This window comes from Staphylococcus pseudoxylosus (assembly GCF_003697915.1).
Lineage (GTDB): Bacteria > Bacillota > Bacilli > Staphylococcales > Staphylococcaceae > Staphylococcus > Staphylococcus pseudoxylosus.
In genome coordinates, this window is the sequence record NZ_RCVN01000004.1 from 115,344 (window position 1) to 173,014 (window position 57,671).

Sequence of the window (57,671 nt, forward strand, 5' to 3'; positions counted from 1 at the left end):
ACACCTAATAACATAGTCTGTAACCGTGTGTCAGTACCAAAGTAAACCCGTGAATGACCAGTTTGTGCTTGGCCAATAATAATCATTGTTAATAAAGAAACTAATGAGATTATCCAAAGTATTAAAGTTACATTTCGATATTTCTTTATTATGAGCAGTAATAAAATAAAGACGATAGGAAAAATAATATAGAATTGTTCTTCAATTGCAAGTGACCATAAATGTTTTAACGGCATAAAAGCAAACTGTTCGAAATAATTAACATCTGTTGCTATGTACCACCAATTAGACACATAAAAAATAGCTGCAAAGGCATCTTGTTTAATATTTACAATTTCAGCAGGTTTAAATATTAAAGTTGCTACCGTTACAACCATCACAAGTACCAACATGGCTGGAATTAACCTTTTAATTCGCCTTAACCAAAATTGTTTTAAATTAATAATACCTGTGGACTCATATTCAAAAAGTAATAAGCTAGTTATCAAATAACCGGAAATCACAAAGAATGTATCTACACCTAAAAAGCCACCAGTCAACCACTGTTTGTTTAAATGATAGATTATAATACCTATGACCGCGATTGCTCGCAATCCATCTAAACCTGGCATATAGCGCGTACTATACTTTAACTGCTTATGCTTATTTAAATTATTGTTCATTTCTATTCATTCTTTCATCCCCAAAATAAAATATTTTACTATTATTCCTTATCATTCACTCAACCATTGTAATACTTCTGTAATATAACTGCAATCATTTTAATGAATTGCACTACAGAAAAAATATGTTTTTAAATACCCTGAATTTTAAGAATATTAGCTAAAAAAATAGCCCAATGTACATTAAGTACATTAGACTATTTTATAATTACTATTTTAATTTGGCTTAACCGATACCTAAAGCGATTTTAGCATAACGAGACATCATTTCTTTGCCCCATGGTGGACTCCAAACAATATTTACTTCTGTATCTGAAATCTCTGGAATTTCTGCTAACACCATTTTAACTTGGTTTACAATTTGAGGTCCCATTGGACAACCCATAGATGTCAATGTCATTTCTACAGTACATAAGCCTTCGTCATCTACATCTACATTATATATTAAACCTAAGTTGACGATATCGATACCTAACTCAGGGTCAATAACCATTTCTAAAGCATTCAATATGCTATCTTTTAATCCTTCATCCATACATTTCACCTCTTCGTAATTAATCATACTAACAATATATCAAATATCTTACAAAACGCCAATAAAATGCTATGATATTCATACGTCAATTATTAAACATTAAGGAGAATTCAATGGAACCTTATTTAATTTGTCTAGATTTAGACGGAACACTTTTAAATGATGAAAAAGAAATCACACCTTATACAAAAGAAGTATTAACTCAATTACAAAAACAAGGACATAAATTAATGATTGCCACTGGTAGACCATATAGAGCTAGCCAAATTTATTACCATGAATTGAATATGGATACGCCAGTTGTGAACTTTAATGGTGCATTCGTACATCATCCCAAAGATGATCAATTTGAAATAAAACATGATGTATTAGATTTAGATTTATCTAAAAATATAATAAAAAGTTTAAATGATTATGGTGTATCTAATATCATTGCAGAAGTCAAAGACTACGTGTTTATTAATAACTATGATCAAAGATTATTCGATGGATTTTCAATGGGCAATCCAAAAGTAGAAACTGGAGATTTACTCACTTTATTAACTGAATCCCCTACATCTATTTTAGTTGAAGCAGAAGAATTCATGATTCCTAGAGTCAAACAAATGTTAACACGCTTTTACGCAGAAAACATAGAGCACCGTAGATGGGGATCACCATTCCCGGTCATTGAAATTGTTAAACAAGGAATTAGCAAGGCGCGCGGTATAGATTACGTAAAGACTCATTTAGGTATCGACAGAAATCATATTATCGCGTTCGGTGATGAAGATAATGATTTAGAAATGATTAAATATGCTAAATACGGTATTGCCATGGACAATGGATTGGACGAACTTAAACACGTCGCAAACCAAGTTACATATTCTAATAATGAAGATGGTATTGGACGATATTTAAATGATTATTTCCAATTAAATATGCCTTATGAAGAAACTATAAAATCTCAAATTTAATTTGCGATTTTAATTTGAGGAGGCCATTCAGTATGAATAAAATTGTAGTCGTTGGTGCAGTTGCTGGAGGCGCAACTGTAGCTAGTCAAATAAGAAGATTGGATCAAGAAAGCGAAATTGTTGTTTTCGAAAAAGATCGTGACATGAGTTTCGCTAACTGTGCGTTACCTTACTATTTAGGCAATGTCGTTGATTCACGCGACAAAGTACTTGAAGCAACGCCAGAAGCTTTTTATGATTCTAAAAATATAATAGTAAAAACGTATCATGAAGTGACATCTATAAATGATGATTCACAAACAATTACAGTCTATGATCACGTGCATGATACTTCGTTTGAAGAACACTATGATACTTTAATATTAAGTCCTGGATGTAGTGCAAATTCGTTGAACTTAAATAGTCCTATAGCATTTACTTTAAGAAATATGGAAGATACAGATGCAATTGAAGCTTTTATTGAACAACAAAATGTAAAAAAAGCACTTGTTGTAGGTTCGGGTTATATAGGCTTAGAAATTTTAGACAACCTTTATGAACGCGGTATCACGCCTACGCTAATCCATCGCTCAACTCACATTAACAAATTGATGGATCAAGATATGAACCAAGCTATTATTGATGAAATGGATAAACGTCAAATCACTTATCGCTTTAATGAAGAAATAACAAAAGTAGATGGTAAGAAAGTATATTTCTCCTCTGGTAAAGCAGAAACATTTGATTTAATTATTGAAGGTGTAGGTGTAAAACCAAATTCAGAGTTTATTAAATCATCGAACATCACTTTAGACGACAAAGGTTATATCCCTGTTAATGACCAATTTCAGACTAATATACCAAATATATATGCGCTTGGCGATATCATAACATCACATTATAGACACGTTGACTTAAATGCACACGTGCCCCTAGCATGGGGAGCACATCGTGGTGCAAGTATCATTGCTGAACAATTGGCAGGTAATCCTAAAGTAAAATTCAAAGGATTTTTAGGCTCAAATATCGTAAAATTCTTCGATTTTACCTTTGCTAGTGTAGGCTTATCGCCACAAGAATTAAAACATTTTGATTATGGCATAGTCGAAGTTAATCAAGGTGAACATGCGGGATATTACCCTGGAAATAAAAAATTACACTTACGAGTTTATTTTGATAAAGCTAACAGACGTATTATTCGTGCTGCTGCAGTTGGAGAAAAAGGTGTAGACAAACGTATCGATGTCTTATCGATAGCAATGATGCAAAAATTAACAATTGATGAACTGACAGAATTTGAAGTTGCTTATGCACCACCATATAGTAGACCTAAAGATATCATCAATATGATAGGTTATAAAGCTCGAAATAAATAAAAAATCCAACTTTATTTTACTAACACAGAAAACAAAAAACCGATGATTTTTAGCCAGATACTGACTAGAAATCATCGTTTTTTTATTAGTAATTTAACTTTTAGGCTTGCTATAAAGCAGAATAATTCTAAAAAAATTTTTCTTTTTATAGAAATTTTCGTATTAACTTAACTACACTTTTAACAACTATACTTATGAATAATCTTCTTATTTATATCAAAAGAAATTGATTATAATATAGTTAAACTTTATTACCTTAATTCTATAATCATTTCATCTAAATAATTTGTTGTTAACGCTGTTTGTTTATTTAACAATTTTATATCTTTGTATAAAGCATTAACTTCTGAATTTGAACCTTGAATTTGATTCATTATTTTGATATTAATAATTAATTTTAATAGTGGGTAAGCAAGCCATTTAAAATTCTTAAAAAGCGTCGACTGTAATTTTGGGACAATGTTATAGTTACTATGTTCAATTAGTGAATGTAATTCATTATATGACTTAATCATATTACTAAGAAGTTGTTTTTGATTTTCTTTATATTTATGTTTCAACGATATCCCTGCATTTAGAGGTATTATCATTGCGGCATGTGACATTAACCAATCTTCGAACCTTGTTTCATAAGTTAATTTAATAGATGCATTTTTAAAAATTGCATCAAGTTTATTATGGAATGGGATTACTCCATTAAGATGACTTACTTTTAATTCCCCTGCATTAAATCGAATAACAGTTGTGGCACTCTCCCCTCTATTTCCTCCAGTCATTAAAAAACCAAAAGATATATTTTTATGTGTGATTGATTGGCGAAGTACTGTTTGACGAAGCTTATGAGGATCAGTGTTATTACCTATAAAAATAATATTGGTACTTATATTTTGAGCTAATGAAGGTACAACTGAGTAAAAATCTGAATACTTCAATGTTACAAAGATAATATCATAGTTATCATGCTTATCTAAATTGCTTACATAGTTAAAGTGATCCGTAGTTCTTTTATTTTGTAAATAATGATTCAACACAACGCCTCTGTTATTTAAGCGTTTATAATTTTGACCTCTAGCTAATAATGTTATGTTATTTTCAGGTTGATTTAATACATGTGCTAAATATTGCCCTTGTACTCCAGCGCCATAAATAAGAATATTCATATGCGTCCTCCTTTTTAATGAACATTTGTTCATTAACTTGAACTTATCATTATAAAAAGTTAAACTCAATAAACAAAATAAGTATATTGATGCTTATTGCACAGATTTCAAAAATCGTTGATAAATGAGGTATCGTTATGGATAAAAGAAAAGAAAAATCACGTCAACTTATTATCGAAAATTTTATAATGCTAATGCAAAAAAAGGACATTGCTAAAATATCTATGAAAGATATCGCTGAAGTTTCTAATATCAATAGAGGAACGATTTACTTAAACTTTTTAGATAAATACGACATACTTAACCAATCATTAGATTTTATCTTAGCTGAAGCAATTGAAAAATGCGAAAGTACGATGAACCTTCAACAAGATGGTAAAGCAAATATGCGTGAAATACTCATAGCTATAGATAAACAATATTTTATCTTAAAACAATTAATACAAAAATCTGATTTAAATATATTAAGACAAACACTTTCTGAAAAATTTATGCAAAACATAAAACAAAAAGATAATGAAATAGCGTTACAATTTTTAGGTTCGGCAATAGTAGGTGTTATTATATGGTGGATAGCGCACTCTAGACCCTGCTCTATTGATGAGTTAAGTACTGAACTATGGCATCTGTTAGAGCCACATATTGATACATTTCTATAGATTAAATGGAAAATTTTCAGCGCAATTTTAATATACTATGTTAACGTTTGTTGTCTCACACTATAATACCTTTTAATTTAAATATATTTATCTGTCACCAAAACAACAAAAGAGGCTATGACAATGAAGTCGTAGCCTCTTTTATATAACTTACAAACCAAACATTTGCGTAATTGGCCCCATCGGTAAAATAATACCAATAATGATAGTCAAGATGATAACTACAATAGTAGTCCATAATAAACTATGACTTGGTTGACCTTTTTTACGTTTAGTAATTGTCACTTCCATCAATGCAACAACTGCTACACCGCAAATCATTTTCAATGTTAGTAACATATGTCCACCTGCGTTATCAGATGAGAATGATTGAATCCAAACCCAAAAACCTGAAATTAACACAAGTAACATAAATAATCTTAAAACCATATGAATTGGTTTAAAATAAGGTGAAGCACCTTGTTTTTCCGAAAAGTTAAAGTAAGCTGCAAAAAATAAAATAATTAATAATACCCAACTTGCTATATGCATATGTAACATATAATATAACCCCCACACATTTTTCACTTCAAAAGTATATAAAACAGAAGTATATTGTAGTCTTTTAATTATAAAATCAAAAGATTACTTACCTTATCATACTTAAAATCACTTCATTTTTCAAAAAGAATTCTATATTACTCTATTAAAGATGAAGTAAAAAGAGCGGGATACAAATCAAAATTTTAAATTCGATACGTATACCCGCGCTCTATATTATCTTAATAATTTTTATTTATCAGCAATAAAATTAGTTAATGTACCAATGTTATCGATGGTAACTTTAATCTCATCACCTGGTTGTAAAAATTTAGGTGGATTCATACCTGCACCCACGCCCGCTGGTGTGCCAGTAGCAATAATATCACCTGGATGTAGTGCCACAAATTTAGAAATTTCTTCTATCAATTCATCTATTTTAAGAATCATTTGACCTGTATTACCATCTTGACGGATTTCATTATTTACTTTCGTAACAATGTTCACATCTTCTGGTGTAGGTAATTCATCTTTTGTCACAATATAAGGACCTATTGGGCAACCACCAGTTAAACTTTTAGATAAGAATGCTTGGTCTTGTTCATTTTGAGCTTTACGGTCTGTAATATCATTGATAATAGTATAACCATATACGTAATCTAGCGCTAAACCTTTCGGAATTTTTTCACCTGATTTACCGATTACAATACCAAGTTCACCTTCGTAATCTAACTGTTCAGTAATATCTTTATGGTTAGGTATCGTGCTATTATCACCAGTTAATGACGAAGCAGCTTTTGTAAACACATATAATCGCTGAACTTCATGATTTAGCTCACTAGCATGATCCTGATAATTACGTCCAAAGGCAATCACATTATTTGTTGGCGTAACTGGCGGTAAAAACTCTATTTCGCTAAATTGTACTTTATAGTCGTCGCCTTTGCCACTATCTTCTGCTGCAACAACAGCTTTACGAACTTGTTCTTGAAAATCGACAACTTGGTTTTGTTGAAGTCCGTTTAATAATGTTTTCGGGTGGAATTCGCCTTCAGCAAAATCTGCAAAAACTTTTTTTAAGTCCCATGCAGCCTCTTCACGTTTAACTTTCACACCATAAGATGTCTGTCCTTCATGTCTGAATGATAGGAATTTCATTCAATATCAGCTCCTCATCTATATCTTATTACATATTATAACTATATTTACCCATAAATAACAAATAAATAACTAGCGCTTACAAAAATTCTCCTGAACTCAATGAAAACGCATTTTTTCATGTTGTATGTCTGATTTGATTACAACTTCAACTTATTATTTGTCCTTTGAAACATTAAAAACAGTTTTAAAGTTTCAAAATGAGAGTAGAACGGCAGTCTACTTGATTTAAAAGATTTGCCATCCTATCTCTACAAAGATAACTCGTTACCATAAAGATAAAAGCTATGCATGCGTCGCCTCTCCCTATAACTCCCACTAACATATTACACATTAATGATGTCCTATACTCATTTAATAATTTTTACAATTCATTCGCATTATCTAAATTCATTTAAGATATGTGATCTTACGCCATAGCCATTCAAATGGTCCCATTTTAAAATGTTTTAAATAATAGTAACAGCCTACTAATTGTAAGGCATAAACAAGTAATGCAATGATATAAGATTGATATAGTGGTAATTGATTATATAAGCCCCCACCTATACCTAAAAATATGATTGATAAAACAATGCTTTGAGTTAAATATACCGATAAACTTAATTTACCTGGATATGTGAATACTTTGAGCAAATGTGCCATACGCGTACTTTGATACATAGCAACAAAAATTAATATATAGCCGGCAGCAACAATTGGGCCACCAACAATATTGATATTCTGGTATGCACTATTTGAGAAATCAAGTGCAAAAGGCATTTTAACTATATAACCTATAATAAGGCATAAAGCCCCCCATTTAATTGCACTTTGCTTTCGTAGTTGAATTTTCTCAACTAACTTTAATTTTTGTGCTGCTATACCTAAAAGAATATAGGGTAGAAGTTCAAAATAGGCAGTCCCTGTTACTACATCTAACACATTATATAGATTTTCGAGTGCATTTATTTTCAGAAAATCTGTATACAGTCCTTGTTGTTTAATTTCTATCAATTTAGATAAGGATACACCACTAAAATTATGCTGGGTATATGGATCATTGATTAAAGCATTTACTGCAAACGGTATAACTAGCAATAAAATTTTTAGGATAAACAAGATGATTGCTGCTTTTATTAAACGCTTGGCTTTAGATTTAATAAACAACACCGCTATTAAACCTGTAAATGCATACCCAAATAAGATATCTCCTGAAAACACAAAAAATCCATGTAACACACCCATAAACATAAGAAAAATTAATCTTCTAAGTATTATTGGGTAATAGTTAATGCCTTTCATCTGACAATTGTCGTACATAATGCTCAAGCCATAACCAAATAAAAATGTAAAAATAGGATAAAATGAACTAATAATTAACAAGGTAATTCCGTGTAATAAAATAGCGTCAGTTCCCTGTACAACATCAGACAATAAACTTTCCTCATACGGAAAACTAAAAACTAATATATTCATTAAAATAATACCTAGCAAACTTAATCCACGTAATGCATCTATTTCATATAACCTTTGTTGCGATGACACAACAAGCACCCCTTATAGTCTAGTTTTATTCATCAATAGAAAGTTGACCAAATTTAAAGAAATATAAATAACCTTTAACATTTGTATTCAATATAGTTTCTAAAGTGTTTCGATAATATTCCATTTGCACCTTATAACGTTCTCTTAGCTGTGCACCTATTGCTTCATCTGACATATTGCGACGTCTATTAAAGGCATCTGTCTTATAATCCACGAAGTAATATTGGCCATCCTTCTCAAATATAAGATCAATCATCCCTTGAATAATAGAAGCATCTTCTTCCATATTTTCAATGCGGTCTACTTTAGCTTGATTGACAACAAATGGTAACTCACGATATATACGTTCACTCATAGCAATCGTTGAATATAATTCACTTTCAATAAACTGATAAATATCTTCAAATCGGACATCCTTTTTAGCATCTTCGTCAATAATATGCTTGTCTATTAACTGATTGATAAGTACATCCACATCACTACGAGACAGCCCTTCTTTTTTAAACGGTAAATGTTGCATTACCGTATGCATAAGCGTACCAATTTCATTTGCTTTTCGTTTCGTAGTAAGGCTTAAAAATCCTGGTCTATCATATGAGGCTGAGCCAATTCGATATTGTCTAACTCTATCGTAGTTAGTATCAGCTTGTTCTGTTTCAAGTTGTCGTTTCAGTTCTGATACGGATTGTTTTGATGGCTTTTCAATAGCTACTTGATGTGGGTATTTGAAACTTAATTGTTCATGAATCCGCGACTTAAGCTCATCATTACCAGTCTGAGCCGACTGTATATCTACTAGCGTACGTTGTTCACTTTCAGCTATAACGATTTCTGAGGCAATATCTTCATAAAAATCTGTTTTTAACTGTACAAAAGGCATCATTGAGTCATCGATGTCATTGATTGTTGCTTCAAAACGTAATTCTTTTGGCAGTGACGTAGATTGATATTTTGCTAATATTGGATAAATCATATCAATCGGGCGTTGTGCGGTTAAACGGTAGCTCACAGGTAAGTGCGTCTGCGACACTGAAACCTGTTCAAGTTGAGTTAGTTCTTTTTCGTCTTTTACACGCCCAATTAAAAACAATTGTTCTTTAGCGCGTGTCAATGCAACGTAAATTAACCTCATTTCTTCTGAAATCATTTCTTTTTCGGCTATCGCTTTATACGTAACAGATGATAATGATGGATAAGACAAACGACTATCAATATCATAATATGTCATACCCAAGCCATAGCTTTGATTTAAAATAACTGGTCTGTGCAAATCATCTCTTCTAAAACGTCTTGATAACCCAGAGTAAATCACGAATGGAAATTCTAACCCTTTACTACTATGAATTGTCATCATTCGCACAACGTCATCATTTGGGCCAACAATATTTTCTTCACCAAAGTCCTTACCTCGTTCTATCAATTCATCTATAAAACGAATAAATTGATATAAGCCACGGAAACTAGAATTTTCAAATTCTACCGCTTTATTAAACAGTCCATATAAATTTGCGCGTCTACCTTTACCACCAATGATGCCACTAAAATATTGAATAACATAATGGTCATTATAAAACTTATCAATTAGTTGATAGACAGGGTGACTTTGGCTATAGCGTTGATACATTTCAATATCTTTCAAGAAATATTCGAGTTTAGTGACTAATTTTTTATTAGCAGCATCATTGGCTATATAATGCTGTATCGATTGATAAAAATAATCATCATTTGGACTAAACACCCTGATATTTGATAACTCATCCTCAGTAAACTGATAAATTACAGAACGCATGAGTCCAACTAAATAAATATCTTGTAATGGATTATCTACCGTTCTTAAGAAAGATAATATGAGTTGAACTTCAGTCTGTTCAAAGTACCCCTCTTTACTATTTACATGAAATGGTATGTTATGATCTTTAAACGCTTGTTGTATCTTACGTGCCTGACCATAGGAACGTTCTAAAATGACAATATCTTTATAACTTGGTTTACGATACTGCTCAGTTTTCATATCATAAATCTCATGTTCCGACATTATCTTTTCCACTTGTTGGACAATATATTCTGCTTCTTGTTCTGAACCATTCAAGTCCGAAGAAGCATCTTCCACTAACATGTTCAACTGGACATTATGTGGCTCATTATCGAAAGGAGCACCGTAATAAAGTTGGGCAGCATCATCATAGTCAATTTCTCCAACCGCTTCATCCATCATATGCTTAAATAAATAGTTCGTTGTAGTCAAAACTTCTTTTCTAGAACGGAAATTTTGTGATAAATCAATACGCATACCATTCTCTGAACCATCTAAGGTAAAACGGTTATATTTCCCTATAAATAAACTGGGATCAGCTTGTCTAAATTTATAAATAGATTGTTTTACGTCACCTACCATAAATAAGTTCCCGTCTGCCTCACTTCCCCGTTTAATACATGCAATAATTTGCTCTTGTACACGGTTGGTATCTTGGTATTCATCAACAAGTATTTCTTCAAACTGTTTACAATACATATCAGCAATATCTGATGGCGTGCCATCTTCATTCATTAATACGCGCAATGCAAAATGTTCATAATCTGAAAAATCAAGTAAGTTTCTACTGCGTTTCTTCTGATTAAATAAATCAATTACATCCGCTGTTACTTGTGCTAAATATGCTACTCTAGGTGCTAAGCGCTGCATATCCATTTTTAAATCTTCAGCATTACGTGAAAAATAATCTTCTTGTACCTTAGTTACCAACGCTTTATATTGATCGTAATGTTTTTTACCATCATCGTATGCATCTAACATCATTTCATTGGCTTCTTTTATTTTTTTATTCTTAGCTGGAAAACGTAATTCAAACTGGTGTTCTGCAATAACTTGTGTGTTTAATATACCACCTTCCATTGCTTGAGCAATAAAGCGACGTTCTTTTTCTAACACTTCAACTTGTTTATCTACTTCTTCAAGCATCATGAACAAATCATAACTTTTATTTAAAGCTTCCAATGCAGAATTCATAAAAATCATAGCTAAATCATTTAATAGTTTTAGTAACTCAGCTTGTTTCCCAATATCATCGTATGGTACTGATAGCTGATCCAACCAAGCCGATGGATTTGGATTCGCCACACTAAAATAAAACATTTCTTTAACGGTGTTTCGTAGCTGATTGTCATTCCGATCTGAAGATAGTTGTTCCGTTAAATCAATGAAATTAGGATCAAGTTGGTCATAATGTTTTTCTAACACTTCATCTATTGTCTGTTCAAGTAGCAATATATTTTCAGCTTCACTACTTGTTCTAAAGTTAGGATCAATATCTAACACATCATAGTGATGTTGAATTAATTTCAAACAAAAGCTATGTAACGTAGATATCTGTGCTTGATGTATCTTCACACGCTGATTCTTTAAATGTGTGTTATTTGGGTCTTCATTCGAAGCTTCTTGAATCCTTTGGTCTACACGGTGTTTCATTTCTCTAGCACTTGCATTCGTAAATGTAACAACAAGCAGTTTATCTACATCAATTTCATCTTTAATAATACGTTGTATAATGCGTTCTACAAGTACGGCAGTCTTTCCAGAACCTGCGGCAGCAGCAACAAGTATATCCTGACCTTTTGCATAAATACTCTTCCATTGGTTATCTGTCCATCTCGTATCCCCAGGTTTCACTGGTATTTGACTCATTCTCCATCGTCCTCACTTTCTAAAACTACATTTTGTACCGCTTCTAATGGATCAATAGATTCGTCAACTGTACGATAACGTTTACTATCTATCATACCGTCTACATGACAGACTGATTTATAGCTACAAAAATCACACGGTAATGTCTGATTGTATTTCATTGGCGCCACTTCTGTATGTCCATCCATGATATTTGATGCCGTTTCAATAAAGTTTTGTTTATTATGATGAATTAATTTATAAATGGTATCCTCATCTGCCACCTTACTATTACTTTTAATACCACCATCTTTCTTTAATCCTAAAGGTACAATATCAGAATTGTAACTTGGCTCCAGTCTAGTATCAAAAGCGTCTAATACTGATTCATCACTATTTAGTAAGCCGCTCAACTTGAAGGATTGGATAAATTCAGAGTCTCTTTTTTCTTCTGACAATTGATTCCATGCGAGTTTAATGCGCGGTTCATGTACATGGAAGTATAATAGCCCACCAGGCTTAGTTAACTCTGTTAATCCTAAACGTGATTTATTTTGAAGTACAATATCCATGTAGGTCATCATTTGCATTTGCATACCGTAATAAACTTTTGTTAAATCCAACGTACCGCTATATTTAGATGACTTGTAATCAATAATGTTTACATAACTCTCTTCCCCGTTTTTATACGTATCGATTCTATCGATTTGTCCACGTATATTTATAGGAATACCTTGTTTTGTATGTAACGATTCAGCTAATAACTCACTATTATCTCTTGGTTTTCTTCTAAAACCAGCTTCAAACCGTTGTGGCGTAAATTTAGTATAGTTACCTTGATATTTTAATGCTGTTAAAGTCGTTTCTACAATGGCCCCAATACGTTGTGATAAATAACGGTAATAGGCTGTTGAATTTAGTAAGTTAAATTGGACTTCAGGTAATATTTCACTCAAAGCTTCAACTGTGAGCTTATGAATTTTTTGTGGGTTTAGATTCTTAAAATCACCGTTCACTTTTTCTGAAATAAATTTCAATACTTGATGGAAAATATCTCCTAGATCAAAGTTTTCCAACTTGTATTTTGTACGTTCATTTAAACGTAAGCCATGTGATGCAAAGTGTTTAAATGGACAAGCTTGATAGCCTTCAAATCTAGAAACACTTGCATTAATTGTAGAACCATACAATTCTTTAGATAATGATTCACTTAATTGAACCGTTTCATTATCATAAGTTAAGGCAGTTAATAAATAATCTAAACCATCATTTAAACTTTCATCGTCTCGCATCACTTGATACGTATCTATCCAAGTTTCCGCAACAATTTCATCATCTAACCACGCTTTTAACGATTCAAATAAAGCAATTTTAGTTTGATGTGGATGTTCCATTAAAGTAAGTGGTTGAGCTTGATGTTGGTGATGTATATTTTGAACTTCTAAATTAGTAAACAATTGTTGAATTTGACTTAAAAATGGACTTGGTTCTTTTTGATCCCCACTAGACCCCATAAGTGAATATGAAAATGTAACTTGTTTACAACTACGTGTCATTGCAATATAACATACAAATGCTTCATCCATTTGCAGTATATCTGCCGTAGGACTTAACTCTATAGAAGATTGTTCTTGGAAATATTTCTTTTCGTCATCCGTAATTAAACTTGAAGATGAAACAGTTTGCGGTATAACACCGTCATTTGCTCCTACTAAATATACGTGTTGTTTATTATCTACTTTTGCTAAATCCATAGTACCAATACTCACCTGATCAAGCGTTTGAGGAATCATTACAAATTCTAACTGTTCTAAGCCAATATCAAACAATTCTAGAAAACGCGACTTAGACATTGTTTGCTCACCAAAAACTGTAACTAAGTCATCCAACGTTTGAATAAAGCCATGCCATATCTGGTCAATTTCCTCAGCCGCTCTATGTTGACCGTTATAATCTAACGTATCACGTTCAGTCATTAATTGGCTTGGTAAGTCGAATGCTTCCATCGATTCGTAGAAAGCAGTAGCAAATTCAATAGCTGTAGTTGCACGATTCATATTTTCTTCAAATAACATCACTTTATTGATAACATCTGTTTTCATTTGAATAACACGCTCAAAGGTCTCGCGTTCTTCATCTGATAATTGTTGACGTTTTAGCCCCATTTTTCTAAATTGCTCAATATCAAAATATTTTTCATCCAACCAGCGTTTACCGTAAATGCCACGTTCTAGCACAAAATTTTCTAATATATCTATCAAATAATTACTATCTTTAAATTTCTTCGATAAAATATCTGTTTTAAAAAGTCGCATCAGTGGATCAAAATTCCAATTAGTTTGTATTACTTCAATAAGTGATCTTATCATTTCCATTATAGGATGATGTGTCATTGATGGCTTCACATCGATGTTATATGGTATGCCAAATTGTGGCAAAATTGATTCCATGAGATAGGCATAAGCTTCATCTCTATATAAAATTGCTATATCTTGATATCTATAGCCTTTCTCACGTGTTTCTCTTAAAATACGACGGGCAACTTCATTTATTTCTTCTCTCATCCCACTTGCTTCTAAAATTGCTATATCGCCATTTGCAACTGTGGACTCAAATTGTAATGCATTAAAATTACGTTCTAAATTGGCTAAATCAGAATTAGCAAAGCGATATACTTCATCAAAACGTTTTGTATGTAATTGTACATTGAGATCGTTTGCAATTTCTTCTATGTGTAACAGTGATTCCGAAGGTTTTCTAAATAAACTAAACATATCTTTATCGCCGTCAGTTGTTAATGCCACTGTAACTTTTTTAGCACATTTAACTAAACTACGGATGATTTGATACTCTAGTGTCGAGAAGTTATGGAAGCCATCAATATAAATTTCCGCTCGCTTCAACCATTCAGATTGATCCATCATCGTAATGAATCTTTGTAAACTATCTTCTGTGGATACATATGTCCCATCAATTCTATCTTCTAAATGTTTATAAACCAGTGCAATATCTTGTAATTTATGCTTTGTTCTTGTTTGCAAGTCATTTTCTGAAATATAATCACTTAATTGTTGTGGAGTTACTGCATATTTTTTAAAATCTTGTATTTGTTCATAAAGTTTTTCACTAAATCCATAATATTTAACTTGAGAGCGATATAGTTTCAATTCTGATTGATGTTGTTGTATGATGTCATAAATCATCATTTCAGTGCCTGCTTTAGATAATTGTTGTTCTATCAAACCACCGACTTCTTGAAACACACGATAACTTAATCGTTCAAAGTGTAAAACTTCGGTTCTCATACTACCATTTAATGATTCATCACTTACGAATGATTGTTCAAGCTGGAAAGTGTTTTGTGTAGGCGCAATTAAAACAATAGGATCGCCTAATGGATCTTCTCGCATTTTTGTTTTAATTTCTTCAATTATTGTTTTCGATTTCCCTGTGCCTGCTCTGCCAATATAAGCATTTAATTCCATGATTTACGCCAACTCCTTTGACTCACATTTTAACATATATATGGTTGTGTATAACTATTCTTATACCTTGAATGTCGAATAAATTAGAATATGGCTTTACTATAAATTTGATTATTTGTTAGTAGTTTATAATAAAAATAGGATCGAGACACAAAGAGTTATCTCGATCCTTTTTCTATACGCTTTATAGTAGCAACTGCATTGTACATATTATTGTTAGTCAATATATACTGTTCTCATTTTCGAACTTTTACTTTATTAATCAATTAGGGCAATGAAATCTTATTTGGTTAACAAAATTTCACTGCCCTACGCTCAATATTTTACTATTCATATTTTGTATCTGGATTAAATCCAAATTTCATTTCGCTTAACGGCCAAAAACTGAATGATACTTTACCAACAACTTGGTCTTCGTCAATTAAACCAAACGAACGACTATCTTTACTTACTTCACGGTTATCCCCAAGAACAAGTAATTTACCTTCTGGGATTTTATTTTTATCTTTTACTTTGTCTACACCTTCAGATTGTTCGTTCATCTCTTTTGTTGTAAAACTACCAGTTATATAATTATAATCTTTATGTTTTTCATTATAATCTAAGTATGGCTCGTCTACTTTTTTACCATTAACAAATAATTGATCATCTTTATATTCGATGTTATCACCTGCTGTACCGATAACACGTTTGACATAATCATTATCCTTAGTTGCATGGAAGACAATCACATTGCCTTTTTCAACATCTCCAAATCTTTGACCAATCAAATTGACAATAACGCGTTCCCCATCTTTTAATGTAGGATCCATAGAGTCGCCTTTAACTGTATATGATTTTCCCACGAAGTTAACAATTAGCAATACTAAGGCAACTGCAACAACGATGGACACAATCCATTCTACGATTTCTTTTCTCAATTCCTTCACCTCGTTTATTTAATTAAAAGTCACTGTAAATTTTTCAAACGGATAATATCTTAAACTTGTATTGCCAATGATATCTTTCTGATGCACGAAACCTAATGTTCTTGAATCGTTTTTATTATCACGATTATCATTAAGTACAAAGTAAGCATTCGGCGGAATAATATCACTTTCAGAATCTTTGATGTTTCTAAGTGACAAGTTATTGATGCTATTGTTTGTATAAGGTTCATTTACTTCTCTATCATCTCTGTACAATGACCCGTCTTTAAATGAAATAGATTGTCCAGGTTTTCCGATGATTCTACTAAACTGGATTTCTTTTCCGTTACGATACATAATAATATCATTATTATCTAAAAAATTAAATGTCGTTTTTATCTTATTAACAATAACACGATCATCTTGTTTTAGATTTGGAGCCATTTTATCATCTTTGATAACTGATCCTGTAAGTACAAATGCCTGAATCAATAGTACAATAATAAGCGCAAATATTATGGAAATCAAATGTTTTAATAATTTTCGCAAGTTGTCACTCCTCTGACGAATGCATAAAATGTTTCTCTAGTTTTCTACCAACGAGCCATACTACAGCAATTACTACCACTATTGTTATCAGCCTTATCGGATTAGTAAAAAGTGTTGTAATATCATTACCTAACCAACCTACAAGACCAATCATTATAAACTTAGATGCAATTAATACAATTAGATAGGCATGCGCTTTAATATGGGATAAACTTGCCACAATATTAACTAAAGCACTTGGTGTAAATGGGAAGCACATTAAGATAAAAATAGGTATGACACCCTTTCTATCGATAAAATGTATTAAACGTTGAACTGATGTCCGTTGCTGAATTTTTTGCATATATTTTGTATGTGTTAATCTTCTAAAAAATAAAAATACAATATAACTTCCAGCTACAGTGCCTAACCAAGCTAATAAAGTACCAATGAACCAACCAAATGCATTAACGTTTACAATTACAAACACAATGATTGGTAAAATAGGAATGAAAGCCTCAATAAATGGTAATAGAAATCCTGCGATGTATCCTAAACTACCAAATATATCAAACCAATACTGTACTTGTTCCTCTGTCATCAAACCCATCCTCGTCATCACTATTCTTTATAATTATAAGTGTAAAGTTGCTTTTTTAAAACTATAAAGCGTTCTATATAATATAAATCAGTCTTAAGGACGACATGCTTTCGAAACCCAGATTGAATGACTATCTACGGTTTCAATATAGCACTAATTTTATAGAGCGTGAACAAAATCATAACCACTGTAATGTTGACTTTGAGTTAATCAGCTTGTTAAATACTCCTGTATATACGTATTAGAAAAAAGAGAGCGTATGAAAGTTTTTAAATTATTAAAAACTTTCATACACGCCCTCTGCCAAAGATGACTAAAGCCGAAAAAATGAAAAATTTACCTGAGTTGTATCTCATATATAAGTGACCCTATCTCAATATAATGATAAAGGCTGAGACAATTAATTGTCCCAGCCTCCTCAAAATACAAATTTAACATCAACTCATTATGTGCTATATAACATTACGTTGAAAAATTATAAACGTTTTTCTAATTCTTCTTTTTTATCTTCAAAACCTGGTTTACCTAATAAAGCAAACATATTTTGTTTGTATGCTTCAACTCCAGGTTGGTTAAATGGATTAACACCTAATTGATAACCGCTCATAGCACATGCTAATTCAAAGAAGTAAACGATATAGCCAAATGTCTCTTCATCTAAACGAGGAATATTGACAACAATATTAGGTACGCCACCATCAGTATGCGCTAATAATGTACCTTCAAATGCTTTCGTATTTACTTCGTCTATAGATTTACCAGCTAAATAATTTAAACCATCTAAATTATCACCATCTTCTTCGATAGTAATATCATGTTTAGGATTATTAACTTTCACAACTGTTTCGAATAAGAAACGACGACCTTCTTGAACATATTGTCCAAGTGAATGTAAATCTGTTGTATAGTTAGCGCTAGAAGGATAAATACCTTTATAGTCCTTCCCTTCAGATTCGCCAAATAATTGTTTCCACCACTCATTAAAATATTGCATTGATGGCTCATAGTTAATCAACATTTCAGTGTCATAACCTTTTGCATATAAAACGTTACGAATTGTTGCATATTGATACGCAATATTGTCTTCTAAATCTTCTGAAGCCAATTCTTCACGTGCTTTTGCAGCACCTTCCATCATTGTTTTAATATCAATACCCGCAACAGCGATTGGTAATAAACCAACTGCAGTTAATACTGAATAACGACCACCTATATCATCTGGCACGACAAATGTTTCGTAACCTTCATTAGTTGCAAGTTGCTTTAACGCACCTTTTTCTTTATCTGTAGTAGCAAAGATACGATTTTTCGCTTCTTCTTTACCATATTTATTTTCTAATAATTGTTTAAACAATCTAAATGAAACTGCTGGTTCAGTCGTAGTACCTGATTTAGAAATAACATTCACTGAGAAATCCTTACCATCTAAATAATCGATTAACTCTTGTGTATATGAAGAAGATAAATGATTACCTACAAAAACGATTTCTGGGAATTCCTTACTATTTCTAAATGATGATGTTAGCATTTCGATAGCCGCGCGTGCACCTAAGTACGAACCACCGATACCAATTACTACAAACACCTCTGAATGTTCTTTGACACGTTTTGAAGCTTCTAAAATACGTGAGAATTCTTCTTTATCATAGTCTACAGGAAGATCAATCCACCCAAGGAAGTCACTACCAGCACCAGTTCCTTCATGAATTGTTTTGTGAATTGACTTAACTATATCTTTTTGTTGCTGTAATTCATGTTCGCCGAAAAATTCTAAAGTTTTACCATAATCTAATTGAATATGAGTCATTTTGAATTGCCTCCAGTGTTTTTAATTTCATCATTATTTTACTAAGTTTATTTTGAGTATTCAAACAACTAGCCTATATTAGATTGATATTTTACCTATTAAAGCGTTAAATTACTCAATACACCTCATCGATTATTCATTATTTTATACAAAAATAAACATACTGTAATTCTCCAGAAACCCTTAAAATAGGTAAAAATCAACGATAAGAAGAATAAAGTTTATATATTTTTGTATATTTATGTATAAAAATGGTTTTATTTTCATTTACTTTCTGCTATACTAATCAATATCAAATTCTTATTAATAAATTATAAAAATTCAATTGAGGTGGAACTTATGAAAGAGAAAATAGTATTAGCATATTCAGGTGGTTTAGATACAAGTGTGGCAGTAAAATGGTTATTAGATAAAGGTTATGACATCGTAGCTTGTTGTTTAGATGTCGGCGAAGGTAAAGATTTAGATTTAGTACATCAAAAAGCGTTGGATATGGGTGCAATCGAATGTCATATCATTGATGCTACAGAAGAATTTAGTGAAGATTTCGTATCATATGCAATTAAAGGTAACTTAATGTATGAAGGTACATATCCTTTAGTTTCTGCATTATCAAGACCATTAATTTCAAAAAAATTAGTTGAAATTGCTAGCAAAACAAACGCAGTTGGTATTGCACACGGTTGTACTGGTAAAGGTAATGACCAAGTACGTTTTGAAGTAGCAATTAAAGCTTTAGATCCTGAATTAAAAGTTTTTGCACCAGTAAGAGAATGGGCATGGAGCCGTGAAGAAGAGATTGACTATGCAATCAAACATAATATCCCAGTTCCAATCCAACATGATTCTCCTTATTCTATCGACCAAAATTTATGGGGAAGAAGTAATGAATGTGGCATACTTGAAGACCCTTATGCTGCACCTCCAAAGGATGCATTTGACTTAACAAACGAACTAGAAGATGCGCCAGATGTAGCTGATGAAATTGTACTTTCATTTGAGAAAGGTATACCAACAGCTTTAGATGGCACACCTTATAAACTTAACGAACTTATTTTAGAGCTCAATAAACTTGCTGGTAAACATGGTATTGGCAGAATCGACCATGTTGAAAATAGACTTGTTGGTATTAAGTCTAGAGAAGTTTATGAAACACCAGCAGCAGAAGTAATTGTCAATGCTCATAAAGCACTTGAAACAATTACGCTTACTAAAGATGTTGCACACTTTAAACCAGTGATTGAAAAACAATTTTCAGAACAAATTTATAACGGTTTATGGTTCTCACCTTTAACAGATAGCCTCAAGGTATTTGTCGATAGTACGCAAGATTATGTAACTGGCGATGTACGTCTTAAATTATATAAAGGTAACGCTATTGTTAATGGAAGAAAGTCACCACATACACTTTATAATGAAAAATTAGCTACTTATACAAAAGAAGATGCATTTAATCAAGAATCAGCAGTTGGCTTTATTGATATCTTTGGCTTACCAACTAAAGTAAACTCTATGTTACATGGTGGATACAAAGATGAGCAGTAAAGCTTGGGGCGGTAGATTTAGTGAGCAACCAGAAGCATGGGTTGATGAATTCAATGCTTCTATACACTTTGACAAAACATTAATCAAATATGATGTTCAAGGTAGTATTGCTCATGCAACTATGTTAGCCAAACAAGATATTATTTCTGATTCAGACTGCGATCAAATTATTGAAGGTTTAAATGCCATTTTAGCTGATTATGAACAAGGCAACTTAGCACTGGATGTCTCATTGGAAGACATCCATTTAAATATCGAACATGAATTAATAAAACGTATTGGTGATGCTGGTGGTAGATTGCATACCGGGCGTAGTAGAAACGACCAAGTTGCAACTGATATGCATTTATATACAAAAGCAGAAGTATCTCAATTAATTGATTTAATTATTTCGTTTCAACAAACAATTGTAAAAATTGCCGAGTCTCATGTAGATACAATCATGCCTGGTTACACTCATCTTCAAAGAGCTCAACCTATTTCATTTGCCCATCATATCTTGACGTATTATTGGATGTTAGAAAGAGATAAATCACGTTTTCAAGATAGTTTGAAACGTATCGATATCTCTCCACTTGGTGCTGCTGCGTTAAGTGGTACTACTTATCCAATAGATCGTCACGAAACACAGTCATTATTAGACTTTTCAGCTGTTTATGAGAATAGTATGGATGCCGTTAGTGATAGAGATTATATTGTTGAAACACTGCATAATATTTCATTAACAATGGTTCACCTGTCACGTTTTGCAGAAGAAATTATTTTCTGGTCATCTGCGGAAGCAAACTTTATTACATTATCAGATGCGTTTTCAACTGGTTCTTCAATTATGCCACAGAAAAAAAATCCTGATATGGCTGAATTAATCAGAGGTAAAGTTGGACGTACAACAGGCAATTTAATGAGTATGTTAATGACGCTTAAAGGGTTACCTTTAGCATATAATAAAGATATGCAAGAAGATAAAGAAGGTCTATTTGATGCAGTTCATACACTAAAAGGTTCTTTGCGTATCTTTGAAGGAATGATTGGTACGATGACTGTAAATGTAGATCATTTACAGGAAACTGTATACAATGACTTTTCCAATGCAACAGAACTTGCTGACTACTTAGTTAACAAAGGGGTTCCTTTTAGAAACGCTCATGAAATTGTTGGTAAAATCGTACTTTGGGCAATTCAGCATAACGTATACTTATTAGATGTACCTTTAACGCAGTATCAAAGCGCCCATGAAAGTATCGAATCGGATATCTACAATTATTTAAAACCTGAAAATTGTATCAGCCGTAGAATAAGTCATGGTTCTACTGGCCAAGAAGCTGTAAAAAAACAATTAGAAATTATAAAACAAAACTTAAATTAAACTTTTTGCACGGATCCCCTATTTATTTAGGTGTGTCTGTGCTTTTTTGTATGACAATCCAAGCCCAATATTTCTATATGGTTAAAACATTGTAATAGCATTCATTGATTGTATGTAATGTTAAAATTAATTTTTTATAGTTTAAATTAGAATATTGTAAATGCTATTTTCAATTTAAGTTTTTTTATGTAATGTAAAAAGAAAGTTCATATTAAGGAGTGACAGCTTGTGAAACATTCGAATAAAATTTTGATTTCAAGTATAGCAATATTGGCTTTATCTGGTATAGGGAGCGCAACAATTACCGAAGCATCTAGTAACGCCCTTGGTGTAAACAACCAAAATGAAAATACTTCAGTTCAAACAGTTAATGAGAATAATAAATCAGATCAACAAAATTGGATACATAATTTAACTGGCGAGAAATTCACAACAATTGCACATAGAGGTGCTAGTGGCTATGCTCCAGAACATACTTTTCACTCATACGACAAAAGTCATAACGCTATAGGCGCATCATATATTGAAATTGATCTGCAAATGACTAAAGACGGTCACCTAGTAGCCATGCATGATGAAACAGTTGATAGAACTACCAACGGAACCGGTCGAGTTGATCAGTATACACTTAAAGAATTAAAACAACTTGATGCTGGAAGCAAGTTTAATGAACAAAATCCACAATATGCTAATTCAAATTATAAAGGTGCAAAAGTACCAACATTAGACGAAATATTAGAACGTTATGGCACTGATGCCAATTATTATATAGAAACAAAATCTCCTGATGTATACCCTGGTATGGAAGAAAAATTATTAGATACACTTAATAAACATCAATTATTAAATGAACAGTCACTCAAAAAAGGTCATGTGATGGTTCAATCATTTTCACAAGAAAGCTTACTTAAAATGAAAGATTTAAATTCAAATGTGCCACTTATAAGACTATTAGACAAAGGTGAGCTACCAAATATGTCACAACAAGATTTGAATTATATTAAACAATATGCCATCGGTGTCGGCCCTGAATATACAGATTTAACTAAGCAAAATGTTGCTAATCTTAAAGATACTGGATTTTTAGTTCATCCTTTCACTGTAAACGAGGTAGCAGACATGGAAAGGCTTAATGACTATGGAATCGATGGATTATTTACAAATTATCCCGATTTATATAAACAAGTCATCAATGAACAATAACCGACAACTTACCTTTAACACTTTATTTATATAATCCAAAAAAGTCCGAGACGTCAAATAGATGTCTCGGACTTTAAACTTACTATTGTTTTTCAAATATTTATTTATGCCCATCCACGGTAACGTGCTGCTTCTGCAGTACGTTTGATACCAACAATATAAGCTGCTAAACGCATATCAATCTTTCTGTTTTGAGCTAATTCGTAAATGGTATCAAATGCTGTTGTAAGTTTTTCACGTAATTTCGTGTTTACTTCTTCTTCAGTCCAATAATAACCTTGGTTATTTTGTACCCATTCGAAATATGAAACAGTTACACCACCAGCACTAGCTAATACATCTGGAACTAGCAACTTACCACGTTCAGTTAAGATACGAGTACCTGCTGGCGTCGTTGGTCCATTTGCCGCTTCAACCACAATATCAGCTTTAATATCATGTGCATTTTCTTCAGTAATTTGATTTGCAATTGCTGCTGGCACAAGAATGTCACAGTCAATTTCAAACAATTCTTTATTAGAAATTGTTTCATCAAATAGATTAGTCACAGTTCCAAAGCTATCTCTTCTATCTAAAAGATAATCAATATCTAATCCTTCTGGATCATGTAAAGCGCCGTAAGCATCAGAGATACCAACAATTGTTGCTCCCATATCATACAAGAATTTCGCTAAGAAGCTACCCGCGTTACCAAATCCTTGTATAACAATACGAGAACCTTTAAGTTCTAAACCTTTTCTTTGTGCTGCTTGTTCAATAGCAATAACAACACCTAACGCAGTCGCACGGTCACGTCCTTGCGAACCACCTAACACGATTGGTTTACCAGTGATAAATCCTGGTGAATTGAATTTGTCTAATGAACTATATTCATCCATCATCCATGCCATAATTTGAGAGTTTGTAAATACGTCTGGTGCTGGAATATCTTTCGTTGGTCCAACGAATTGAGAAATTGAACGCACATATCCACGAGATAAACGTTCGACTTCGTGAATACTCATTTGACGTGGATCACAAATGATACCACCTTTACCGCCACCATATGGTAAATCAACAATGCCACATTTCAATGTCATCCACATTGATAATGCTTTAACTTCTTCTTCGTCCACATCTGGATGGAAGCGTACGCCACCTTTTGTAGGTCCAACAGCATCATTATGCTGCGCACGATAACCAGTAAAAGTTTGAACAGTACCATCGTCCATGCGCACAGGAATTCTAACTTGAAGGAATCTTAAAGGTTCCTTTACTAAATCATACATCCCATCATCAAATCCCAGTTTGTGCAATGCTTCTTTAATAATTTGTTGCGTCGAAGTAACTAAATTATTATTCTCAGTCATGATTCATTTCGCCTCTTTTTCGTTACTAATGATTTCGCTTTCATGATAATTGTAACATAAGATTTTCCTTTTTAAAGGGTTTTCAAAACATATGTTACAGAACTGTGAATTTACTCAAAAACGCTTCTAATTTTGTCTAATGCAAAGTCTAATTCTTCTTTAGAAATAATGAGTGGCGGTGCAAATCTAATGACCGTATCATGCGTTTCTTTACATAATAAACCTTTTTCTTTTAATGATTCACAATAAGGTCTCGCTTCCTCATTTAATTCAACCCCAATAAACAAGCCACGTCCTCGTACTTCTTTAATTGATGGATGATTTATTTTTTCTAATTCTTCTTTGAAATAGTTACCTAATTCTAATGAACGCCCTGGTAAATCTTCGTCAATAATTACATCTAATGCTGCGTTTGAAACCGCACAAGCTAGTGGATTACCACCAAAAGTAGAACCGTGAGACCCTGGTGAGAACACACCAAGTACTTCTTCGTCAGCTAATACTACAGATATTGGTAATACGCCCCCACCTAATGCTTTACCTAAAATGTAAACATCTGGTTTAACGTCATCCCAGTCCGTAGCAAATAATTTACCTGAACGTCCTAAGCCAGCTTGTATTTCATCAGCAATAAACAATACGTTATGTTCATCACATAGAGCTCTTATTTCTTTTAAATAACCTTCAGGTGGAACATTAATACCTGCTTCACCTTGTATTGGTTCAATTAAAATTGCTGCTGTATTTTCTGTAATAGCATTTTTAACAGCTTCAATATCACCAAAATCTACCTTACGGAATCCATCTAATAATGGACCATAACCACGTTGATATTCTGGTTCTGATGATAAAGATACAGGTGCCATTGTACGACCGTGGAAGTTACCATTGAAAGCAATAATCTCTGCTTTATCTGGATCTATTTTTTTAACATCGTAAGCCCAACGACGAGCTGCTTTTAAAGCTGTTTCAACTGCTTCAGCACCCGTATTCATTGGTAAAGCTTTAGCTTTTCCTGAAAGCTTACAAATTTTTTCATACCATTCACCTAGATTTTCACTATGAAACGCACGTGAAACTAAAGTAACTTTATCTGCTTGATCTTTCAATGATTGAATAATCTTTGGATGTCTATGACCTTGGTTTACAGCTGAATATGCTGACAACATATCCATGTATTTGTTACCTTCTGGGTCTTTAACCCAAACACCTTCAGCTTCCGATATAACGATTGGAAGCGGTACATAGTTTTGTGCTCCATAATGATTTGTTACTTCAATGATTTCTTCTGATCTTGACATGATATCTCCCCTTTGTAAAAATTTAAGAGTAAAATGACTCTTAAGTAATACTCATTCATAGCATAACGTATTTATCGATTAACTGAAACTATTTTCTAAAACTGCTTGGACTTTATGTAACAAACACCTTTATATCAGTTAAATTAGCGTAAATAACATAATTAAAAACACTAAAATACCATTGTAAGCCCTTACATACATAATGACACATTTACTAATGCTAATACAAGACTATTTTGTTAATTTTAATATTTAATTGCATTTTATTATTATTGCACGAAATTGCATATTTAATCATAGTTTCTATCGTTTTCCTTATAAACTTTGCTTTTATAAATACAAGCGTGAATTTACGATTGTTTCATAAAATTATATAGTATTCGAGGCCGAAACATATCGTTGATGTTTCGGCCTCGAATACTGTGATAAATGTAATTATTTATTATCTGTTCTTGGTAATGGATAAAACCCTTTATTGAATTGTTCCCAAAGTTTAGGTGGTAAATGATGTCTATCTTGTCTATTTGGATCAAAGTGTGAAATAATTTCGTCTTCTTTACCATCTTTAATTTTACTTATAAAGTTATGGTCTAATAATATTTCTCTGCCTAATGCAACAAGTTCAACGTTAGTAGATTCAATCGCTTCAAGCGCTTGTTCCGCAGTAAAAATAGAACCGATACCTACTAAAGGCATGCGACCATCAATCCACTCTAATAATAATTTAATTCGTTCTTGGCCTGCGTATTTACCTTCACGTGTTTCTGAATGTATATCCATTAGTGAAACATGTAAATAATCTAAAGGCTTATCAATTAAGTGTTTTACTAAAGATTCGGTAATTTCCATACTTATGCCAGGTGATTCTGCTTCTTCAGGTGAAAATCTATAACCTACAATAAAGTCTTCATTACCATACTGTTGAACTGTTTCCGTTACTTCATCAACAACGTTTAATGCAAATTTCAAACGGTCTTTGCCCCACTCATCTTCACGGCGGTTATAATAAGGTGATACAAATTGATGAATTAAGTAATGATTGGCACCATGGATTTCAACACCATCGAAACCAGCTTCTATAACTCTACGAGTCGCTTCGCCGAAAGCTTTAATCGTTTGCTTAATTTCATCTTCTGTAATTTCACGTGCATGATGTTCTTCTTGCTCACCAAAACTTTTTAGTGAAATTGGCGTTGGTGCAGCTACATCTCCATTTGGCGTTAAATTTGGTAATGATTGTGCGCCACCATGATGAATTTGGACGACAGCTTTTGCGCCGTTTTTCTTCATAGCTTGAGCTAGGCGTTTTAATCCATCAATATTTGAATCATGTGCTACAGATGGTTGTCCAGGAAATGCTTTCCCTAAATCTGTAACATTACTAGCAGCTGAAATAGCTAAGCCAACATCTTTCGAACGTTGTTCCATATAAACAACTTCCTCATTTGAAATAGATCCGTCATCATTGGATGAAACATGCGTAAGTGGTGCTAAAACAAATCTATTATCTAAAACTACTTTATTAGGTAATGTTAATTTTTCAAAAAGTGGTTGAAACTTTTTATTCATTTTACTTTTCCTCCTATACGTTAAAACATTTGAAAATCTTTAAAACACTTAAAGTTTGTAGTGCTTTTATAATTCTAACTATAATCATCTGATATATAAATAAATATGCTCACGCATATATTTCTGCAATTTTCCTAAGTTAGATTCTAAATTGTTGTTTTTTAAACCCCTTTAATATATGAATACGATAAATAAAGGCCCCCTCTAAAAAGTGCGCCTCACAAATTATGAAGCACGGTTCAAACTGTCGACAAAACCTCCGATTTTGTTGACAGTTTTTGTGTACGCTATCCGCGAGCACTGACCCAGCCTATAATCTTCGACTAATGCTATTCCTGCAGGAGTCGTCCCAAATCACTGCCAATTTCACATTGCAAAGATTATAATATTTATAAATTAATCAGCGGTGGTGTTTACTATGTTGACTAAATCAATTGATAATAATGCCAACTTCGTTCTGAAATAACACTGTTATTTTGAAAAATAACCATACAAATATAAATAAACAAACCATATATGAACTATCTAAGGTTTGTTTATTCTTTGAAATGCTCCTCATTATTTTTAGTTACATATTTATAAAAGGATTATTTCTGTGACTTATTATTTTTTATAAAATTTTTTATTGAAAAAGATAAAGAAGACAACCCTATAGATACTAAAATAATAATTAATACATTTAGGAAAATACTTATAAAATTATAAGTGGGTAAATATATGTATAGTAAAAAAAGAGGGATTAGGAAAATCAAATCTAACCAACCAAAACCATTCATTGCTTCTTTTAAATCATTCATTCTCTCACCTTCTTTTATCTACGGATAAAATATGTCTTATCATTACTTCAATGTTTTTCTACAAATGTTTTGAATATAACCATTAAAAATCACCCTATAAATCACTTAAGGCTGAGACATAAATTTATGCCTCAGCCTTAAGAAAAGATGATTTCATTCATCTTTGATCGCATTTTTGGACTGTTTAATCCAAACCGGTAAGCGTTCTTTAATTGTTTGAAACCCATATCTTTCGGTTTCTTTAATTTCATCTAATACTGATTGCTTTTCTTTCTTACGCTCATAATTTTTAAAATAGTCATTATCTTTTAATGAAAGGTTTAATTTCCCCTCATCATCAATTGAAATTACTTTCGCTCTTACAATTTGTCCTTCTGATAAAAACTTTTTCAAATTATGGACGTAATCATCCATAATCTCAGAAATATGGATTAATCCTTCAGCATTGTCAGGGGTTTCTACAAAAGCGCCATACGGTTGAATACCAGTCACACGAACTTTAATATGTTGACCTACTTTATAGTGATTATTCAACGTGATAACCCCTTAATTCGTTTTACTTAACACTATTATAATAGCATACATTATACGAAGGCACTAACATAAACATAGAAAAATTTCACATTTTACAATTTTATATTGATAAAACTATTACTAAATACAATGTTTAAACACTAAGAAATTGTATTTGATAACCATTTTTCATAGTAATTTCAAATAAATGATTACTCCTTTTTTAGCTAAAAACTAATTATATGTACCTTAATTCAAGTTGTAAGCTGAATATTTAGATATGAGAAAAATCCTATTATTTCCTATTTAAAATAGTTTGCTATTGAAATACCCCTATTCATAGTTAGCAATGCTATACCACATCATTTTTAAATATACATAAAAAAAGAGAAGAGTAAAAATCAACATCACATTGATTTCTAAGCTCTTCTCCTAAAGTGTAGACTAAATAATCATCAGCTTTATACATACTGAATAAGATAGTTAGCTACAACTTTATATATTCAGTTAATTATTCAACAATATCGATTGAATCAATTGTAATATCATATAATGGTTTGTCTTGTGGACCTACTTTTGTATTAGCAATGTCTTCTAATGTAGTTTTACCTTCAATTAATTGACCAAATACAGTATGTTTTTGATCTAACCAAGGTGTGCCACCAGTTTCACCGTAAGCTTTTACAATCGGCTCTGGCCAACCACCGTCTGCTAATTGGCTCAGCATTGATTCTGGCACTTCATTCATTTGAACAATGAAGAATTGAGAACCATTTGTATTTGGACCTGCATTTGCCATTGAAAGTGCACCGTAGATATTAAACGCTTCTCTTGAAAACTCATCTTCAAAAGGTCCACCGTAAATACTTTCGCCACCCATGCCTGTAGCAGTTGGATCTCCACCTTGTACCATAAAGTCGTTGATTACACGGTGGAAAGTAACGCCATTATAATAACCATTTTTAGCATGTGTAACAAAGTTTTCTACTGTTTTGGGTGCAACATCAGGTAATAATTTAAAGGTCATATCTCCCTTATTTGTATGCATTACCATTTTAATTTCATTGTCATTTATTTCTGAGTTCAATTGAGGATAGTTCGTCATTTTTATTCTCCATTTCATGTTAAGATGATATATGTATTCTAACACAAAAGAAGGGATGTATTGAATTATGTTATACCGTTTTTCACATAAAACTGGCAGTTATGGCGTAACAATTAAGGAAGAAAAAGAAAATAGCGTTCTCGTTCAAGTTGAACAAGTAATTAATCACCCTAAACAAGGAGATTTACACAATCCTACGGAAACTGAAAATGTGTTTTTCCATGAACGTAAAGCACTTAGTCATTATGAAAAGCGCTATACGACAAAATCACATCTTAGAGCGTTCAATGTAGAAACTATGCCTTACACAGAATCATTACAACAAGCTATATCTAAATTAGAAGCGAAATTAAAAACTCAAAATACATTGCACGCAACTATGTCGCTCGACAATTTACAGCGACTAAAGCATGATTATTCCATTCAATATAAACAAAATTTTGAATAAAAATACCGTGTTTCTTCTTATTTAATAAAACATCTAACACAAGTGTTTCAAGGCTTCCTGACGTTTTTCAGAATAGTCTACTTCATGTATAATGGTTTTATAATACACTTTTAAAGGAGGATAAAATAATGAGTTTGTTACATATATCGGTGCTTTTACCGTTAATATTCGCACTCATTATTCCAATTGTATATCGTTTTTATAAACGCATACATTTAGGATGGTTTGTGTTACCTATCCCCGTCGTCTTATTTATATATTTCCTATCATATATTTCGACAACCATGTCAGGAAATAACATAATGCAAAAAGCCAATTGGATGCCTCACTTCGGTATGAATTTTAATTTATACGTTGACGGTTTAGGCTTATTATTCAGTTTGTTAATAACTAGCATAGGTAGTTTAATTATACTTTATTCTATAAGTTATTTAAGTCGACAAGAGCAACTGGGGAATTTTTATTGTTATCTATTGCTCTTTATGGGTGCTATGTTAGGTGTTGTATTATCAGATAATTTAATTATCTTATATTTATTTTGGGAATTAACTTCATTTTCTAGTTTCCTACTCATCTCATTTTGGCGTGATAAGCAAGCATCTATATATGGTGCTCAAAAATCCATGCTCGTTACGGTATTCGGAGGATTGTCGCTTTTAGGTGGCATTATTTTACTTTCAATCGCCGGTGGGACAACAAGTATTCAAGAATTAATTCACAATGTTTCTGAAATTCAAACTAGCCCATTTTTTATTCTTTCAATGATTTTAGTTTTAATTGGGGCTATTACCAAATCGGCACAATTTCCATTTTACATATGGTTACCAGATGCCATGGAAGCACCAACGCCGGTAAGTGCTTACCTACACTCAGCAACAATGGTTAAAGCTGGTCTTTATTTAGTTGCGCGAGTGACACCCATTTTCGCTGTTTCGCAAGGTTGGATTTGGTCAGTAACTTTGATTGGTCTAATTACATTATTATGGGCATCTTTTAATGCTACAAAACAGCAAGATTTAAAAGGTATTTTAGCATTTTCTACAGTTTCACAATTAGGTATGATTATGTCTATGTTAGGTATCGGAGCAGTTAGCTATCATTTTGAAGGCTCTGAAAGTCAACTTTATGTTGCTGCATTTACTGCTGCTGTTTTCCATTTAATTAACCACGCCACTTTTAAAGGCGCGTTATTTATGGTAACTGGTGCCATCGATCACTCAACAGGCACACGTGATGTAAATAAATTAGGTGGACTATTAACTATCATGCCGATTTCATTTACGATTACAATCATCACTTCATTAAGTATGGCTGGTATACCGCCATTTAATGGTTTTTTATCTAAAGAGTCATTTTTAGAAAGCATGATTGAAATTACAAATGCTAATCTATTTAGCTTAAATACACTTGGGATATTAATTCCTATTATCGCAATTATTGGCAGTATTTTTACATTTGTTTATTCTGTCAGATTTATTGGTCAAATCTTTTTAGGTAGTCATAAAGCTGATGAATTACCTAAAAAAGCTCATGAAGTATCTATACTCATGCTAATTTCACCAGCTATTTTAGCTATATTAGTTATTGTGTTTGGTTTCTTCCCATCAATATTAACTGGCACAATCATTGATCCTGCAGTAAATGCAATTAGCCAAACAACAGGCAAACCTGCAGAATTTCATATGTTCCATGGCTTTACGCTAGCATTCTTCTCAACCATTGTTATTTACGTTGTAGGTATTCTACTCATATTAACTTTTGGTTATTGGATCCGTTTATTGCATTTACAACCTACTAAGCTCACATTAAATTATTGGTATGATAAATTTGGCGAAGTTACTCCGGATTATTCAGGTAAATTTACCGACGCTTATGTCACTGGATTTACTCGTAATAATTTAATTATTATCTTTGTTTCATTAATAGTAATTACGTTAGTAACACTTTTAGTTACACCATTTAATATTGACTTTAAAGATGTCAGTGCAGTACGTCCGTTTGAATTAATCATTGTAGTATTAATTATTACCGCTGCTTCTATGATTATATTTGCTAAATCTAGATTATTTAGCATTATCATGGCTAGCGCTGTAGGTTATTCTGTTGCCATATTCTTTATTTTCTTTGGCGCACCAGATTTAGCCCTTACACAATTTGTAGTTGAATCTATTTCTACTGCACTGTTCTTATTATGTTTCTATCACTTACCTAATTTAAATAGACATAAAGAAACACGTTCTTTTAAATTAGTAAATATTGTTATTGCAGTCTGCGCGGGTATCGTTGTAACGGTACTTGGTTTAATTGCTTATGGTAATAGACATTTTGGCTCTATCGCTGAATTTTACAAATCAAATGTTTATGACTTAGCCCATGGTACCAATATGGTTAACGTTATCCTTGTTGACTTCCGTGGTACCGATACTTTATTTGAATCTGCAGTACTTGGTATTGCCGGTTTAGGTGTGTATACAATGATTAAATTACGTACAAATAATAATAAAAATGATGAAGGAGGTAAAAACGTTGAACAGACAGAAAAATAATTTAATCTTTCAATATTCAGCAGTTGTTATCTTCTTTCTCATCGTGATGTTTGGCTTATATTTATTTTTAGCTGGACATTATACACCAGGTGGTGGTTTCGTAGGAGGTTTATTACTTTCTAGTGCACTCGTGATTATTACAGTAGCTTTTGATATAAAAACGATGCGTAAAATTTTTCCTTGGGACTTTAAAAAATTAATCGGTATTGGCTTTTTCTTTTGTCTAGCCACGCCAATGGCAAGTTGGTTTTATCATAAAAACTTTTTCACGCATACACCATTTGAAATCCCACTAGTAATTTTAAAACCAATGGAAATGCATACTGCTACATTTTTTGATTTAGGCGTATTATGCGCTGTTGTAGGTACAATAATGGCTATCATATTAGCGATTGGAGAGAATGAGTAATGGAAATAGTTATGATTTTTGTTTGTGGTATTCTCACTGCAATGAGCGTCTATCTCATTCTTTCTAAAAGTTTGATACGCATCATTATTGGGACTACTTTACAAACGCACACAGCCAATTTATTTTTAATTACTATGGGTGGCCTTAAAAAAGGTGAAGTGCCTATTTATGAAAAAGGAATCACTTCTTATGTAGACCCGATTCCACAGGCATTAATACTTACAGCTATAGTAATTTCGTTTTCTGTAACAGCATTTTTCTTAGTGTTAGCTTTTAGAAGTTATAAAGAATTAGGTACAGACAACGTAGAAAGTATGAAAGGAGTGCTAGACAATGATAGAGAGTAATCTCATTATTTCATTACTCGTCATACCAATGATTACTATTATCGCACTCATATTCATTGGTAAGCGCCCTAGGATAAAGCGCTACGTTGCCTTATCAGGTACAGCAATTACATTAATTTTTGCTATTATTAATTTCCAGAATGTACTTAAAGATGGCCCTATCACATTAGAATTAGGTTCATGGGAAGCGCCATATAGTATTGTCTTTGTCCTTGATATCTTTAGTGCCTTACTTGTCATCACCAGTTTGATTATAACGATGTTAATCATCCTTTATTCTTATCAATCTGTAGGTATAGAGCGCGAAACGTACTACTATTATTTCGCAGTGATGTTTATGGTTACAGGTATAATTGGATCATTTATTACTGGAGATATATTCAACTTATTTGTATTCTTTGAAGTATTCCTTTTAGCCTCATATATCTTGTTAGTTATAGGCGGAACCAAAATACAATTAAGTGAAACTATTAAATATGTACTTATCAATGTAACTTCATCAGCTTTCTTCGTTATAGCTGTAGCTATGCTCTACTCTGTAGTTGGTACTTTGAATTTAGCTGATATTAGTGAAAAGATAAACCAACTACCTGCTGAAGATAGCGGTATAATAACAATCGTATTTATCATGTTTATCTTTGTTTTTGCAACTAAAGCTGGTGCATTTCCAATGTATATCTGGTTGCCAGGTGCATACTATGCCCCACCGATTGCAATTATCGCTTTCTTTGGTGCTTTATTAACAAAAGTAGGCGTATATGCCATTGCGAGAACAGCTAGTTTGTTCTTTAATGATTCATCGAACTTCTCATTTTATACAATATTATTCCTAGCATTACTCACTATTATTTTCGGGTGTGTTGGTGCTGTCAGCTATTTTGATACTAAAAAAATCATACTTTATAACATCGTAATTGCTGTCGGCGTTATCCTAGTTGGTATTGCTATGATGAATCAAGCAGGTATGATGGGTGCGATTTACTATACACTACACGATATGTTAGTAAAAGCAGCACTATTTTTCTTAATAGGAGTTATGTATAAAATTACGAAAACACATGATTTACGTAAATATGGCGGTCTGATTAAAGATTATCCAGTTTTAGGATGGACATTCTTTATCGCTGCACTAAGTTTAGCGGGCATACCGCCACTAAGTGGCTTTTATGGTAAATTTTATATCGTACAAGCTACATTTGAAAAAGGATTTTACTTAAGCGGTATTGTTGTTTTACTTTCAAGTTTAGTAGTACTTTATTCTGTTATTCGTATTTTCTTATTAGGCTTTTTCGGAAAATCTGAAGGTTATCACGTAAATCCTAAGTTGCAGTATAAAGGCATACTTACAATAGCAATCATTTCAGTCGTGATCACAGTTGTTTTCGGACTTTCTGCAGATTGGTTGCAACCAATTATTAAAGATGCTGCTGAGACATTCTACAATCCTAGTATCTATAGAGACGCAGTATTGGGAGGTAAATAATATGGCAGTTCAAATATTAGTAAATTTGATGCTTTCTGTATTTTGGTTATTCGTCACAGGCAGTTATACATTTAATAACTTTATTTTAGGTTACTTATTTGCACTTTTATTAGTTTACTTAATGCGCGGCGTATTACCAGGTAGATTCTATATCATTACTGTCTATAAAATTGTGAAACTATTCTTAGTGTTTTTAATTGAACTAGTAAAAGCAAACATAGATGTTATACGAATTGTAATTAAACCAAAGATTGATAATGAACCAGCCTTCTTTACGTACCATACAGATTTGAAAAACGACTGGCAAATTGCATTATTATCTAATTTAATCACATTAACACCAGGCACAATTGTGTTAGGCATTAGTGATGATCGTACAAAAATATATATACACAGTATCGATTTCACTACAAAAGAAGAAGAAATAGAGAGTATCAAATCATCCCTTGAAAAAGTGGTCAGAGAGGTAGGCGAAAATTAATGAACTATAATATTATTTTGATCATTGCACTGGTTATTGTAGCTTTATCAATGCTAGGCATGCTTGTTCGTGTAATTATCGGCCCTTCTCTCGCTGACAGGGTCGTCGCACTTGATGCAATGGGTATTCAACTCATGGCTATTGTTGCACTATTTAGTATTTTCTTAGGTACAAAATATATGATTGTTGCCATTTTATTGATAGGTATTTTAGCCTTTCTTGGTACAGCAGTATTTGCAAAATATATGGATAAAGGTAAGGTGATTGAAAATGATAACGACGATCGTCATTAGTATTGCACTTATCTTAGTCATTTTAGGCTCACTTATCAGTGCCCTAGCTGCTATTGGTCTATTACGTTTAGACGATGTATACGCCAGAGCTCACGCAGCTGGTAAAGCTGCAACATTAGGTTCAATGCTGTTAATTAGTGGCGTATTCTTATATTTTATTGGTCGAGAAGGTTATGTGAATATGCAATTACTTGTGGGTATTTTGTTTATTTTAATCACTGGTCCATTAGCAAGTCATTTAATTATCAAATCAGCTTATAATTTACAAACACCTGCTTCAAAGAGAACGAAGCATGATGAAATTAAAGAAGATTTAAAGGATACAAAATTATAAAAACAATTTATTAGGATTTGGTTAAATACATTTCTCCATCTCCTAGTACTGATTATAAAATAAAAAAGTGGGAGAGACATGTGTCTCTCCCGCTTTTTTATTTTTCAAACATTTTAGACAATCAATATACTCATAATTTATTTACAAAATGAGTTGTTATAAAGGATATTACATGATATATTAAATCGTAATAATTACGATTTAATATAAACAGGAGTGTTTTTATGACAACATGGACTATTATTGGTGGCGGATTACATGCTGTAACTATCGCTATTAAATTAAGATCTTTAGGTTTAAAGGCATCACAATTATCAATGATTGACCCAAATCCTAATTTATGTGCACAATTCGATCATTTTTCACAACGTATCGACATGCCTTATTTACGTTCACCCTGTGTACACCACGTACACCCTAACCCTTTTCACCTAAATCAATATGCTAAAAAAATGCATTATACAAATGCTGCATTTGGACAATACAAACGACCTAATCGAAATATGTTTATGGACCACACACATGATTTAATTCACTCATATCATTTAAATTCATGTCATATTCAAGGATATGTCAGTGATATTAAGATGAATAAACAACAATGGCACATGCAATTGAACAATCAAAGCTGGATCAGTTCAGACCATGTAGTAGTTGCATTTGGTTGTAATCATGAAATATATGTTCCTAAACTATTTCAAAATCAACCTGACATTTCTCACATTTTTGAAAATGAACAAAATCATTATGCAGGTACATCTCATGTCATTGGTAGCGGTATTTCTGCAGCTCACCTCACGTTAAGGCTTTTAAAGGAAAATAGTAATAATCAGATTCATTTATGGATGAATAAAGCTATAGATGTTCATGACTTTGATGCAGATCCTGGATGGCTAGGACCTAAAAATATGAAAAAATTTAGTGCTATGCAATCCTCTATTGATCGTTTAAACATTATTAAAAACGAGAGACATAAAGGCTCTATGCCAAAAGAACTAGAATTAAGACTTAAAAAGTATATTAAAGACGGTCGTCTTAAAATACATATCAACGAAATAGCAGATATAGTGAATCACCATATTTGCACTGACACTTATTGTATACATTACGACCATATATTATTAGCTACAGGCTTTAAAGAAACGATTATGCAACAACCTTTAATCCAGCAATTAATAACAGAATATCAAGCTCCTGTATGTAGCTGTGGACTACCTTCAATTACACCAACTTTAGAATGGCTCCCTAACCTTTATGTAAGCGGTGGATTGGCTGATTTAGAACTTGGACCATTTGCACGCAATATTATGGGAGGACGTGAAGCCTCATTAAGAATCGGTGAAGCTTTCGAACACAAACAGTTCAACCAATCACAGCAACATTATTATCATTGTGAACCTTTAAATACCAAACAAACCATATGACTTTTTTGACGAGACACTTGAAGGAACTAGGCAAGCTGAAGATTACAGGCCCAAGTTGTCCCCAAGAAAGCAACCCAACAATACGAAATATTGAATAAAAAAGCACTCAGATGATTTAATTCATCTGAGTGCTTTTTGTCTGGGCTTTATGCCCCCAAGCTCTTTATTGTTATTAATTAACGTTTTAATGGTTTTATAGCAATAGTACCTCGCATTACACAAATTAATCTATCTTTATCATCTTTGATATCAATAGACCATACCTGTGTGGTTTTTCCTTCATGAATAATCGTAGCAGTTGCAAATATAGTCCCTTCAGTAGTTGAACCGATATGATTGCCATTCATTTCTAAACCAAGTGGTACATATTGCTCAGTATCAATTAAATAAGCAGCTCCCATCGAACATGCTGTTTCACCAAGTGCTAGACTCGCACCTCCATGCAGATAGCCAAAAGGCTGTTTTACATTGTCTGTCACAGGCATAGACATTACCATTAAACCACGTTCTTGTTTCACAACTTTAATATCTAACGCATCTAACATATTAGCCATTGTGTCACCTCATTTTCTTTATATACCTTTTATAGTACCATAGCAGCAATTGTTCCAAAAATAATTAATGGAATATTGTAGAATAGAAAGTTAGGTATACAAGTATCTCTAATGTGGTCATGTTGTCCATCAACATCCAAACCTGCAGTAGGACCAAGCGTAGAATCACTGGCTGGCGAACCTGAATCTCCTAATGCACTGGCTGTACCAATTAAGGCAATTAATCCCATTGTGCTTAATCCTAACGATTCTCCTAAAGGTACAAATAATGTAGCAATGATTGGAATAGTGGCAAATGACGAACCAATACCTAAGGTAACTACTAAACCAATTATATACATCACAATGATACTAACTAATTTGTTATCCCCTATAACTCCACTTAATCCCTCTACAAGTCTGTTAATATCTCCAGTTTCATTCATTACTCCTGCAAAACCATTTGCAGACAATATCACTACTCCGATAAACGACATGATTTTTATACCATCAACAAATTGCTTGTCTAATTCTGTCCATTTATATGCTCTTGAAACAAAGAATACAAGCACACCTGCTAATGCACCAAAGATCATAGAGTCTGTTAATAATTGCACTAAGAATGTTACTATAATTGAAATCACAGTAACTACAAGTACATAGGGTTTAATTTCTATTTGACTATTATCTTTAATTTCTTCATGTTGAATGTATTTTCTTGGCTTTCTATAATAAAAGATACCTGCAACCAATCCAAAAATATAACCTAAAGATGGAATAATCATCGCTTTCCAAATCATGTCCATTTCAATTGGGTGATTTGCTTTGGTAAAACCATTTTGAATAATTTGGTGGAATATTTGACCAAAACCAAAAGGTAATAAAACATATGGCCAACATAAACCAAATCCTATAATAATTGCTATTTGTCTTCTATCTATATTCAGTTCATTAAACAAACTAATTAACGGTGGTATTACAATGGGAATAAACGCAATATGGACGGGTATTAAGTTCTGACTCATAATGCTCATCACTAATAAAGCTAATATGATGATCACTTTCACTTTAATACGTGACATCTTGCTATTTTCAGCATGGATACCATTTATAATCTTATTCACTAAATAATCGGTAATTCCACTATAAGAAATAAGCGCTGCAAAGCCACCAAGCAATGCATAACTTAGTGCTACTTCTGCACCATCTACAATATTCTTACCAAAAACAGACACGATATCTGAAACACTCATACCTGCAATTAATCCACCTACTAAGGCACTGATAAACAAACTGATTACTACATTTAATCTACATAAACATAAAATAATCATCAGTACCACTGCTATTACTACAGCATTTATCACAAAGCACAACTCCTTTACCACGTTATCGAACTAAAGCATCATGAGAACTATATTATCAATAACTTGAGCACTTGTCAAACACAACAAAGAATTTATTCATAGATTTCATATGCTTCATTTAATAGTTAATAGTATGATGTTTACTTTTGGATCTCAAAAAGCCTACTAACGCACGATTAATAGCATTACTATTTTATCTCTTTTAGTGATTAAAAACTAAAAAAGCGGAAGTATGAAATCAATATTATAAAATTAATTTCATACTTCCACTCAAAAATAACTGTATTGCTGTTAATTTTTAAAGTATTAGTTATATTATAGTATGAACAAAACGACCAATTAAAAGGGATACGTTATGTTAACGGTTTGCTAAACTTTCATAATTATTTTAAATTGCGTAACCATTCAACTATAGTAGGAATTAAGTAGCCTGTCGGCCCTTTTGGACCTTTGTACGTATTTTTATTGATTGTTGCAGGGCCAGCTATGTCAAAATGCATATGAGGTGTATCTCCTGCAAAATGATTGATAAATGTTGCTGCAAATAAAGCTTTGCCTTGGCCATTTGTGTGATTAACTAAGTCTGCAACATCACTATTTTTGATTAGATTACGTTCAGTCGTTGTCATAGGTAATTCAAATACAAATTCATCATTAGTCTGTGCATAATTAAGTATTGTTTGTAAGTGATTGGTAGCATTATGGTTAAACACGGCAGCCTTATCATCTCCTAAAGCTACAATAGCTGCACCTGTTAATGTTGCAAAATCTAAAATTACTTGTGGCTGGAATTGATTCGCATAGAATACTGCATCACCTAATACCAAGCGTCCTTCTGCATCTGTATTCAACACTTCAACTGATTCACCGCTTAAAGCGGTATATACATCATCCGGTTTCATTGCAGCTTCATTTATCATATTTTCTGCTGCAGCAATAACACCGACAATATTTATTTTCAATTTAAGTTTGCGAGCAACTTCTATGATTCCTACGACGTTAGCAGAGCCACACATATCGAATTTCATCGTTTGCATGCCTACTTTTCCTTTTATAGAATAACCACCTGAATCATAAGTAATACCTTTACCTACTAATGCAATAGGTGCTTCATCTGTTTTTCCACCATTATATGTTAATGTAATGACTCTCGGTCCATGTTTAGACCCTTTACCAACTGCATGAATTAAGCCAAAGCCTTCATTTTGTAATGTCTCATGATCTTTAATATCAACTTCTACTTCTGTCTCTTTAAAATGTTCGTAAATAGTGTTTGCATAATATTCAGGAGTTAAAATGTTTGGTGGTATATTACTATAGTCACGTGCTAAGTTTATTGAACTACCAATGATTTGACCTGCTTCAATAGATTTCAGTATGTCATCATTGTCTGTATGTATATCTAATGTTAATTCATAAGGCATAGGTTTATCTGTTTTATAATTATCAAATTGATAAATCGCACGGTCGCCTTGTTGTCCAAATACCTCTGCGACTACATTACTAGATAAAGCTTGTGTTTCAAATGTTTCTAATTTAAAAGAGGCTTGTGTAATACGATTTTGTTTTAAATATTGAAATAGATTACCAAATATTTTTAAATAGTCGTTATACGTCAAGGTTTTTATATTACCCATGCCCACAGTAATCAGTTTTATATATTCATCTCGTATTGTGAACATCGTGCTAGAAACTGTACCAATATTAGTATTAACTATTTGATTTTGCTTTAATAATTTTAATTGATCATTAATATTCTCATCATTAATAATGATTTCCCCTAGCTGATTTAAATGTTCAGGCAAACCGATAATCAGCGTATTTGTTGCTATGTCGTTGGTATTTTTTAAATTAACTAACATATAACATCTCTCCTTTATTAGTTTGAACTTCTTTTTAATGCATTTTAAAGCAATACGATTAAAAAGTGTAATAAAAAGAGACCGGACATAAATCATGTCTCGGCCTCAGATATGTTTTAGATAATGATGACTGGCGTATAGAGTGTTTTCCCTATTTATCCCCTTGTCATCAAAGTCTTGGCGGGACAATAAAATCATTTTAGACAGTATGTTTCTATCCCGCTCCTTTAAAAATTTTCATCACAGTTAAGTATGTGAATTACATATTTAAATTATATATTAAAATTTACCTTTTTTGAATGCTAAACCGATACCGCCAAGTTTAAATACTGCACGAGTATCAATAACTTTCTTCATGAATGCTGCTTTTTTACCTTGGATATCTTTACCATAAACAACACCAACACCATCATGCGCACCTAATGAACATACAGTACCACGATCAACATAATCAAATTCTTGAGTTGGTTGACCTTCTAATACATTTTTAATGTTTTTAGCAGTATGTTCACCTTGTTGCATAGCGATTTGTGCTGTAGTTGGTAATGGGCGTTCTTCTCCAGCAGGGATAAATGCAGAACAGTCACCAATAACAAAGATATCGTCATAACCTTCGATAGTTAAATCTTGTTTAGTTACAATACGTCCACGTTTTACGCCTTCGAATGATTCTTCCATTAATTTACTACCACGAACACCAGCAGCCCATACAACTGTATTAGCTTCTAATTGTTCTTCTTTGTCATTAACTTTTACAACGAAACCTTTTTCGTTAGCTGCAACAATCGGTGTACCAATTTTGAATTCTACACCTTTACCTTCTAAGTAACTTACTGCATAGTTAACTAGTTCGTCAGAGAACATTGGTAACATTTTAGGCGCAGCTTCAACACAAGTGATTTTCACTTTGCTTTGCTCAACACCATATTTATTACATAATTCCGGAATTCTATCAGTTAATTCACCTAAGAATTCAACACCAGTAAATCCAGCACCACCAACAATGATTGCTAAATCTTTATCATCTTTTTGTTTTGAAGATGCATAATTAGCAAATTTATCTTCGATGTGACGAGATAATTGACGAGCAGTTAATATGTTTTCAATTTGGAAAGCATGATCTTTCATACCTTTGATACCAAACGTTTCACTTTCAAAGCCTAAACCTACAACTAAGATATCAAAGTCAAAGATTCCAGCATCTGTTTCGACTTTTTTCGCGTTGCGATCAATTTTAGTAACTTCTGCCTTAACAAAGTTAACTTTGTTTTTGTCTACAACACTTTCAACTGGATATAGTAAATCTTCATAGCTAAGAGTACCTGCTGAAGCCTCGTGTAACCACGTTGCTTCGTAGTGGTAATCATTTTTATTAATTAATGTAATTTCAGCTTCATCTGCTGAAATTTGCTTTTGTAATTTTGTAATAGTTTGTAAACCGGCATAACCAGCGCCTAGAACTAATACTTTTTTACGATCTTGAGCCATTTCATTCACCTAAGCTTTCTTAATTTTTTTGTTGCTATAGTCTTTTTCTATACCCCATTCACAATATAGTAATTCACAAAAAAGACATTTTTCATCCAATACTAATTTTATAGTTTTTACTGCTGATTTTCAAGCACCAACGACCATATTGTTTATTATTTCACATAAACGATTAAAAGACTATAGTTTACACTTATTTTAAGTGAACTATAGTCTTTTAAACTAGATATTATAATTTAGCAATCTTCTGGTGAGCCAGCAACTTTTGCAGTTCTAAACGAACTACCACAACCGCATGAAGCAATTGCATTAGGGTTGTCTATTTGGAAGCCACCGCCCATTAGTGATTGTTTAAAATCAATGGTTGTTCCATCTAAAACTGGTTTATCATATTTATCTATTAATACTTTTAAACCATGAAATTCATATATTTCATCATTTTCAGCAGGTTCAGCTTCAGCAGACATACCATAAGTTAATCCGGTACAACCGCCACCGTTCACCTTAACTTTTAAATAACCATCTGCCATATCATTTTGCTGTAACATATCTTTAACTTCATATGCAGCAGCTTCAGTCATTTCAATAATAGCCATTATTTTTACCTCCCTAAAAAATCCATGTTTCTTCTATATGTGCGTAAATTTTTTGTAATAAATCATCCGGCGAATCACCTTCAACGATATCACCATTCACTAATGCATACAACCCACTAGAACAAATGCCACAATTTTGTAAACAACCGTATTCTAATACGTCTACACCTGGGTCATTTTCAAGCTGATTATATACATAATCTCCACCCTTCGCTAAATTCGAAATGCAGAACTCGATTATTGGATTCATAATACACCCTCTCATAAAATATCAGTTAAGCAATTATAACAAAAACGTTATTGTTATTTCTACATACTAGCTTATAAAATATCACTTACTACTTAGTTCGGATTAATATGCATTTCACATTACGCACACAATAAAATTGCAGGAAATAATGTCCGTTAAAATAAAATATGTATTTTTAATAATTACAATTTGTCTTCTTTATTTGTAGTAACAAATAAAAAAGCATATAATAAATATAAGTAAGCTGATTATAGAAAATTGGTATATCGATGCAGGACGAAATATGATTTAACCACATTATATTTAATAACTTACATTGACGAGATAACAAGTTCAATTACCTACTATAGAAGTAAGTAATTGTATGTTTATGCTCAATACAATTTTTACTAGAGGGGTATCACAAATGAAAAACTTAGTATTATTAGGTGGCGGTTATGGAAATATGCGTATCATGTCACATATCTTACCATCTGCACTGCCTGAAAATTATACGATTACATTAATAGATCGTATGCCTTACCATGGTTTAAAACCAGAATTTTATGAATTAGCAGCTGGTACAAAGTCAGATAAAGATATTCGCATGAACTTTCCTGATTCAGATAGAATTAACAATGTCTATGGTGAAATCAATGATATTAATTTAGAAGATCAAATAGTTTCTGTCGGTAACACGAAAGTAGACTATGATGAATTAGTGATTGGTTTGGGTTGTGAAGACAAATATCATAATGTCCCTGGTGCTGAAGAATACACGCATAGTATTCAAACACTTTCTAAATCACGTGAGACTTTCCATCATTTGAGCGAACTACCAAATGGTGCCAAAGTAGGTATCGTTGGTGCTGGTTTAAGTGGGATTGAATTAGCTAGTGAATTAAGAGAAAGCCGTAAAGACCTTCAAATCTTCCTTTACGATAGAGGCGAACGTATTTTATGTCGTTTCCCTGAAAAACTGAGTAAGTATATTGAAAAATGGTTCAACGAACATGATGTAACAGTTGTTCCTAATTCTGATATTAATCGCGTGGAACCAGGACGCATTTATAATAATGACGTACCTGAAGATGTGGATTTAATTGTCTGGACTGCTGGCATTCAACCAGTAGAGTTAGTCAGAAATTTACCTATAGACATTAGTAAAAGTGGTCGTGTGATCTTAAACCAATATCACCAAGTACCAACATACAAAAACGTATATGTCGTAGGTGATTGTGCAGAATTACCGCATGCACCAAGTGCTCAACTAGCAGAAGCCCAGGGTGATCAAATTGCAGATGTTATGAAATTACAATGGCAAGGTAAACCTCTACCTGAAAAAATGCCAGAAATCAAAATACAAGGTTTCCTTGGTTCCTTAGGAGACAAAAAAGGATTTGCTTATATTATGGATCGTACGGTTACAGGTCGCTTAGCCTCCATTTTAAAATCCGGTGTACTTTGGATGTATAAATATCATAACGGTTAATTAATGACTTTAGTAAATATAAACTGAATGAGTTAAGTTTATTGAAAGTCCATTTTCATACTTATAACCCCAGGCGGCACCATCATTTATTAATGGTGCCGCCTGGGGTTATTTTAAAAAAAAAATTTTAGTACCGTAAACTTTATATGATTAATAGTCATAACTTAAATATCTTTTTGATCGAATTAATTGATCTAATGATTATCTAAGAAGCGGGTTATATCTTTCAATTGTACATATCCATCAGAAACATACTCGTCATTCATGGTTACGAGTGGATAAAAGAGTTCGTCATCTTGAATACGCTCAATAAATTGTTGATCATGATCCGACAAATTTTCGGTATCTTTTTCGATATCGATATACGTAAATTCAAATTGTTTGTCTGGATACTTTCTCTGTAATAATGGTTGTAACCAGTCAAACGTATTACGAGACGTCGGTGCATTGACACAACTTGCACAAATAACATCTGCCCCATAAACAACAACACTTATTTTGTCCATATATCTTTTCCCCTTTTATCTTGAATTATAGATTTTTCGTTACATTTCTATTATAATAAAAAGATAAGTAGAAAATGAAATAATATACTTGAAAGGAGGCATTTCCATGCCAACTGAAAACGTAACAATGTTTGATCAAGTAGCGGAAGTTATCGAAAAATTACGTCCCTTCTTACTACGTGATGGTGGTGACTGTTCCCTTGTTGACGTAGAAGACGGAATTGTTAAATTACAATTACATGGTGCTTGTGGTACATGCCCAAGTTCAACAATTACATTAAAAGCAGGTATAGAACGTGCTTTACACGAAGAAGTACCGGGAGTAATCGAAGTAGAACAAGTATTCTAAATCATAGATGCTTTAAATATAACATCAGAAAATTTAGTTCCTTTCGAACACTTTTATAAGAAACAGGACAATGAACCTTCAATATGATTGATTTCATTGTCCTGTTTTAATTTTCATGCGAAAATTCCTTTCAACATTTCACTTAATTGTGTAAATATTGAAAGGAATTTTTATTTTCATATGTTATTTCTGGTGTATATGTTCATCGATATTTTTAGTGATGTATACCCAGCCTTTCCAGCCAATATGTACTGCATCACTTACAACATATGGTTCATAGTCTTTATCTGACATGTCGTACGTCTGTCCACCATGATCCACTATTGTTTTATCAATTTTTTTATATATTTTCTGACGTCTATCTTTATCAATACCAATGTGATCATACCACTTACCATTAGACGGTATAATTATATAATCAACATCCGCGCCAGCTTCTCGTAATGTATCTACAAGTAACTCTAAATCTTTAAATTCGGGCGAATTTTCCCTGAATTCATGATTTCTATTAATTTTTCGTTTATGCTTTTTGATTAAATCCCAATATTCATCTCGAATACCAAATTCATTTGTTTTTGTATGCTTTGCACCATAGATTTCAGCTTCTGTCATCACATCATTCCAAGAATCATTTTTTGAGGTAATAGGATCAATATGCGATACAGGTGATGTTCTCAATGGATACACAGCTTTAATAGCTTCAATTTTCTTCAATTGTTCATCTTTAAATGTTGAAAGATAATTTTTATTTTCTTGAGTTTTTCCTTGCGCAACTTTTTCTAAATATGCGCGATTCTCCACATCTTTAAATTGTAATAATCGTTTGGCATAACGTTGTTTCAGTTCCGGACTTAATTGCTCTTGGTTAAACAACTGATTGAGCTGTGCCTTTGAAATACGCGCCTTAAAATTATCTTGTGTTAAGCCATTTTTTGTAAACCACTGTGGCGAAACTATAAATGCCATTTTCTTACCTTTTAAATTCCCATACTGTGAACCAAGTTCCACAGCGTTTACTAAATCTGTCGAACCACCCGTACCAATCAAGAATGGTTTCTTACTAACTTGATTTCGATTATTTAATAAAATTGCTGGATTAAATGGATCGTCTTTCTCTAATTCACTGGAACCATATATCGGATAATAAGCATCAGACTGATACATTTTATCTTGCACTAAGGTTCCTTTCAGTACTTGATCTGTTAGAGCAACACTTTGCGTAGCTACTGTTTTGGAATTAATTAATCCAGTGAACCAACTTGCTGGCAACACTAAGAAAATTCCAAACAATACAAGACTTAAAATAATAGGTATAAACGGTTTTAACTTCATCGTAATTCTTCTAATACCGCTACAATCTTGTTAGGTGTTGCCCATTCATCTCTATCAAAATCCATAATCGATACTTCAATATCTAATTTATGTTGAATCTCTAGCAAAAGACCTACCGTTTGAAAAGAATCAATAATCCCCTCTTCAAAAAGCTCTACGTCTGGATTTTCCTTAATGACATTATTTTCAGCAACTTCAGTTAATAAATCTAATACTTGTTCTCTAAATTCCATAATAACTCCTCCTCATAATTAAAACAGTTTCCCAGAAAAGATAAGAAAACCAAACGTTACAAAATGGAATGTAACGATAATACTTAACATTGATGTATATCGGTTAGACCATCTTGGCGGATGATTTTTTCGCCATTTTTCATAATAACCATAACCAATAAATAAAACTGCGTGATATAAACCATACAAAATATAATGAACTTCAATGCCATGCCAAATGCCCATAATTAAAAAGTTTAATGAAAAAGCAATATTAGACATGGTAAATTGATTTTTTAATAAGCGTTTTTTCGACATGTAAAATAAAGCTCTCATATAAATACAATCTCTAAACCAAAATGATAAAGACATATGCCATCTATTCCAAAAATCTTTGATATTCTTTGCTTTAAACGGTTGCTTAAAGTTTTGTGGTGTCTGTATGCCATATAAATAACTAAATGCCATAGCAAATAATGAATAACCAGCGAAGTCAAAGAATAGATATAAACTATACGCATACATATATAACCATTTAGCAGTGAAATTTGAAAAATCTAACATTAATGGATTAATTGCATAAACTTGTATTAAATAAGCAATAATATATTTATATAAAAAACCTAGCATAATAAAATGGATGGCTTTATTTAGTGATGCTCGATAACTTTCACTACTTTGTATCTTGCTTTCATCTTTGACAAAACGTTTGTAGCGGTCAATTGGACCAGATGAAATGGTCGGGAAAAACGAAATGAATTGAAATACTTTAGTAGCTTTCACTTCTTTTATAGAACCATCACGAATTTCCATTAATAATTGAACGCTTTTGAAAGTAACGTAAGAAATACCTAAGAAGCCTATAAATTCAATTACCTTATTTTCATGGAGCTTTAATTGCGCAGCACCAAACCACGAACTTTGCATTACTTTCACCACTACAAGTGGCAATATGGATAAAGCAATCACTGTGAAAAACTTTATAAATGAGTTGTTTTTTGAACGTGATTTCCAATAAAACATAATGATTGCAACTTGCCATAATAGATATAAAACAAAGTTTATAAGTTGAACACTTAAATATGCTTGGCCAAATAAATTATGTTTATCGGAAGAAAAAATAAGCACAATCATAATAGCTGTACTTATACCATTATAAATACGGCTTCTCTTTCCAGCTAAACCTAATATAATAACCGGAATTAAGACTATAAATGCTATAAGAAAGAACGTAAATGTGCCATATGGAATCATGCTAATACATCCTCGGCAATCTGCTTACGATCTAATTTCCCATTTATTGTTAAAGGAAATTGCTCTTTAAATATAATCTTCCTTGGAATCATATATTCTGGCATCGCTTGTTTAAGTTCTTGTTTAATATCGTGTATCAATGTTTGTTCATCTTTAACATCGTTTAAGTCATTTAAGACTACAACACCTTGTAATTGCGTTACTTTATTATTTTTGTATACTGGAACAACAATTGCTTCTTTGACTACATCTACCTGTCTTAAATGAAATTCTATTTCTTCTAGCTCCATACGGTATCCATTTAGTTTCACCTGAAAATCTATACGCCCAGTGATAAACCATAAGTCATCTTGAACGGTTGCTTTATCACCAGTAAAATAAGATCTGCGATTATTTATATCTTTAAATACTGCGTTAGAACGTTGCTCATCTTTCACATAACCTTCACTTACGCATTGTCCGGAAATGATTAATTCTTCATTTTCAGCTAAAGACAATTGCGTTCCCGGTCTCACTTTGCCCACTGGTAGTGGATTATATTGATTGATAACCGCTTCAGTAATTAAGATACTTGTAACTGCAACTGTCGCTTCTGTAGGTCCGTATGTATTATAAATATATGCAGATGGGAAGCGTTGTAACAACATCTTAGCAGTTTTATGCGGTAAAATTTCACCACAAAAGAAGAATTCTTTTAAGCTTTCATAACGTTCTTCTGTTAAATTAGGTAACATTAAGCACATTTCCATAAATGATGGTGTAGACACCCATACGTTTATTTTGGATTGCTCTAGCATATCATTTAATAATTTAGGCTTATTAATCATTGTCTTATCTACTAAATTTAATGTTCCTGCAGTAGCTAAACATGGATAAATTGCCATTACAGATAAATCAAATGAAAATGGAGCTTGATTTAGCCATTGTTGATTCTCACCTATTTTATTCAAATCTACCATCCAGTTCGTAAATTCGTTAAGACTTTCATACCTAATTTGTACACCCTTAGGTTCACCTGTTGAGCCTGATGTAAAAATAGTATATGCAATATCTTGATCTTTAATTTTAGCTTCAAATTCAACAGTACGACGATCCATCACAAGTGTTTCAGTATTAATGATTACTCTGTCATTACTATCTAGCGAATGTTCACTTGTATTAAAAATAAAATCAGGGTTAATTTTTTCAGTAATCGTATTAATACGCTCTTCAGGCATAGATACATCAAGTGGTACATAACCACATCCTGCCTTCATGCTGGCAATCATTCCCACAATCATAAACGGCGACATATGACCATATACAATTAATGGACTTTTACTATCTTTGATTAAATCTGCGAGTTTATTTGCATATTGATTTAACTCACGATACGTTAATACATCTGTATTATGCTTTATTGCTATTTGCTCAGGGTACATTTTTTCATTTTCAATTAATGAATATATAATATCCTTCATACTATTCTCCTCGACTAAAATTCATTATAAATAAAGTTATTATGCGTATCTCCAGAACCATAAATTAAATACAGTGCTATAAATATCGCAAAATATAAAAGAGTTAATAACCATGGTTTAATTTTTTGATATTTTGTCGTATTTTCCATCTCTTTACGCATTTTTCACCTCTTCATTCTAATTATTTCTTATATTATTAACTATTTATTACATAAGTAATTTTTTTGTTGTAGTACTATTTACACTACTTTAACATTTTACCAACTTATTATACATTTTTTATGATGTTGTGACAATCGAATTAACATATTTATATATAACAAAAATGTTAGATTGTTTATTTTATAGAGTTTTATAAAACCAAAACTATTATTAATTATTAGTTTGTTTTACATAATATGATTCGAAGTAATATTTTATTATCGTAGTAATAATGTAATTATTTGTTACAAATCATTGTTAAAAAATCTTGCCTAAGACTATAACTGAGCGTTGTTATTGCTATCTACCGTATTTAAAGTATGTAGTAGCGTCATGAAATTGCTACGGAAAATGTACAAATTAATAAGGAGCAATCATAATAAATTTTGAAAATTATTCATTATCTACTTGCTTTAAAATTTGTTATTTAGCTATTTAATCGAGGGGAGATTTGTAACAAATTCGACACTTATACAATTGATTTTTTTAATAATGTTATTCTTTACACCATTATTTATAGCCTATTAATTAAAATTTCACATGAAAATCCACCTCCCTTTAAAACAGAGGTGGATTAAAACGTAGACCATCCTTAGTTCATTATTCGACTAAAGTTTATTTGTATAGTTTTTTCAAAATAACAGTAGGTTTTCAGACCAAAGTTGGTTTTATTATCAATTAATTTATTCGACATAGTAAACACCACCATTGTTTAATTTATATAATAATCTTTTTAGTGTAATACTGGCAGTGATTTAGCTGGATTCCTGCGTGAAGCGCACTACCCGAGACTACTAGCTAAGGCATCTCCCTGGGAAAGCATGCACAAAAAAACTGCCAACAAAGTCGGAAACTTTGTCGACAGTCTGATACACCTCTCTTTAAAACAGAGGTATATTTCTATATTAGAGGTAAGTATTAACGCTCTACCTTATTTCTTTTATATTCGGATGTAATAATACAAAACGTCGCCATATCATCTATTTACAAAATTTATTTAAAATTGACTGGTGTTTTAGCTCGTTGATTGCTTAATATTAATCTTATATTATCAACACATAATTGAATCATACGATTTCTGGTTGTAACAGAGGCGCTTCCAATATGTGGAACGATAACAGCATTGTCCATCGATAATAAAGGATGTGCCATATCTATTGGCTCTTCGCGTAAAACGTCAAGTCCACAAGCTGCAATCTGTCCATTTTGTAACGCAAATACAAGCGCCTCTTCATCTACGACAGCACCTCGCCCAATATTTATAAAAATGGCATCACTTTTCATTTTTTCAAAGGCTTGGGTATTAAATTTATTTCTAGTTTCTTCTGTAAGTGGTGCAGTACAAATAATAAAATCACTATGTTCAAGCAAAGTATCAAAAGGAACATACAATGCACCAAGTGCTTTTTCAGTATCTTTATTTCTAGATCTATTATGATACATAATCTTAGTATCAAAACCTTTTAACCTTCTTGCAAATGCCTTACCAATCTCACCCATACCATATATTCCTACATTGGCATTAGACAAATCTTTTCCGGCAAATAAGTATGGTCCCCAACTTTGCCACTCTCCATTTTGAACATACTTTTCAGCTTCCACAATACGTCTAGCTACTGTTAACATCAATGTAAATCCAAGTTCTGCAGTTGTTTCAGTAAGTACACCAGGTGTATTAGTTACAGTAATCCCTTTACTATTTACAAGGGGGACATCTATATTATCAAAACCAACTGCCATATTAGCAATCACTTTCAATTTTGGAGCAGCTTTGATAACTTCACTATCTATTTTTTCACTTAAAGTAATTAAACAAGCAGTTGCATCTTTAATAGCCTCTAGAAATTGATCTCTTGGCATTGGTATTAAAGACTCATCCCACATTTCAACTTGTGCAATAGCCTCTAACTGATCTATAAATGGTTGTGGAATACTTCTACTTACAATGATTTTTTCCATTCAATCACTCCTAACTCTCGAGTTCTTTAATAACATCATTTAAATCTTTAAATGTATAGGTCGGCGGTACTGGCTTCTGTTCAATTTCTTCTTTGGTTGTTACACCTGTTTGTACATGAATCGTATCAATATTCACATTGATGCCCGACATAATATCTGTGTCGTATAAATCACCTACCATCGCAACCTCTGAGCGCTCTAACCCTAAAATGTCTAGCGCTTTTTTCATAATAATTGGTTCTGGTTTACCGATAAATGTAGGTTGGACGCCAGTTGACACTGTGACTACGCTTGTAATCGCGCCATTTCCAGGTAAAAATCCACGTTCCTTTGGTATTGATACATCTTGGTTAGTTGAAATAAATTTCGCACCATTACGTACTCCTAAAGTGGCAGTCGCTAATTTTTCATAAGTAACGGCTTCGTCTAAACCAATAACAACATAATCTACAAATTCATCTTCTTTAACGACTAATCCTTTGTCTGTTAACGCATGTTTCAATCCGCTACCACCTAGCATATATACACTTGCTCCTGGAGATTCCTCAGCAATATATTCTGCAGTAGCTAGCGCTGATGTAACAACCTCATCAGCTTGTGCGACTAATCCTATTTTATTTAATTTCGCTGCTACTTCTTCTGGGTCTTTGGTAGAATTATTAGTCACATATAAATGTGGAATTTTATATTGATTTAAATATGATATAAATTGAGACGCACCATCTATATGTTCATCGCCTTTATATAAAGTACCATCCAAATCAATTAAGTAAGCTTGATATTTTTTCATATTACTTATTCTCCTTTTTTGCCAAATGCCGTTACAGGTACATCTTCACTCTTTAAAAATTGTATAACTTCTTCTACATATGTTTGATAATAAGATACCGACTCGTCAAAAAGTGGTACTAATTCAGCGGTATCAAGTTCATCATAATAATGAACAAATTGTTTTCTAACATCTACCGTTTTATTGATTTGATTTTGTGTTTCTTCTGAAATCACTTTTTCCAAAGCTAAGATATCTATTACGTCTTTATAATTTCCTGGGTCTCTTAAGATAAAACCATCAATAATCATGTTGCCAATGTCTACTGCTGATTCAATAAACATTTGTGCTATGCGCTCGAACGCATAAACATTATCTTTATTTTGCGGATAATCTCGAATAAGTTGTTGCAAGTAATTTAATTTTGTATTTAATTGATCTTTATTCACGAAATACATCTTTTCACCCCTATCAATCTCATCATACCATACCTTTGCAGTCGAATTCATTTATGGTTATACTGTAAATTAAGACTTTTTAACTAAATTAAATATCTATAATAATTAGATTTGCAAAATAGAAGAAGTAAGGAGTGTTTCAAAGTGATTGATATGTATCTTTATGATGATGACGAATCTGCTCAGGTGCAATTTGTTGGTTTTGTTGGTGAACATAGTCGCTATGACCTAATGCTAGTTCAAACAAACCGTCATTTCGGTAAAACGATTGTATTAAATATGCAAACGAATCAATTCGGTATAATAGGTACCGACGATTTAGAAGAAGAAGGTTATATTGCCCACATCCTAGGTGTTAATGAAGACGAAGGCAATGAAATTTCAGAATACCTTAATGAAGTTATTCAATAAATGCGTACAAGCATATAAATATGATTATCGTAACAAACCTTAGCTAAGTAGAAATCGTTATATTAACGATAGCAATTCAATTCTATGCTCTGTAAATATGTTCACTTCAACACCATAAACCAAAAGCAACTTTATTCAAAATTGAATAAAGTTGCTTTTTTAAGTCGGACTATTTTATTTATGCGTCAAAATTTTAATCAAACGATACATACATTACTATTGCACATAATACTCAAACATATAGTAAATATTGTTTAAAGTACGATATACCCAAAATCATTATTTTTCAGTATCTTGAATACTAGGCTTTATTTTAACATCGTGCAACTTATCTTCTTCAAAATCTGTTTCAACTATGTCATTTGACTCTACATAATTTTTCATTTCTACTTCTGGAATACGTCTTAATATAAAGTACGGGCAACCAAAATTACAATATTCTAATAAATAATCTTGAATTGTTGAAAAGCGTTTGCTTAATTCGGCTTTCTTATTAGAATCTTTATAAAAGCCTTTCAACCTCAGTTGGTCATAACCAAAATCTCCAACAATAAAATCATACTTATCTAATATATCTGAATAGCGATTCACAAATGTTTCTTCATCAAAACATTCTCTATAATCTTCTATGATTTCAAAAAATTGTCCATTTAACTTTATCATGTCATTCACCTAATCTAAACGTATCAAATTACTATTATTCACTAATTAATTGATTAATAAATAGTTCTTTGACTTGTATGTAATTATATTTTACTTCTAAGAAAGACTTAGCTCATTAGTATTGCGCATCAACACAACTGTAACAAATGAACTAAGTCTTTAATTAACTTATTTATTTAAATGCTTACCGATTTCTGTACCAAGTTGCGCTTCACCAATACGGTGTTTTTCTTTAGCCGCTTCATTTACTTGCTCGTCGGCATGGTATGAACTTCTTACTAGTGGTCCTGCTTGGCAATGTTTAAATCCTTTATCCATTGCTACTTTTCTTAATTTACCAAACTCTAATGGTGTATAATATTTTTCAACTTTTAAATGTTTACGTGAAGGTTGCAAATATTGACCAATCGTTAAAATATCAACATCATTAGCACGTAGGTCGTCCATTGTTTCATAGATTTCCTCGTGTGTTTCACCTAATCCAACCATAAGACTTGATTTTGTTGGGATATCAGGTTGTAACTCTTTAGAACGTCTTAAGAACTCTAATGTACGATCATAAGTTGCTCTAGCACGAACTCTCGGTGTCAAACGGCGGACTGTTTCGATGTTATGGTTTAAAATGTCTGGTTTTGACGCCATTAAAGTTTCTAAAGCATCATAGTCTCCGCCCATATCTGAAGGTAAGATTTCTATTGATGTGAAAGGATTACGCTCACGTACTTTACGTACAGTTTCAGCGTATACATTTGATCCTGCATCTCTTAAGTCATCACGAGCCACAGCTGTAATAACAACATGTTTTAAATTCATTAATTCTACAGATTCAGCCACGCGTTCTGGCTCATCTAAATCTAATTCATTTGGAAGTCCTGTTTTAACTGCACAGAAACGACATGCACGTGTACATACTGCACCTAAAATCATAAACGTAGCAGTACGACGTTCTCCCCAACATTCATGTATATTTGGACACTTTGCTTCTTCGCAAACTGTATGTAAATTCTTTTCGCGCATCATTTTCTTAAGACCAGTGTAGTTTTCGTTAGTATTTAGCTTTATTTTCAACCAATCTGGTTTACGTAAAATCTCTTCATTTTTAGTAGCCATAACCGCACAATCCTCCTGATTTGAAATCTCTAATCATTATAACGAAAATTCAGGTAAATTAAAACGTATAAAGTCATATTTTAATATTCCAATAATTTTTCTTTAAAAATATCTCTTAAAAACTCTGGCATCAAGTAATCTATAGACTGATCTTTTAAAGTAGGAAAATAACGTCCAAACGTATACATATCTATCGTTCCCAATATATATGTCTCGTCATCATTGATTAATTCACCATTTATAAAATAACGTGATTCAGACTCAATAAATCCTAAATTATATAAAATATAGCCGCCAAAAATATTACCTCTAAAACCCAGACCTTGTGCGTGTTCATTAAGGTATTCTTGTTTTTGACTTTTAATTATTATATTTTTCAACTCTCGCCCACTTAATCTAATACGGACTGCGTTAATAGGGTGAGGTAACATCTGATGTATATCGTACTCCGTTAAACGTTCTGCCTCTATGCCATTTACGATGAGTCCTGCATTAATAATTGTACAGTCTGCATTCGTAAATTCAAAAATACTTTCTGCTAAAATATGCGCCGTTTGAGTAATGGTATCTGTTCTTCTAGGTAAGGAAATTGGTCGATCAATCACTGAATCATTTAACAACATTTTTCCTTCTTCATCAAAATGAGTCTCAACTTTTGGTAATTTGTCTAGTGGATGAAGTATTGCTTGTTTTTTAACTATGCTATTATTTTCAATTTCTAAAGTGACTTCCCCTAAAAAATGCCCATATTTTCCTGCTGCAGCCATTAATACACCATTGTTAATCTCACCATTTTCAAAATAGTGGTGTGTATGACTACCTAAAATCAAATCAATTTCTGGAATTTCTTGGCATAATTTTTCGTCAAAGAATACACCAACATGGCTCATAATCACAAGTAAATCATAGGCACCTTCATTAGCATTTATTTCATCTTTAATTGCTTCTAAAGGATTTGTGACAATCCAATCTAAAGCTCGATAAAAAGGAGTGAATGGCGCAGTAGCCGCAATAAATAGTATGCGTACCCCGTCTATAACTTTTATGAATGATGATGACATATTACGGGGTAAACGCCCCTGTTCATCAAAGACATTCGCACAAGTAACATCGAATGTTGCATTGTCATATAAAGTATTTAACGCATCATGAGAAATTGTCATACCTTCATTATTACCAATCGTAGCGATATCACAGTGTGCTTCATTTAATAATTCGACATTTTTTATACCCATAGTTGCTTCAGTGACAGGCGCCGAAAGGTCAACATGGTCGCCAATATCTAAATATAACGAATGATGGTTTAGCTGTGGTCTCTTTTGAGTCAAATACTCTGTAATTCGTGCATATTCGTGTAAGTGACTATGTATGTCATTTGTGTGATAA

At 32.4% G+C, this 57,671-nt stretch carries 54 protein-coding genes (2 of these 54 cut by a window edge); 18 read left to right on the top strand and 36 right to left on the bottom strand.

Translation table 11 applies throughout. From position 1 onward, the window contains the following. Together D9V42_RS04770 and D9V42_RS04775 are read right to left on the bottom strand one after the other, a co-directional pair. Positions 1 to 662, bottom strand: the start of a protein-coding gene (locus D9V42_RS04770; RefSeq protein ID WP_107555432.1) for an acyltransferase family protein. 1,165 nt of this gene lie to the left of the window's left edge; the window shows 662 of its 1,827 coding nt (coding positions 1-662); it begins with the start codon at positions 660 to 662; the stop codon falls past the left edge of the window. Positions 663 to 888: 226 nt separating this feature from the next. Then, positions 889 to 1,197, bottom strand: a complete 309-nt coding sequence (locus D9V42_RS04775; protein ID WP_017722322.1) for a metal-sulfur cluster assembly factor — start codon at positions 1,195 to 1,197, stop codon at positions 889 to 891. Between the two features lie 113 nt (positions 1,198 to 1,310). Between D9V42_RS04775 and D9V42_RS04780 the strand changes: the two genes are divergently transcribed. Next, on the top strand, positions 1,311 to 2,153 hold the full coding sequence (locus tag D9V42_RS04780) for a Cof-type HAD-IIB family hydrolase (protein WP_122063440.1): 843 nt from the start codon (positions 1,311 to 1,313) through the stop codon (positions 2,151 to 2,153). Positions 2,154 to 2,185: 32 nt separating this feature from the next. Then, on the top strand, positions 2,186 to 3,508 hold the full coding sequence (locus D9V42_RS04785) for a CoA-disulfide reductase (protein WP_107555430.1): 1,323 nt from the start codon (positions 2,186 to 2,188) through the stop codon (positions 3,506 to 3,508). A gap of 251 nt (positions 3,509 to 3,759) precedes the next feature. On the opposite strand, the gene D9V42_RS04790 is transcribed toward D9V42_RS04785, so the two are convergent. Further along, the gene (locus D9V42_RS04790; protein WP_122063442.1) at positions 3,760 to 4,668 is read right to left on the bottom strand and encodes a ketopantoate reductase family protein; all 909 of its coding nucleotides are present in this window, start codon (positions 4,666 to 4,668) and stop codon (positions 3,760 to 3,762) included. 137 nt (positions 4,669 to 4,805) lie between these two features. On the opposite strand from D9V42_RS04790, the gene D9V42_RS04795 reads away from it, so the two are divergent. Next, entirely contained in the window at positions 4,806 to 5,327 is a 522-nt protein-coding gene (locus D9V42_RS04795; RefSeq protein ID WP_122063444.1) for a TetR/AcrR family transcriptional regulator, read from the top strand. A 150-nt stretch (positions 5,328 to 5,477) separates the two neighbouring features. Here the strand turns inward: D9V42_RS04795 and D9V42_RS04800 are convergent, their stop codons facing one another. From D9V42_RS04800 to D9V42_RS04840, 9 genes are all read right to left on the bottom strand, one after another. Then, positions 5,478 to 5,867, bottom strand: a complete 390-nt coding sequence (locus D9V42_RS04800; protein WP_107555674.1) for a YisL family protein — start codon at positions 5,865 to 5,867, stop codon at positions 5,478 to 5,480. 231 nt (positions 5,868 to 6,098) lie between these two features. Next, the gene (locus D9V42_RS04805) at positions 6,099 to 7,004 is read right to left on the bottom strand and encodes a fumarylacetoacetate hydrolase family protein (protein ID WP_107530108.1); all 906 of its coding nucleotides are present in this window, start codon (positions 7,002 to 7,004) and stop codon (positions 6,099 to 6,101) included. A gap of 390 nt (positions 7,005 to 7,394) precedes the next feature. Beyond that, positions 7,395 to 8,531: a DUF418 domain-containing protein gene (locus D9V42_RS04810; RefSeq protein ID WP_122063446.1), complete on the bottom strand. Its 1,137-nt coding sequence runs from the start codon at positions 8,529 to 8,531 to the stop codon at positions 7,395 to 7,397. Positions 8,532 to 8,556: 25 nt separating this feature from the next. Then, entirely contained in the window at positions 8,557 to 12,213 is a 3,657-nt protein-coding gene (gene addA, locus D9V42_RS04815) for a helicase-exonuclease AddAB subunit AddA (RefSeq protein ID WP_122063447.1), read from the bottom strand. Then, on the bottom strand, positions 12,210 to 15,677 hold the full coding sequence (gene addB / locus D9V42_RS04820) for a helicase-exonuclease AddAB subunit AddB (protein ID WP_122063450.1): 3,468 nt from the start codon (positions 15,675 to 15,677) through the stop codon (positions 12,210 to 12,212). The genes addA and addB overlap by 4 nt, the downstream gene beginning before the upstream one ends. 326 nt (positions 15,678 to 16,003) lie before the next feature. Beyond that, on the bottom strand, positions 16,004 to 16,597 hold the full coding sequence (gene lepB, locus D9V42_RS04825) for a signal peptidase I (RefSeq protein WP_122063452.1): 594 nt from the start codon (positions 16,595 to 16,597) through the stop codon (positions 16,004 to 16,006). An 18-nt stretch (positions 16,598 to 16,615) separates the two neighbouring features. Further along, on the bottom strand, positions 16,616 to 17,134 hold the full coding sequence (lepB, locus tag D9V42_RS04830) for a signal peptidase I (protein WP_122063455.1): 519 nt from the start codon (positions 17,132 to 17,134) through the stop codon (positions 16,616 to 16,618). 4 nt (positions 17,135 to 17,138) lie between these two features. Beyond that, positions 17,139 to 17,714 carry a TVP38/TMEM64 family protein gene (locus D9V42_RS04835; protein WP_122063458.1) on the bottom strand — a complete coding sequence of 192 codons (576 nt, stop codon included), beginning with the start codon at positions 17,712 to 17,714 and terminating at the stop codon, positions 17,139 to 17,141. 475 nt (positions 17,715 to 18,189) lie between these two features. Further along, positions 18,190 to 19,521, bottom strand: a complete 1,332-nt coding sequence (locus tag D9V42_RS04840) for a glucose-6-phosphate isomerase (RefSeq protein ID WP_122063461.1) — start codon at positions 19,519 to 19,521, stop codon at positions 18,190 to 18,192. A gap of 339 nt (positions 19,522 to 19,860) precedes the next feature. Between D9V42_RS04840 and D9V42_RS04845 the strand changes: the two genes are divergently transcribed. From D9V42_RS04845 to D9V42_RS04855, 3 genes are all read left to right on the top strand, one after another. Continuing rightward, the gene (locus D9V42_RS04845) at positions 19,861 to 21,066 is read left to right on the top strand and encodes an argininosuccinate synthase (protein ID WP_122063464.1); all 1,206 of its coding nucleotides are present in this window, start codon (positions 19,861 to 19,863) and stop codon (positions 21,064 to 21,066) included. Then, the gene (gene argH / locus D9V42_RS04850; protein WP_122063467.1) at positions 21,056 to 22,432 is read left to right on the top strand and encodes an argininosuccinate lyase; all 1,377 of its coding nucleotides are present in this window, start codon (positions 21,056 to 21,058) and stop codon (positions 22,430 to 22,432) included. Before D9V42_RS04845 ends, argH begins: the two co-directional genes overlap by 11 nt. Before the next feature lie 228 nt (positions 22,433 to 22,660). After that, on the top strand, positions 22,661 to 23,635 hold the full coding sequence (locus D9V42_RS04855) for a glycerophosphodiester phosphodiesterase (RefSeq protein ID WP_122063471.1): 975 nt from the start codon (positions 22,661 to 22,663) through the stop codon (positions 23,633 to 23,635). 104 nt (positions 23,636 to 23,739) lie between these two features. Here the strand turns inward: D9V42_RS04855 and D9V42_RS04860 are convergent, their stop codons facing one another. From D9V42_RS04860 to D9V42_RS04885, 6 genes are all read right to left on the bottom strand, one after another. Then, positions 23,740 to 24,984, bottom strand: coding sequence for a Glu/Leu/Phe/Val family dehydrogenase (locus tag D9V42_RS04860; protein WP_107530119.1), 1,245 nt, complete (start codon positions 24,982 to 24,984; stop codon positions 23,740 to 23,742). A 110-nt stretch (positions 24,985 to 25,094) separates the two neighbouring features. Further along, the gene (locus tag D9V42_RS04865) at positions 25,095 to 26,285 is read right to left on the bottom strand and encodes an ornithine--oxo-acid transaminase (protein WP_017722340.1); all 1,191 of its coding nucleotides are present in this window, start codon (positions 26,283 to 26,285) and stop codon (positions 25,095 to 25,097) included. A gap of 435 nt (positions 26,286 to 26,720) precedes the next feature. Next, entirely contained in the window at positions 26,721 to 27,854 is a 1,134-nt protein-coding gene (locus tag D9V42_RS04870; RefSeq protein WP_122063473.1) for an NADH-dependent flavin oxidoreductase, read from the bottom strand. A gap of 587 nt (positions 27,855 to 28,441) precedes the next feature. Further along, positions 28,442 to 28,651, bottom strand: a complete 210-nt coding sequence (locus tag D9V42_RS04875; protein ID WP_122063476.1) for a DUF6007 family protein — start codon at positions 28,649 to 28,651, stop codon at positions 28,442 to 28,444. Positions 28,652 to 28,804: 153 nt separating this feature from the next. After that, positions 28,805 to 29,185, bottom strand: a complete 381-nt coding sequence (gene ygs, locus D9V42_RS04880) for a S1 domain-containing post-transcriptional regulator Ygs (protein ID WP_017722342.1) — start codon at positions 29,183 to 29,185, stop codon at positions 28,805 to 28,807. Positions 29,186 to 29,675: 490 nt separating this feature from the next. After that, positions 29,676 to 30,269 (bottom strand): peptidylprolyl isomerase, encoded by a 594-nt coding sequence (locus D9V42_RS04885; RefSeq protein WP_107555648.1) that lies wholly within the window; start codon positions 30,267 to 30,269, stop codon positions 29,676 to 29,678. Between the two features lie 67 nt (positions 30,270 to 30,336). Between D9V42_RS04885 and kapB the strand changes: the two genes are divergently transcribed. The 9 genes from kapB (at position 30,337) to D9V42_RS04930 (ending at position 38,034) form a co-directional block, all read left to right on the top strand. Continuing rightward, on the top strand, positions 30,337 to 30,717 hold the full coding sequence (gene kapB, locus D9V42_RS04890) for a sporulation phosphorelay system protein KapB (RefSeq protein WP_122063478.1): 381 nt from the start codon (positions 30,337 to 30,339) through the stop codon (positions 30,715 to 30,717). Between the two features lie 128 nt (positions 30,718 to 30,845). Continuing rightward, a complete protein-coding gene (locus tag D9V42_RS04895; RefSeq protein WP_122063481.1) occupies positions 30,846 to 33,263 on the top strand; it encodes a Na+/H+ antiporter subunit A in 2,418 nt (805 codons plus the stop codon). Beyond that, positions 33,244 to 33,672 (top strand): Na(+)/H(+) antiporter subunit B, encoded by a 429-nt coding sequence (locus tag D9V42_RS04900; RefSeq protein ID WP_122063484.1) that lies wholly within the window; start codon positions 33,244 to 33,246, stop codon positions 33,670 to 33,672. The genes D9V42_RS04895 and D9V42_RS04900 overlap by 20 nt, the downstream gene beginning before the upstream one ends. Beyond that, positions 33,672 to 34,019 (top strand): Na+/H+ antiporter Mnh1 subunit C, encoded by a 348-nt coding sequence (mnhC1, locus tag D9V42_RS04905; RefSeq protein ID WP_017722347.1) that lies wholly within the window; start codon positions 33,672 to 33,674, stop codon positions 34,017 to 34,019. The genes D9V42_RS04900 and mnhC1 overlap by 1 nt, the downstream gene beginning before the upstream one ends. Continuing rightward, positions 34,006 to 35,502, top strand: a complete 1,497-nt coding sequence (mnhD1, locus tag D9V42_RS04910) for a Na+/H+ antiporter Mnh1 subunit D (protein WP_122063487.1) — start codon at positions 34,006 to 34,008, stop codon at positions 35,500 to 35,502. The genes mnhC1 and mnhD1 overlap by 14 nt, the downstream gene beginning before the upstream one ends. Before the next feature lies 1 nt (position 35,503). Continuing rightward, a complete protein-coding gene (locus D9V42_RS04915) occupies positions 35,504 to 35,983 on the top strand; it encodes a Na+/H+ antiporter subunit E (protein WP_107530128.1) in 480 nt (159 codons plus the stop codon). After that, positions 35,983 to 36,276: a Na(+)/H(+) antiporter subunit F1 gene (locus D9V42_RS04920; RefSeq protein WP_038678212.1), complete on the top strand. Its 294-nt coding sequence runs from the start codon at positions 35,983 to 35,985 to the stop codon at positions 36,274 to 36,276. The genes D9V42_RS04915 and D9V42_RS04920 overlap by 1 nt, the downstream gene beginning before the upstream one ends. Then, the gene (locus tag D9V42_RS04925; RefSeq protein WP_029379187.1) at positions 36,254 to 36,610 is read left to right on the top strand and encodes a Na+/H+ antiporter subunit G1; all 357 of its coding nucleotides are present in this window, start codon (positions 36,254 to 36,256) and stop codon (positions 36,608 to 36,610) included. The genes D9V42_RS04920 and D9V42_RS04925 overlap by 23 nt, the downstream gene beginning before the upstream one ends. A gap of 224 nt (positions 36,611 to 36,834) precedes the next feature. Further along, positions 36,835 to 38,034, top strand: a complete 1,200-nt coding sequence (locus D9V42_RS04930) for an FAD/NAD(P)-binding protein (RefSeq protein WP_122063490.1) — start codon at positions 36,835 to 36,837, stop codon at positions 38,032 to 38,034. Between the two features lie 176 nt (positions 38,035 to 38,210). On the opposite strand, the gene D9V42_RS04935 is transcribed toward D9V42_RS04930, so the two are convergent. From D9V42_RS04935 to D9V42_RS04960, 6 genes are all read right to left on the bottom strand, one after another. Next, a complete protein-coding gene (locus tag D9V42_RS04935) occupies positions 38,211 to 38,588 on the bottom strand; it encodes a hotdog fold thioesterase (protein WP_029377557.1) in 378 nt (125 codons plus the stop codon). 29 nt (positions 38,589 to 38,617) lie between these two features. After that, positions 38,618 to 39,934, bottom strand: coding sequence for a Na+/H+ antiporter family protein (locus D9V42_RS04940; RefSeq protein WP_122063492.1), 1,317 nt, complete (start codon positions 39,932 to 39,934; stop codon positions 38,618 to 38,620). 383 nt (positions 39,935 to 40,317) lie between these two features. Next, positions 40,318 to 41,796 carry a M17 family metallopeptidase gene (locus tag D9V42_RS04945; protein WP_107555641.1) on the bottom strand — a complete coding sequence of 493 codons (1,479 nt, stop codon included), beginning with the start codon at positions 41,794 to 41,796 and terminating at the stop codon, positions 40,318 to 40,320. A 279-nt stretch (positions 41,797 to 42,075) separates the two neighbouring features. After that, positions 42,076 to 43,284 carry an NAD(P)/FAD-dependent oxidoreductase gene (locus tag D9V42_RS04950; RefSeq protein WP_017722356.1) on the bottom strand — a complete coding sequence of 403 codons (1,209 nt, stop codon included), beginning with the start codon at positions 43,282 to 43,284 and terminating at the stop codon, positions 42,076 to 42,078. A gap of 236 nt (positions 43,285 to 43,520) precedes the next feature. Further along, entirely contained in the window at positions 43,521 to 43,880 is a 360-nt protein-coding gene (locus tag D9V42_RS04955; RefSeq protein WP_029377561.1) for a HesB/IscA family protein, read from the bottom strand. A 13-nt stretch (positions 43,881 to 43,893) separates the two neighbouring features. Next, positions 43,894 to 44,130 (bottom strand): YuzB family protein, encoded by a 237-nt coding sequence (locus D9V42_RS04960; RefSeq protein WP_017722358.1) that lies wholly within the window; start codon positions 44,128 to 44,130, stop codon positions 43,894 to 43,896. Positions 44,131 to 44,536: 406 nt separating this feature from the next. On the opposite strand from D9V42_RS04960, the gene D9V42_RS04965 reads away from it, so the two are divergent. Beyond that, positions 44,537 to 45,601 carry an NAD(P)/FAD-dependent oxidoreductase gene (locus D9V42_RS04965; protein WP_017722359.1) on the top strand — a complete coding sequence of 355 codons (1,065 nt, stop codon included), beginning with the start codon at positions 44,537 to 44,539 and terminating at the stop codon, positions 45,599 to 45,601. Positions 45,602 to 45,795: 194 nt separating this feature from the next. Here the strand turns inward: D9V42_RS04965 and D9V42_RS04970 are convergent, their stop codons facing one another. Beyond that, entirely contained in the window at positions 45,796 to 46,107 is a 312-nt protein-coding gene (locus D9V42_RS04970; protein WP_042363023.1) for a YuzD family protein, read from the bottom strand. 106 nt (positions 46,108 to 46,213) lie between these two features. Here D9V42_RS04970 and D9V42_RS04975 point away from each other — a divergent pair, with 106 nt between their 5' ends. Beyond that, on the top strand, positions 46,214 to 46,456 hold the full coding sequence (locus tag D9V42_RS04975) for a NifU family protein (protein ID WP_002483816.1): 243 nt from the start codon (positions 46,214 to 46,216) through the stop codon (positions 46,454 to 46,456). Positions 46,457 to 46,639: 183 nt separating this feature from the next. Here the strand turns inward: D9V42_RS04975 and dltD are convergent, their stop codons facing one another. The 8 genes from dltD to D9V42_RS05015 form a co-directional block, all read right to left on the bottom strand. After that, complete coding sequence (dltD, locus tag D9V42_RS04980; protein ID WP_122063495.1) at positions 46,640 to 47,788, bottom strand: D-alanyl-lipoteichoic acid biosynthesis protein DltD; 1,149 nt, start codon at positions 47,786 to 47,788, stop codon at positions 46,640 to 46,642. Next, complete coding sequence (gene dltC, locus D9V42_RS04985; RefSeq protein ID WP_107555638.1) at positions 47,785 to 48,021, bottom strand: D-alanine--poly(phosphoribitol) ligase subunit 2; 237 nt, start codon at positions 48,019 to 48,021, stop codon at positions 47,785 to 47,787. The genes dltD and dltC overlap by 4 nt, the downstream gene beginning before the upstream one ends. Positions 48,022 to 48,039: 18 nt before the next feature. Further along, positions 48,040 to 49,254: a D-alanyl-lipoteichoic acid biosynthesis protein DltB gene (gene dltB, locus D9V42_RS04990; RefSeq protein ID WP_122063499.1), complete on the bottom strand. Its 1,215-nt coding sequence runs from the start codon at positions 49,252 to 49,254 to the stop codon at positions 48,040 to 48,042. Continuing rightward, positions 49,251 to 50,714, bottom strand: a complete 1,464-nt coding sequence (gene dltA / locus D9V42_RS04995; RefSeq protein WP_122063502.1) for a D-alanine--poly(phosphoribitol) ligase subunit DltA — start codon at positions 50,712 to 50,714, stop codon at positions 49,251 to 49,253. The genes dltB and dltA overlap by 4 nt, the downstream gene beginning before the upstream one ends. Positions 50,715 to 50,728: 14 nt before the next feature. Beyond that, positions 50,729 to 50,875, bottom strand: a complete 147-nt coding sequence (locus D9V42_RS05000) for a teichoic acid D-Ala incorporation-associated protein DltX (protein ID WP_029377569.1) — start codon at positions 50,873 to 50,875, stop codon at positions 50,729 to 50,731. 1,033 nt (positions 50,876 to 51,908) lie between these two features. Then, complete coding sequence (locus tag D9V42_RS05005; protein WP_107555939.1) at positions 51,909 to 52,874, bottom strand: 2-hydroxyacid dehydrogenase; 966 nt, start codon at positions 52,872 to 52,874, stop codon at positions 51,909 to 51,911. Between the two features lie 10 nt (positions 52,875 to 52,884). Beyond that, positions 52,885 to 53,664, bottom strand: coding sequence for a TIGR01457 family HAD-type hydrolase (locus tag D9V42_RS05010; RefSeq protein ID WP_122063505.1), 780 nt, complete (start codon positions 53,662 to 53,664; stop codon positions 52,885 to 52,887). Between the two features lie 5 nt (positions 53,665 to 53,669). Next, entirely contained in the window at positions 53,670 to 54,101 is a 432-nt protein-coding gene (locus D9V42_RS05015) for a DUF86 domain-containing protein (RefSeq protein WP_107555938.1), read from the bottom strand. A gap of 144 nt (positions 54,102 to 54,245) precedes the next feature. Between D9V42_RS05015 and D9V42_RS05020 the strand changes: the two genes are divergently transcribed. Further along, entirely contained in the window at positions 54,246 to 54,512 is a 267-nt protein-coding gene (locus tag D9V42_RS05020; RefSeq protein ID WP_017722369.1) for a DUF3055 domain-containing protein, read from the top strand. Between the two features lie 279 nt (positions 54,513 to 54,791). On the opposite strand, the gene D9V42_RS05025 is transcribed toward D9V42_RS05020, so the two are convergent. The 3 genes from D9V42_RS05025 to D9V42_RS05035 form a co-directional block, all read right to left on the bottom strand. After that, a complete protein-coding gene (locus tag D9V42_RS05025) occupies positions 54,792 to 55,175 on the bottom strand; it encodes a YutD family protein (protein WP_107555937.1) in 384 nt (127 codons plus the stop codon). A 168-nt stretch (positions 55,176 to 55,343) separates the two neighbouring features. Further along, positions 55,344 to 56,285 carry a lipoyl synthase gene (gene lipA, locus D9V42_RS05030; RefSeq protein ID WP_107555936.1) on the bottom strand — a complete coding sequence of 314 codons (942 nt, stop codon included), beginning with the start codon at positions 56,283 to 56,285 and terminating at the stop codon, positions 55,344 to 55,346. 80 nt (positions 56,286 to 56,365) lie between these two features. Continuing rightward, positions 56,366 to 57,671, bottom strand: the 3' portion of a protein-coding gene (locus D9V42_RS05035) for a bifunctional metallophosphatase/5'-nucleotidase (protein WP_122063508.1). 14 nt of this gene lie beyond the right edge of the window; the window shows 1,306 of its 1,320 coding nt (coding positions 15-1,320); its start codon lies beyond the right edge, outside the window — the gene reads right to left on this strand; the stop codon is at positions 56,366 to 56,368.

What these genes read in the sequence shown, in the direction of transcription:
- D9V42_RS04775 (WP_017722322.1), bottom strand. Translation starts at nt 1,197, where the DNA reads ATGGATGAAGGATTAAAAGATAGCATATTGAATGCTTTAGAAATGGTT.
- D9V42_RS04780 (WP_122063440.1), top strand. Translation starts at nt 1,311, where the DNA reads ATGGAACCTTATTTAATTTGTCTAGATTTAGACGGAACACTTTTAAAT.
- D9V42_RS04785 (WP_107555430.1), top strand. Translation starts at nt 2,186, where the DNA reads ATGAATAAAATTGTAGTCGTTGGTGCAGTTGCTGGAGGCGCAACTGTA.
- D9V42_RS04790 (WP_122063442.1), bottom strand. Translation starts at nt 4,668, where the DNA reads ATGAATATTCTTATTTATGGCGCTGGAGTACAAGGGCAATATTTAGCA.
- D9V42_RS04795 (WP_122063444.1), top strand. Translation starts at nt 4,806, where the DNA reads ATGGATAAAAGAAAAGAAAAATCACGTCAACTTATTATCGAAAATTTT.
- D9V42_RS04800 (WP_107555674.1), bottom strand. Translation starts at nt 5,867, where the DNA reads ATGTTACATATGCATATAGCAAGTTGGGTATTATTAATTATTTTATTT.
- D9V42_RS04805 (WP_107530108.1), bottom strand. Translation starts at nt 7,004, where the DNA reads ATGAAATTCCTATCATTCAGACATGAAGGACAGACATCTTATGGTGTG.
- addA (WP_122063447.1), bottom strand. Translation starts at nt 12,213, where the DNA reads ATGAGTCAAATACCAGTGAAACCTGGGGATACGAGATGGACAGATAAC.
- addB (WP_122063450.1), bottom strand. Translation starts at nt 15,677, where the DNA reads ATGGAATTAAATGCTTATATTGGCAGAGCAGGCACAGGGAAATCGAAA.
- D9V42_RS04835 (WP_122063458.1), bottom strand. Translation starts at nt 17,714, where the DNA reads ATGACAGAGGAACAAGTACAGTATTGGTTTGATATATTTGGTAGTTTA.
- D9V42_RS04840 (WP_122063461.1), bottom strand. Translation starts at nt 19,521, where the DNA reads ATGACTCATATTCAATTAGATTATGGTAAAACTTTAGAATTTTTCGGC.
- D9V42_RS04845 (WP_122063464.1), top strand. Translation starts at nt 19,861, where the DNA reads ATGAAAGAGAAAATAGTATTAGCATATTCAGGTGGTTTAGATACAAGT.
- argH (WP_122063467.1), top strand. Translation starts at nt 21,056, where the DNA reads ATGAGCAGTAAAGCTTGGGGCGGTAGATTTAGTGAGCAACCAGAAGCA.
- D9V42_RS04860 (WP_107530119.1), bottom strand. Translation starts at nt 24,984, where the DNA reads ATGACTGAGAATAATAATTTAGTTACTTCGACGCAACAAATTATTAAA.
- D9V42_RS04865 (WP_017722340.1), bottom strand. Translation starts at nt 26,285, where the DNA reads ATGTCAAGATCAGAAGAAATCATTGAAGTAACAAATCATTATGGAGCA.
- D9V42_RS04870 (WP_122063473.1), bottom strand. Translation starts at nt 27,854, where the DNA reads ATGAATAAAAAGTTTCAACCACTTTTTGAAAAATTAACATTACCTAAT.
- D9V42_RS04875 (WP_122063476.1), bottom strand. Translation starts at nt 28,651, where the DNA reads ATGAATGATTTAAAAGAAGCAATGAATGGTTTTGGTTGGTTAGATTTG.
- D9V42_RS04885 (WP_107555648.1), bottom strand. Translation starts at nt 30,269, where the DNA reads ATGACGAACTATCCTCAATTGAACTCAGAAATAAATGACAATGAAATT.
- kapB (WP_122063478.1), top strand. Translation starts at nt 30,337, where the DNA reads ATGTTATACCGTTTTTCACATAAAACTGGCAGTTATGGCGTAACAATT.
- D9V42_RS04895 (WP_122063481.1), top strand. Translation starts at nt 30,846, where the DNA reads ATGAGTTTGTTACATATATCGGTGCTTTTACCGTTAATATTCGCACTC.
- mnhC1 (WP_017722347.1), top strand. Translation starts at nt 33,672, where the DNA reads ATGGAAATAGTTATGATTTTTGTTTGTGGTATTCTCACTGCAATGAGC.
- mnhD1 (WP_122063487.1), top strand. Translation starts at nt 34,006, where the DNA reads ATGATAGAGAGTAATCTCATTATTTCATTACTCGTCATACCAATGATT.
- D9V42_RS04915 (WP_107530128.1), top strand. Translation starts at nt 35,504, where the DNA reads ATGGCAGTTCAAATATTAGTAAATTTGATGCTTTCTGTATTTTGGTTA.
- D9V42_RS04920 (WP_038678212.1), top strand. Translation starts at nt 35,983, where the DNA reads ATGAACTATAATATTATTTTGATCATTGCACTGGTTATTGTAGCTTTA.
- D9V42_RS04925 (WP_029379187.1), top strand. Translation starts at nt 36,254, where the DNA reads ATGATAACGACGATCGTCATTAGTATTGCACTTATCTTAGTCATTTTA.
- D9V42_RS04930 (WP_122063490.1), top strand. Translation starts at nt 36,835, where the DNA reads ATGACAACATGGACTATTATTGGTGGCGGATTACATGCTGTAACTATC.
- D9V42_RS04935 (WP_029377557.1), bottom strand. Translation starts at nt 38,588, where the DNA reads ATGGCTAATATGTTAGATGCGTTAGATATTAAAGTTGTGAAACAAGAA.
- D9V42_RS04945 (WP_107555641.1), bottom strand. Translation starts at nt 41,796, where the DNA reads ATGTTAGTTAATTTAAAAAATACCAACGACATAGCAACAAATACGCTG.
- D9V42_RS04950 (WP_017722356.1), bottom strand. Translation starts at nt 43,284, where the DNA reads ATGGCTCAAGATCGTAAAAAAGTATTAGTTCTAGGCGCTGGTTATGCC.
- D9V42_RS04955 (WP_029377561.1), bottom strand. Translation starts at nt 43,880, where the DNA reads ATGGCTATTATTGAAATGACTGAAGCTGCTGCATATGAAGTTAAAGAT.
- D9V42_RS04960 (WP_017722358.1), bottom strand. Translation starts at nt 44,130, where the DNA reads ATGAATCCAATAATCGAGTTCTGCATTTCGAATTTAGCGAAGGGTGGA.
- D9V42_RS04965 (WP_017722359.1), top strand. Translation starts at nt 44,537, where the DNA reads ATGAAAAACTTAGTATTATTAGGTGGCGGTTATGGAAATATGCGTATC.
- D9V42_RS04970 (WP_042363023.1), bottom strand. Translation starts at nt 46,107, where the DNA reads ATGGACAAAATAAGTGTTGTTGTTTATGGGGCAGATGTTATTTGTGCA.
- D9V42_RS04975 (WP_002483816.1), top strand. Translation starts at nt 46,214, where the DNA reads ATGCCAACTGAAAACGTAACAATGTTTGATCAAGTAGCGGAAGTTATC.
- dltD (WP_122063495.1), bottom strand. Translation starts at nt 47,788, where the DNA reads ATGAAGTTAAAACCGTTTATACCTATTATTTTAAGTCTTGTATTGTTT.
- dltC (WP_107555638.1), bottom strand. Translation starts at nt 48,021, where the DNA reads ATGGAATTTAGAGAACAAGTATTAGATTTATTAACTGAAGTTGCTGAA.
- dltB (WP_122063499.1), bottom strand. Translation starts at nt 49,254, where the DNA reads ATGATTCCATATGGCACATTTACGTTCTTTCTTATAGCATTTATAGTC.
- dltA (WP_122063502.1), bottom strand. Translation starts at nt 50,714, where the DNA reads ATGAAGGATATTATATATTCATTAATTGAAAATGAAAAAATGTACCCT.
- D9V42_RS05000 (WP_029377569.1), bottom strand. Translation starts at nt 50,875, where the DNA reads ATGCGTAAAGAGATGGAAAATACGACAAAATATCAAAAAATTAAACCA.
- D9V42_RS05005 (WP_107555939.1), bottom strand. Translation starts at nt 52,874, where the DNA reads ATGGAAAAAATCATTGTAAGTAGAAGTATTCCACAACCATTTATAGAT.
- D9V42_RS05010 (WP_122063505.1), bottom strand. Translation starts at nt 53,664, where the DNA reads ATGAAAAAATATCAAGCTTACTTAATTGATTTGGATGGTACTTTATAT.
- D9V42_RS05015 (WP_107555938.1), bottom strand. Translation starts at nt 54,101, where the DNA reads ATGTATTTCGTGAATAAAGATCAATTAAATACAAAATTAAATTACTTG.
- D9V42_RS05025 (WP_107555937.1), bottom strand. Translation starts at nt 55,175, where the DNA reads ATGATAAAGTTAAATGGACAATTTTTTGAAATCATAGAAGATTATAGA.
- lipA (WP_107555936.1), bottom strand. Translation starts at nt 56,285, where the DNA reads ATGGCTACTAAAAATGAAGAGATTTTACGTAAACCAGATTGGTTGAAA.